We start from the raw sequence: 56,170 nt of genomic DNA, 5'->3' as shown, positions 1-56,170 counted from the left end.
AGCAGAACCGACGAGAACCGTTCGGCGCGTCACGTTTCGATCGGCGTCACCTCCAGCGGAGTGATCAACCATGTATTCGATTAGGACGGGGACGATAAGACCAATCTGGTCCAATCGCCGAAATTGGCGGCTGTCGGGCAGCGTGCGCGGATCCTCCGAGTGGACTCGTTCTTCGATCTCGCCGCGCGACGAATCCAGCTATCGGAGACGATTACCGGTCGGATGAGACGGTACTAACGTACTCCTCGGCGAACCAGTGTGCGATCGCCCCTTCGGCACGGTGCAGGACGTCGCTACAGGTCGACTTCGAGATCTCGAGGGTCGACGCGATGTCCGTGAGCGTCGCCTCGCGCGGAACGTCGTAGTACCCACCGTCGATGGCGGTCAAAAATACCTCGATCTGACGATCAGTCAACAGCTGTGTCGCCTGATTCGCGTCGGTGCTGTGGACGTAATCGATATCGTACCCGATTCCGCTCTCGTCGAGCGACTCGCCGAGAGCCGACAGCCTGTCCGCACTCGTCGTCAGCTCCCAGGTCACCACGCCGTCTTCGACCTCGAACGGCGTCTCCATCGGCACGCCTGCCTGCTGCATCGGGGCGATCAGCGAGGGGTCCGAGGTCTCGACCTGGAGCAGTGCCGTCTCGTCGTGTTTCCACAGCAACTCGAGTTCGCGAACGTCGTCCCGACCCTCGATATCGGCGAGTATCGGGACCGGGTTCGATGCAGTCACCTCGAGCACGCCGATGACGACGTCCGGGCCCGGCAGCACCGAACTGACGCGAAACGTGACGTCGGGGTGTGTCGTCGAAATGTCGTGAATCCAGAGGTCGTCGGGGATCCGTACGGTGAGCTTCGCGTGAGGCATTCGACCGTCGATTAGTAGTCGACCGACGTAGGAGCGACTTCGAACATGTTCGAACCGGACTCACCGGTTCGCGGGAACCGATACACCCTCGGCGTTCGTTCGAACGTGTATGTCCGGATCAGGCGTCGATTCGCGCGATACAGGTCGGGCCCCCACTGACCGAGGGTTCACTCGTCGATCGAACGATAGACCGGCGCTCTCGCTGACGCCGTTTCACGCCGCGGGCGTCGCCTTTCTGCTCGTCGGCCTCGTGCTCGCGCTCTATCAGGGACTCCAGGAGTTCGCACTCGTTCCCGAGGTGTCGTGGATCACCTGGACGCACATCCACTTCGTCACCGTCGGCGCGTTCACCCAGTTACTCTTCGGGATGCTGCCACAGTTGACGGCGCAGAAACTCGAGCGACCGGCGCCGTCGTCGCGGGCCACTCGAGCGAGCTTCCTCGGGCTGAACGGCGCGCTACTGCTCGCGTGGTACGGCCGCGCGTACGGCGAGCCGCTGTGGTTCGACGTCGGGCTCGCGACGATCTGGCTGCTGACGCTCTGGCTGTTCGCCCTCGTGGCCGGGATGGTGCTCCGGAGCAGCGGCGGGCGGGCGCGGGATCCGACCATTGGATTCTACGTCCTCTCGCCGTTCGTCTACCTGATCGGTCTCGGCTTCGCGTTCGGGCTGTTCAGCCACAGCTGGGACGTCCCCGGCGGGTGGTGGGGACTTCGCGAGGCGCACGTTCACGCCAACGCCTGGGGGTTCCTGGGGCTCGCGGCGATCGGCACGCTGTACGATCTCTTCCCTCGCCTCGTCGACGCGGAGCTGTACAGCGAGCGGCTGAAGCGCTACTCGTTCCCGCTGTTCGCGCTCGGTATCTTCCCGCTCGTCGTCGGGCCGGTGCTCGACATGGGGAGGACGGTAACCGCCGTCGGGCTAGTGTTGTACGCGGCCGGCTACGTGCTGTACGTCTACACGCTCGTCCAGACCTACCGCGCCGGCACGCCGAACGGAACGGCCCTCTCGGTGCTCGTCGCGCAGGGCTGGATCCTCGGGCCAGCCGGCTTCGCCCCGTTCATCCTGTTCGGCGTCCCGCTCGGGATCCCCGAACAGTGGATCGAGACGGGCGCGCTGCACTTCTTCTTCATGGGCTGGGCGCTCCCGATCGCGCTCGCGGGCTCGCTGCTCGTCGCCCGCTCCCTCGAGTGGCCCGGCAACGGCGACGATACCGATGCCGGCGGTTCCGTCGCCGGACTCGTTCCCGTAGAGAACGTTCCCTCGGTCGTCGGGCCGTGGATCGTCCTCGTCTGGAACCTCGCAGTGCTCGGCGTCGGAATCGGGTTCTTCTATCAGGATCAGTCCTGGTCGATGCTTCTGCACGGGTCGGGATACACCGTCCTGATCGCTATCTGGGGGTACTACCTGGTCAGAATTTTCGGAGAGCGGTCGTCGGTACGCACTCTCGCATCGGCGGCCTGAGTGCGGTTTCGCTCAGACTGACTACTCGAGTCGAATGACGACGTGACGGCGTCCAACCGTCACGTGTAGCGTCGTCAGCCGAACTATCGAACCGCTCGGCCCACCGCCTTCGCGAGGGCGACAAAAAAGCCAAGCCCCGCTTTGACGTCCGGATCGCGAAGCGACTTGACGAGGTCGATCACCCTGACGGGCTCCGCCGGCTCGGAACCGGCCTCGCCGACGGCCTCGAGCAGCGACTCGAGCGTACGAGCGACGTCGTCGTCGGCCGCGGTATCGGCCAGTTCGCCGAGGCTAGTTCCGGTCGCCGCGAGGTCGGTCACCATCTCGTCGTCCATCGCATTCGAGGCGAGCGCGGCGATGTCCGCGAGCGCCGCCAGGTCGTCGAGGGTGCCCGACCGCTGCAGGCGGGCGAGCGTCTCGAGGGCCTCGGCCAGCTCGTCGGCGTTCTCGCCGGTCGCCTCGCCGAGTTGCGCGACCTCCTCGGTTGCCAGGCCGTCCGCGGCGGCGCCGAGGTTCGTCGCGGTGCCCGATAGCTCCTGGACCATCCGGTCGTCCATCGCGGCCGTCGCGAGGTCGGCCGTATCCAGCAGGTCGTTGACGACGCCGAGTCGCTCGAGGAACCGGGCAACTTCGTCGGGATTCTCGGCGACGAGTTCCTCGAGGTTGGGCGCTTCCGGGTCGACGGCGTCGGCCGTGGGTTTAGCGTCGGCCATCTAGAGCAACCCCCGTGCGGTCAGCCAGTAGGACTCGTTGTAGCCGAGTTTCGCCCAGTGGAGCGGCTTCGACGGCTCGCGGACGAACGGCTCCTCGCCGTAGCTGAACTCGATGAACGTCGCCTCGTCCATCCCGGCCTCGAGGAAGCAGACTGTTTTGCCGTCGTAGGTCGCCGTCGGGACCGTCCCGCGGGCGCGGCTGGCGAGTCGGTCGGCGACGACGCCCGCCTCGTAGTGGGCGACGCTGCCCGCCTTGCTCGTCGGGACGTCCGCGACGTCGCCGATGGCGTAGACGTCCTCGGCGTTCGTCGCCTCGAGCGTGTGCCTGTCGACGTTGACCCAGCCGTCGTCGCCGAGACCGGCCTCGGACACGAAGTCGCTGCCCGCGTGGGGCGGGATGGCCACGAGCAGGTCGTAGCCGAGCGCTCGCCCTTCGACGGTCTCGATGCGCCGCTCGTCCGGGTCGATCTCCTCGACGTTGAAGAACGTCTCGAGGGTGATGTCGCGCTCCTCGAACAGCGCCGTCGCCCAGTCGGCGATCGACTCGAGGCCGTGGGCGCGGTTGATCGGATACGTGTAGGTGAGCTCGACGTCCTCGCGGCGTCCTCGCTCGCGGAGCCAGTCGTCGACCATCAGCACGAACTCGACGGGGGCGGCCGGGCACATGTGCGGCACGCCGACGACGCTCAGTACGAGGTGGCCCTCGGTGAACGCCGCGAGTTCGTCGCGGAGTCGTTCGGCCCCTTCTGGACCGTAGAATTGGTGGCCGCCCTCGGCGAGCCCCGGAACGGCCTCTGGTTCGAGGGTCGCCCCGGTCGCCAGCACGAGCTGGTCGTAGCCGAGTATCGAGCTGTCGGCGAACGACAGCGTCTTTCCGTCCGTGTCGACGCCAACGACCTCGCCGATCGTGAGGGTGACGCGACGGTCGACCAGTTCCTCGATCGGCCGCGTGGCGTCGTCGACCGTCTTCTTCCCGAACGGCACGTACAAGAAGGTCGGCTTGTAGACGTGCTCGGGGTCGGCCGTGATCAGCCGGAGTTCGACGTCGCCGGCCTCGAGTTCGGGTCGTAACTCGCTCGCGAGCCGATTCGCGAGGACCGTCCCGCCCGTTCCGCCGCCGACGATCGCGATTCGATGCATCTCAGTTCACCTCGACGTAGATGTTCCAGTGGTCGTCCTTCTCGTCGATCTCGAGCAGGTCGTGACCGGCCTTCTCGAGCCACTCGGGGACGTCCGTCGTGGAGTTGCGTTCCGTCGTCTGGAGTTCGACCACGGTGCCGGGGTCGAGCGTTTTCACCCTCCCGATGAGGTCCATCAGCGGGCCGGGACACGTTGCGCCGCGCGAATCGATCGTGATGTCTGCCGTGTTCTCTGTCATCGTGTTCATCCTCTGATCTGCAGTTTCCGTCGTCGTCGCTCGAATTCCTCGTTGGAGAGCTCTCCGCGCGCGTATCGCCCGCGGATCTGCTCGAGCGCTCGGTCCGCGTCGTCGCTCCGCGCGGACTGCCCTCCGCTCCCGGCCCAGAAGACCGCGAGCACGAGCAGGCCGATGAGCAGGATCGGCCAGAGAAACATCCAGCCGCCGAACGTTCCCCAGCCGCCCATCGATCCGCCGCCGCCGTGTGCCTGCGCGGCAGCGGTGGCGGTCGCGCCGACGAGGAAGACGGCACCAGTCGCCGCGAGCATCCACGCGTACCGTCGGAGTTGGTCTCGTGATTTCGTCATCGGTCGGTCACAGTCGGATATATGGTCTTGCACAGTATAGCCATTACTACGAATTCTATGGGGTAGGAATGACCGAAGCCTATATACGGACCAGTCCGCGCCCGAGGTCGAAAGTTGATGATTGACGCTCTTCTCTCGAGGGTTCTCGTTGGGTAATCTGGTGTGTCACGAACACGACTAGTACGAACTGGATTTGCCGCCTGAAGCGGCGAAGAGGACGACAGTACTCCTCGCCGAAGAACGAGACGGTTCGTCCCGGCTTCCTCGACCCTGCAGTACCGGGAGGGTCTTGAAATAGTATTGTACGAAAAATACAAAACACTAAAATACTTGCGAGCCATAGAACCGACGATGACCGAAACGGCGACTCCGGAGACGTCCACCGACGAGCCCAGGCCTATCGAGCTGAACAGCGTGGCCGACTACGACGCTCTCCTCGAGCAACACGACCTCGTCCTGCTCGAGTTCGTCACGTCCGGCTGTGGAATCTGCGCGTCGATGGAGCCGGTGCTCGGTGCGGTCGTCCGCAGCGCGCCAGGCGCAGTCGCGACGGTGAACGCCGGTCTCGTCCCCGATCTTTCCGCCGAGTTCGACGTCCGGAGCGTTCCGACGCTCGTCGTCCTGCGAGACGGCGAGGAAGTCGCTCGTCTCGACGACGGGTTTCAGGGCGCAGAGACGCTCGTGGAACTGCTCGAGACGCACGCGGTAGAGTAGAGTCGGTGCTCCACACCTGTGCGAGCGGGTCGGGTGGCATTCGACAATCCATGCGGAGGACAGTACTTGCTGTTTCACCATCGGATCGATCCGTCGTCGTCAGCAGCGGCTCTCGGCGCCGGCTCTCAAGATGCTGCAGCCTCGATCCAGGAGTAGAAGTTCGACTGTTTCAATCGTCCGTGATGTCGGCCTGATTCTTCGACTCGTCGACGGTGGCCTGCCAGCGGAGCGTGATCGATAGCTCCCGTTCGTCGTCTTCGGATTTCGACTGTTCAGTAACCGTTACGCTGTCATCCGGTCCGGGGTACCGGTCAGCATCGTCAGCACCGGTCGTCGACTGCTTCTCACCGCCGGAGCCGGCGAGTGCCGCTCGAAGGTTGTGGAGGTACGCAGCGAATTCGTCGGCGTTCATCTCCGTCTTGAGTCTGGTTTCGAACGCGGCTGCGCTCTCGTCACCGTCGTCCGCCGCCTCGGTGTTGTCCACCTTCTCGGTCGTGTGTCCACCGAGGACCGCGTTGATTACCGCGCCGGCGAGCAGGACGAGCCCGGAGAAGTACAACCACGTGATGACGACGACGACGCCACCGAAGAGGCTGTCCGAGCTTCCGCCGGTGAACGTGAGATACACCTGGAACAGCGCCTGGAAGGCTGCCCATCCGACCGCTGCGAACGCCGCACCTGGAACGACGTATCGCCACCCGACGTCCGTATCCGGAAACCGATAGTACATCGGGAGGAACGCGGCGACGAGCCCGAAAACGAGGACGAGCGGCGTCACCATGCCGATGTACGGGATCACGTTCGCGAGCCTCGCGAAGAGGGCAGTGACACCGATCGTCGCGACGATCGCGACGACGACGGCCGCGAGGACGATCAGCCCGTCGACCAACTTTCCGGTGAAGGAACTCTCCGCCGTGGTCTCGTAGATCTCCGAGAACGCGGTGTCCAGCCCGCGGAAGATCTTCAGCGTCCCCCAGATCAGCACGATAAACCCCACGACTGACGCGGCCGGGTCCCCGGCGCCTCCCTGGAACACCTCCGCGACGATGTCGGCGATGGGTCCGGGCAACGACTCCTGGGAGAGTTCAACGACCCGCTGCTCGAGACCGCCGCCGACCGTCGAGACGACTACCAGTAGAACGACGAGAATCGGGGCGAGCGAGAGGAACGCGTTGTACGCGATCCCCGCCGCCATGAACGTCACGTTCTTTTCGGAGAACTCGGCGGCGATCTCCTTTCCGGTGTCCGGAACAGCAGCACGGTTGACCATACCGACCGTAAATCAGAGACCCGAAAACAAGCTTGGGAACCGGAATAATAGACAGTTATCGGCTACGAAACATTTCTTTCGGACGGACGGGAGGAGTTCGACGCCGACCGTCGATGCTAGTAGCGGCTGTCGGCCGTCGCCGTCGGCTGGCGTAATCCGCGTCCGCCCGGGACAGTTCGATGACGATTCGTACGCGTTCTTTGTCGAGTAGATATTTCGCGAGAGGGTCGGGAATCCACCTAAGGTCGTCTGGCCCGTAGTACGTGTATGTTCAAGAGCTTCCGAATCGGCTCTCTCTTCGGAATTCCGGTCAAGCTAGACGTGACGTTTCTGCTGATCTTGCCGGTGTTCGCGTGGATCATCGCGATACAGATTGGGGACCTCGTGCCGGTGCTCAACGCGGTGCTCGGGACGAGCATTGCGGCCGAACCGCTCACGACCGGCTCGACGCCGTGGTTGCTCGGGACGGCTGCTGCAATCGGGCTCTTCGCGAGCGTCTTGCTCCACGAACTGGGGCACTCGCTCGTCGCGATCCGGTACGGGTTTCCGATCGACTCGATCACGCTCTGGCTGCTCGGCGGCGTCGCACAGCTTTCCGAACAACCGAGGAACTGGCGACAGGAACTGGCGATCGCGATCGCCGGGCCGATCGTCAGCGTCGGCCTCGGCGTAGCGTTCTACGTGCTCGTGGTCGTGGTTCCGGCGGCCCTCGAGACGGCGCAGTTCGTCTTCGCGTACCTCGCGGTCATCAACGTCGCCCTCGCGGCGTTCAACATGCTGCCGGGCTTCCCGATGGACGGCGGTCGCGTTCTTCGCGCGATCCTCGGCCGGAATCGCCCGTTCGCCGTCGCGACGGCACAGGCTGCACAGGTGGGAAAGGCGTTCGCCCTCTTGCTCGGCCTGTTCGGACTCCTCGCGCTCAACATCTTTCTGATCGCCATCGCCTTCTTCATCTACATCGCGGCGACGGGCGAGGCGCGCCAGACCGCGCTCCAGGCGGCCGTCGAGGGGATCACGATCGAGGACATGATGACGCCCGTCGACGAACTCGACACCGTCCCCCCCGACATCACGATCACCGAACTGCTCGACGCAATGATGGAACACCGCCACACCGGCTTTCCGGTCCTCGAGGGAGGCTCGGTCACCGGCGTGGTCACGCTCGAGGACGCCCGTACCGTCCCGCCAGCCGAACGCGACACGACGACGGTCCGTGAGGTGATGACGACGAATCTCGAGACCCTCTCGCGGGACGACGACGCCTGGGAAGCGCTCACGTCGTTGCAGCGCAACGAGATCGGCCGACTGATCGTCCTCGACGAGTTTGGGGAACTCGCGGGGCTCGTCACGCGGACGGACGTCATCACCGCACTCAATATCGGAGCCGTTCGTTCGGTGCAGGGACGGGCTGGCGTTCCGGAACCTGCCGAACAGCCGGGGGAGACGGTGCAACCGGTCGAGGGACCGCGCTGGTAGCCACACAGACAGTCGCGCAGCCGACCCGGCTACTCCTGATCCCCGTGCACACTCCTGACACCCATACTGGCGCCGGCTGGTGCGGGACGACCGACCTCTCTACGGACGTTCGTATCGCCGCGAGCGTTTCTCGAGGCTGCGGTCGAACCACACTCTACCAGTTCGTCTTATATGGCTCGGCGGTGTGGGCGATACCTATGCGTTCGGAAGAGGAGATCCACGACCGACTCGAGGACCTTCGACAGATTGCACAGGTGTGTGACTATTACGATCCGTCCGCGACGTATCTCCGGGGGGAGATCGCCGCGCTCGAGTGGGTCCTCACCGAGAGCGAGCCGCTGGCGTACGAGCACGTGGCGACGACCGACGATGCGCGCTAACCGTCCGCGTATTCAGACGTAGCGTCGAAATCTGCGGTTCATCGATTCTCTGTCTCGATTACCCACGATTCGCCGATATCGATTTATTTCCTCGGTGCCAATAGCTCTCACGGAGGAAATTCTGATGTCGATGGGGACATTCGATGCAGAGGAGTTCGAGCGCCGCGAAAAGATGATTAGTTCCGTCGAGGCCGATTCGGACGACCGACGAACCGATTTCGAGGGACGCGTCGAGTACACCGGCGACGACTCGGTCGAGGAACTGCTCTCCCGGTTGAAGGAACTGCGAGAAGAGCGCGACTGAACGCGCAGATCGAGCAGTGACGAGTCGTTCGGCCGTCTCTCGTACCGGCAAGTACGGCGAGTTCCATAGTAGAAACGCCGTCCGATTCTGTAGCTGTATCCCCACAATGGTTCATGTGACTGTGGCCTGTACAGCAACTCACGCATGACGCTCGACCGGATCGAATACGTGTACACGTTCGGAATGGACGACGAGGACATCGCCGAGGCGATCGAGACGAACGACGTCGGCGTACTCTCGCTGGCGAGTGACGGAGATGCGTACGCGATCCCCGTCTCGTTTCACTACGACGGGTCGTCACTGTACCTCCGGCTCACGTCGGATGGAAACAGCAAGAAGCTGTCGTACGTCGACGACACGGCAGAGGCCTGTTTCGTGCTTCACGCGGTTGATCCGCCCGACGACTCGTGGAGCATCGTCGCCACCGGACCCATACGGGAACTTACCGCCGCTGAACAGGAGGCGTTCGACGAGACGGCGATCAACGAGCGTTTTTCCGAACTGCGAATCTTCGACGAGGAGATCGAGGCAGTCGGATTGACGATCTACGAACTCGAGATCGAGGAACTTACCGGCCGGAAGACGGGCGACCACATCACGTAGTCCGTCTGGAGCTGGCCGATCTTCCCGTCGTCTCTCGAGAGTAGCTTCTAAAACAGCGTCTCGAGCAGTAGTCGTCGATCCCGGTGCTCCGGTCGCCGGACTCGTCGCTGGTTACTGCACAGGTGTCCTTTCTTCGACTGTCACCGTGACTGTCGCAAGCAACTATTACGCTCGGTGTGGGACGGGCAACCGAGGGACGATGCCTATCCAAGACCTCGCACGACGTGACGTCATTACGGCCTCGACGGACGAATCGGTTCACGAACTCGCGACGATGATGGGCGAAGAGGACGTCGGCAGCGTCGTCATCACCGACGGTGACGCGCCCGTCGGAATCGTCACCGATCGCGACCTGACGATGGAAGTAATCGCCGAGCAAGCCGATCCCGAGGGACTCACGGCGGAGGACGTGATGTCGGACGAACTGCGGACGATTCCACACGATGCCGGCTTCTACGAGGCAACCGAACTGATGAGTACGCACGGTATCCGACGGATTCCCGTAACGGACTCGGACGACCAGTTGGCCGGCATCATCACGGCCGACGATCTGAACGAACTACTCGCCGACGAACACCAGGAACTGGCGGACGTCGTTCGGGCACAGCGACCACCGTACTGAACGGTCCCGCGAAGACGGGCCGAAGCAAACGGCGTCCACTCGAGCCCGGGTTCGGAAGCTACTTTTCTCACATACGTAACGCGCGATGTGGCGTCTCTCGTCGGGATCTCAGCCAGTCGTGACGGTCGTCGTCTTCGGAAATGATGCTTATTACCTCTCGTGCCCTCCAACACAGTGATGACCGAAACAGGCATGTTTTCGCGACGGACACTGTTGAAAATCGCGGGCGTATCGAGCGTCGCACTCCTCGCCGGTTGCACAACAGACGAAGCGGAGCCCGACGATGAGGAAGAAGAGGCCGAGGACGAGGCTGCAGACGAAGACTGGGGGGACGTCGAGGAGTTCTCCTTCGAGGGACGGGTCCAGGCCTGGACCGGGCTCGAGCCAGCGATGATCGACGGCGAAGACAATCCGACGATCACCCTCATCGACGGACAGGAGTACGACTTCAGGTGGGTGAACGCCGATGGAGTTCTGCACAATCTGGAGATCCGAGACGAGAACGGCGAGATTATCGACGAGTATCAGAGCGACGACGTCGACGAAGAAGGCGAGGAAGCGACGATCGAAGGCGTCACCGCGACCGAAGAGATGACGACGTACATCTGTGCGTACCACGAGTCGTCGCAGGTCGGCGACATCGAGGTCGAAACCGAGTGACCGAACGTTCGCTGCGCGACCGAGGGACCCGAACGAGCCGATAATCCGGATGGAACGCGACCGCACACACAGTGCACTGGTTGCGTGTTATTCTCACCCGGAGGGAATCGTCGTCGCGTGCTATATCCCGTCGTGTAGACGTTCTACACGGGTGAGAACGCATGGTCGACTACTACGACAAACTCCTCGGAAGCATCGCTGCAGGGCTGCTAGTCGGCGTGATGATCGGTGCGGTCACGTCCATCGCGTTCCACCAGGGAGTGCTGTTCGGTTCGCTGATCGCGATGGTATTCGTGTTCGACGCGCTCTTCGGACATCCACCACTGCCCGAGACCGACCGGGATATGGTTCGATCGGATCCCGACGATCAGTCGATAGCCGTCCGAGACTCCACCGACCGTTTACGATTCAGTGACTCTCACACCGTCGGCGGCCGCACCGAACGACAGTCGGCATCGTGATGCACGCAGGAGGCACCTTCTTGAGAGGGTAGTCCGGCTTTTCTTCGATCGTTTCACCTCGTTCACGGTAAACGGCGGAATTCGACGGAAGCAACGTCGCATGCCAATCCAGAACCGGTTATTTACATATGTACTTACGTAATCGGTACAGCGGTAATAGCCGTATTACCGCCGATATCGCGGCTGTTGGGATCGATTTACCATCTGTGCGTGCTCGATAAGCGAGTGCTACAGCCGGACATTCTGCCGTGCTTCTTGCCGGAGGACAGACTCGAGCAACCGATCTATCTCACTCCCTGGATGTCCCGTCTGCGCTCGAGGGACACGGCACCGAGTACCGGAACGGACCGTTAGCCTTCGCGTTCTCGAATGTCACGTTCCGTCTCCCGTCTGAGCGTCTCGAGGCCGTCGCTGATCCGTACCTCGTAGGGTTCGGGTTCTCGCACTCGCCGACACCGCTCGGGAAGGCGTTCGACCTCCCGCTGTGTCCGGTCCCGGATCGACGAGAGAGATGGCGGGTCGTAGACGAGCGATCCGTCCTCGTAAATCGTCTCGAGTTGTGGCTCACCGGCCAGCGACTCGTCGTGTCGTCCGAGTACGTCGTGAGCGTACGACCCGTCTCGCTCGACGCGGTAGAGCTCCTTCCGTCCGGGATAGGTCACTTTCCCGGGCGAGAGCTTCATGCTCGGTTCGAACGTTTCGTCGCGTTCGACCGCTGTGAGCTTGTAGACGACGCCGCTGTCCGGTGCGTCCTTGCTCGTCGTCAGCGCGGTTCCCGGACCGAACGCCGATGCGACACCATCGTCGTCGAAGAAGTCCCTGAGGAAGTACTCGTCGACGCCCGAGGAGACGACGATGTCGGCGTCGCCGACGATTTCGTGCACCGCTTTCGAGAGTTCGACCAGATCTCCCGAATCCAGCCGGACGCCGCCCAATCGAACGTCACGATCGTCTGTGACGGCGACCGCGCGCTCGGCGCCATCGACGGTGTCGTACGTGTCGATCAGGTAGACGGCGTCGTCGCCGCAGACGTCGGCGAACGCTTCGAACGAGGCGCGCTCGCTTTCGAAGCTTTGTACCCACGAGTGTGCCATCGTCCCGTACGTCGGCAGCCCGAATCGCTCACCGGCGAGAACGTTCGAGGTCCCGTCGAAGCCACCGACGTACGCCGCCCGTGCGGCTTTGAGCCCGGCATCAGCGCCGTGGGCGCGCCGGGAGCCGAAGTCGACGAGGTCCTGTCCGTCACCGTGTCGTCTCACGACGTCGGCCATCCGCGCTGCCTTCGTCGCGACGAGCGTCTGGTACCCAACCTGGTTTAGCACCAGCGTCTCGAGCAACTGCGCCTCTGGAAGCGGTGCCGTCACCTCGAGCAAGGGTTCGTTCGGAAACACGGGCGTCCCTTCGGGGAGGGCGCGGATCTCGCCGGTGAACTCGAACGACTCGAGGAACGACAGAAAGTCGTCGCCGAACCCCTGGTCGGCGAGAAAAGCTATCGCATCGGCATCGAACTCGATCGCTTCCACGGCGGCGATCACCTGCTCGAGTCCGGAAGCGAGCGCGTAGCCGCGATCCGCTGGGAGGCGCCTGAAGTACACCGAGAACGTCGCGCGTTGCGTGTGACCCGACTCGTAGTACCCCTCCATCATGGTGAGTTCGTACCGATCGGTGAACAGCGAGAGATCACTGGGATCGATATGCCCGAAGGTCAGCTGGGACATTGTACGAACGCCGACGCGAACACGACCCAAATAGCTTCACCCTCCATTGGATCCAGCGACCGGGTCCGAGTGTACTCACCCTCCACACGCTCTCGAACAGTTGGCACAGCTAGGTATAGAACAGTAGAGGCACCGCGCTCGTTTCTTAACCCCGGGAGACGTACGGTGCTGTGATCCAGATGTATTCGACGATCCTCGTTCCGATCGACGAGAGCGGTGGCGCCGAGGAGGCGGTCAGCCGAGCGTTCGAATTTGCACAGACGTTCGGGGCCGCCGTACACGTCCTCTACGTCGTCGATACCGGAACCGAACCGACCGGCCTCGGTGACCAGCAACGCGACGAAGTACGACAGCCAGTAGAAAAGCACGGTCGCCAGGTGACCACTCGAGTCCACGAGCGAGCAACTGAGCGTGGCCTGGAGGCGAGGCGAGCCGTTCACGAGGGCGTTCCACACCGAACCATCCTCGAGTATGCGGACGAGCACGGCGTCGATCTGATCACGATGGGAACCCATGGCCGAACGGGTCCGGACCGAGTCCGACTCGGCAGTACCGCCGAACGTGTGATCGGGCGCGCTGACGTTCCCGTACTGATTGCCCGTTTGACCGAGGGCGAACTCGACGCCGATACAGTCGACTACGACCGCGTCGTCATTCCAACGGACGGCAGCGATGCAGCCGAGCGCGCCGCACGACAGGGACTCGAGATCGCGGAATCGTACGGGGCGTCGGTGTACGTTCCCTACGTGATCGATACCGCGAGCTACGACCTCGAGGACACCTCCCGGAGCATTGTGGGTCTACTGAAAGAAGGTGGCCAGAACGCGATCGAAGCGATCGCCGACGACGCTCGCGGGCGCGGACTATCGGTGAAAACGGATGTCCTCCGAGGCGTTCCCGACAAAGAACTCGTCGAGTACGTCGACGGCGTCAAGGGCGATCTCGTCGCGATGGGGACTCGGGGCCGGGGCGGTGCGTCCGGTGACCTCCTGGGTAGCACAACCGCTCGCGTCCTTCGGGAGTCGGATCGTCCGATACTGACCGTGAGGTGAGATCCTTCGAATCGAAGACACGGGGCGAACTGAGAACCCGACACAAAAAGGGTGACGAGTTCAACGTCCCGCTCGAGGACACTGACGACCGCCCAGAACTGACGTTCCACGCAGTGGGAATTACCCCCGAGTATATTTATCTACTCGACGAAGAATGCGTATGAACATCCTCGTCCCGATCGACGATTCCGACCCGGCTCGAGCGGCGATCGAACACGCTGCGACGACGTCGCCAGACGCCACGATCACTGCGTTGCACGTTCTCGATCCGACGATGGCGATGTACCGCGGCGATCGATCGTACAACTACGAACGGGCCATGCAACTCGAGGAGGAGCGATCCGAAACGCTGTTCGAAACTGCCCGAGAGATCTGTGACGAACACGGCGTCTCACTCGAGACGGAGACCGTCGTCGGCAGGCCCGCCGACCGTATCGTCGAGTTCGCAGCCGGGAACGACGTCGACCGGATCGTTCTCGGCAGCCACGGCCGATCCGGCGTCTCACGGATTCTGCTCGGGAGCGTCGCAGAACGGGTCGTCCGCCGTGCGTCGGTACCGGTGACGGTCGTTCGGTGAACGGCTACTGTTCCGTACCGTCCGCCCTCGTGTCGGTGACGAACAGTCAGCGAGGGCGTCCGATCACTCCGAGGAGTCGTCTGTCGGATAGAACTCGTCGTCTGGTTCGAATGCCTCGAGTTTCGGCGGCGTCGGCTGGCGAACGCCTCGTTGTCGCCGACCCATCTCTTTTTTGTGTAGCGCTTTCCGTTCGGGCACGACGTTCACGGCAGTACCGTCTTCGCCGAGCGCGGACCCGTACTCGACGGCTCGAACGAGCGCGGACTCCGCGAGCAGTGATCCATCGAGCGGGAGGACGAACGTCACACTCGTCCCGTCTACCGCACGAGCTTCACTCTCGAGAGGTCGTTTCGGACACTCGTGACGACTATCCCCGTACAAGAACGGTCTCGAGAGATGGAGACGAATCTTCGATGAACGCTCAGCCCGAATAGACTGTTCTGCTCACGATGAAGGACGCTTTTTTGCTCCCAAGCCGTGCCATGTGATATGCAGGGTCTACGCTGGCTTCAGATGAGCGAGCAAGAGATTCACGAGTTTCTCGGACAGGGTGGAACGGGCGTCATCTCGTTCGCGACCGACCGAGATACATCTCCGGTCTCGATACCGGTCTCATACGGCTACAACGAGGACGTCGAGTCGTTCTATTTCCGACTCTCTATCCCCCCGAACAGCAGGAAAGAAGAACTCGTCGAGCGAGGGGTTACGTTCGTCACGTACGACAAAACCGACGAGGGATGGCAAAGCGTGGTCGCGACGGGACAGCTCGAGGCGGTTAGAGATGCGCCATACGCGTCCAGCACCGTCCAGGGAATGTGGGGAATCGACATCCCCAAAGTCGACATCTTCGAGCGCCCTCGAGAGGACATGACGTTCCGAGACTATCAGCTCGTTCCCGAGCAGGTGACGGGGCGAAAGGAAGTCGAGTCAGAATCGTAGCTGCAGCGTGTGAGCGTCGATACGAACGGGTTTCACCGCTGCGTAGCGGCTACCGGTCGGGACGAACGATCGTTACCGATGTGGGTGCTCGTTTCGCGACGGTTTCGGCGACGCTTCCCAGCAGTACGCGATCGATTCCCGACCGGCCTCTACTCCCGATAACGATGTGATCGACGTCGAAGTCGTCGGCGGCGCCGATAATCGCCCGCGCCGGCGAGCCGTGCGTGAGTTCCGTCCGGACCGAAACGCCGTGTTCGGCCGCGAGTTCTTCGTACTCCTCGAGGAGCGCTTCGGCCTCCCGTTCTCGCTGCTCCATGAACTCGCGACCCCAGACCGCGTCCTCGGTCGCCGCCTCGAGATCGAACGGATCGACGACGTGGAGAACGATGCGTTCGTCGGCCGTGAATTCGGTCGCTGCGGTTTGCAGTGCTCGTCGGGAGTGATCCGATCCGTCTACCGGCACGAGGATTCTGTCGGCCATTGCCGGGCGTACACTCGACGAGCCCATAAGCGTGTCCTGTCGGTCTGATTATTTTTCAATCAGTCGACACACCTCGAGTCACCTCGTTTTTCGAGTGTCGCGTCGATCGTGGCACTGCGCTCGGTCGAATCACGCCGCGCCGACGGGATCAGGTGGTGGAACTTCTTCGTCGTCGGGAACAGTCGCGGACTGTTTTATATCGTGAGCGCGTCGATCCGCTCATGGAAACACACGTACTGGTTCCGCTCGACGGATCAGAGCCGGCCTGGAGCGCACTCGATCACGCGATCGAAAACTACGCGGCCGATCGGATCTCCGTGTTACACGTCGTGGATCCGACCGCGGGCACCTACGCGGGTGCCGAGGGCGGGTATTACGATCCCGTGGCGTTCGATCGCGCTCGAGAGCGCGGCGAAACCCTCTGCGAGCAGGCCAGGGAGCGTCTCGAGGAAGCGGGTACGCTCGAGTCGACGGACCTCGAAACGGCCGTGGAAACGGGCGGCGCAGCCCGAACGATCGTCAACTACGCAGAAGAACACGATGTCGATCACATCGTCATGGGAAGCCACGGTCGCTCGGGCGTCTCGCGGATCCTGCTCGGAAGCGTGGCGGAAACGGTAACGCGCCGTGCGCCGGTTCCGGTGACAATCGTCCGATAACCACCCCGAACGGGTGGTTGCAGACCCCAATTACGACGACCGATCGACTCGACGAATCCGCCGCCGAACTCGTCGAGGGTCGCGACGATCCGGCTCGTACTCGCTCGCCGCGTTTCGATACGCCGACGGGTGGCGGTATCCCGAGACGATTCGGCCTCGAGCCCGGTAGAGTTATTCCGGGTTCGACGACGAGCGCTCGATTCGATCCTCACCGGTCCAGTTCGAAAAAACCGATCACGGTGCTGCGATTCGGCGTAAACAGTCCACCGATCAGGAACCGAACTCGCCAGATCTCGGCGACTGCCGTCGGCGAACTCCGGGATCGTCGAACGAAATCACCCGACCTGCATCGCGCGTTCCACGACCTCTTCGCCGTACATCTCTTCTAGTTCCTCGTGCTGGTCCGAACGGTTCTCGTAGACGTCCTGGAACAGAGTGATGGGCGTCTGGGCCGCCTGATAGGTCGCCTCGTCCCACATCCGATCTCGGGTGACCTCGACTTCGGTCCCACTGATGACCACCGTCGCCGACTGTTCCATGGCGATGGCACCTCGCCCGGCTTCTTTGGCCGCCTCGAACTCCTCCATCGAGTCGACGATATCGTTCATGCTCGGGACGTAGGCGGTCCGTTCCAGCAGTTCCTCGTGCAGTTCGTCGGCGTCGAGTTCGCGTTCGGTGCCGTCGGCGTGGAGCCGGTACTCCTCGTCTCCCGTCTCCTCGAGTTCCAGTTCGTCGCCGTCGTAGATGTAGCGGCCATCCGCTTCGCGGAGTTCGACGTCGCGGCCGTCGACCTCGAGGAGCCAGCTTCCGGTCTTTGGCGGGAGCGGTGACGTGTTCGCCTCGACCACTTGGTTGGGCGTCAGCGCCCAGATACCGAGCATCCCCTTCGCCTGGTTGTCGGTCATCCGCTCGTGGTAGCCCTCGATATCCCGGATGTCGTCGTACGGGCCGTCGACCGCGATGAGACCGGCCGCACTCGCGCCCCGGGAGGTGTTGTGACGCAGTTCCGGCCACGGCGGCAGCTCGCCCGTCGGCGTCATCGCGCGCATGTCCTTGGTGTAGTCGACCTCGCCGTCGACGAGGAGGAACAGGCGTTCGAGATTGTTCGTGGGCTTGCCCATCTCCTCGCGGAGGTCGCCAAGCGCCAGCTCGGCCTGGCCGCTCTCGATGATGACGGACATCGTCAGACTGCCCTCCTCGAGACCGTGCTCGGTTTCGACGATCGTGAAGAACTCGTCAGCCTTCTTCCAGTCGTCGATGTCACCGACTTCCGGAACCACGAAGCCGTCGACGTGCTCGACGGCGCCCTTCTCGGGGTCGGCGATCTGCAACATGTGCTGGAACCCCTGATACCGGGTGCTGGGATCGTCCCGGTGCCAGACGATGCGGGGGTGAATCTCGCCTGGGAACTCGGCTCCCTCCTCCGAAACCACGTCGACGATGTTCTCGGCGCCCTCGTCGCGCATCGAGGGCGCTGTCGCATCCTCGTTGTCCGGCACCCAGACGTCCGGGGATTCCATCCCGCGGAGCTGAGACGCACGCCGCAGCATTTTTGCGGAATCGTCCTCCCCTTCGACCGCCGTCGGTGAGGTGAAGAACGTTCGCACGAACTCTCGGTCGTGTTTGCGTTGGGCACACATACCACGGGAATGCACTACGTGCTGGGATTAAAGTAGTTCGGGGCCACGCAGCGACGGTGTTGAGAGTACACCGACTCGCTGATCGAACACTACGGAAGGGGCTGGCCTCTCGTGGCGGTCTCACCGACTCGCTGATTACTCACAGTAGTATCTGAACACAGCTATCGGGGACACCCACAGAGCTTATTCTGATCGCCCTCTCCATGTTACCCAATGGCAACCGAGATACCTGGTGACGCAGACCACTCGGAGGAGATGAGGGAAGTGGACTCGATCGAGGAAATCGCACAGCCGTCGACCCTCGAGAAGCCCCGTGGCGACCTCAGTGAGTTCGAGCGGTTCCGGGAGGAACGCGGGCACGAGCATCCCGACGCCGAACCGTACGTCTCACTCGCCGAGGACCTGCGCGCGGCCGTGAGCGGCGAGGTTCGATTCGACGAGTACACGCAGGTGCTGTACGCGACTGACGGGAGCATCTATCAGGCGCGTCCCGCGGGTGCCGTGTTCCCGCGCGACGTCGAGGACGTCCGGGCCGCGGTTCGCGTCGCCGACGAGCACGACGTTCCTATCATCGCTCGCGGGGCCGGTTCGTCGCTGGCGGGGCAGGCGGTCGGCCCCGGCTGCGTGGTACTGGATATGAGCACCTACATGGACGATATCCTCGAGATCCGGCCGGAGGACCGACGGGCGCGGGTCCAGCCCGGCGTCGTCCAGGACCACTTCGATCAGTTCGCCAGCCAGTGGGGGCTGAAGTTCGCGCCGGACCCGGCCTCCTCGAACCGGGCGACGATCGGCGGCGGGATCGGCAACAACTCCACGGGTGCCCATTCGGTCCGCTACGGCATCACCGACGCCTACACCGAGGAGTTGAAGGTCGTCCTCGCGGACGGCTCGCTGATCCACACCCGCGAGGTCGTCCTCGACGGCGAGGAGTACGAGGAGATCGTCTCCAAGGACGATCGCGAGGCCGCCATCTACGAGACGGTTCGAGCGCTCGTCGAGGAACACGAGGACGAGATCGAGGAGCGATACCCCGATCTCAAGCGCAACGTCTCGGGGTACAACCTCGATCGCGTGATCTACGAAAACGACGACGGGGACCGGGTGATCAACCTCTCGAAGCTGCTCGTCGGCTCTGAATCGTCGCTCGGAATCGTCGTCGAGGCCGAGATCAGCCTCGTGACCCTGCCCGAAGAGACCTCGCTCGCACTCTACTGTTTCGACGATCTGATCGACGCGCTGCGGGCGGTCCCCGAGGCGCTCGAGTTCGACCCCAGCGCGGTCGAACTCATGGACGACGAGGTGTTCCGGCTCGCCCGCGACAACGAGGAGTACGCCCAGTACGAGGAGCCGATCCCCGACGGCACCGAGGCGGCACTCATGCTCGAGTTCGACTCGGAGCTCCACGAGGACCTCCGCGAGCCGATCGGGCGGACGAACGCCCACTTCGTCGACGAGGGGGACGCGTTCGACGTCCTCGAGGCGTACGACGAGGACGAACAGGCCCGGCTCTGGAAGCTCCGGAAGGCCGCGATCCCATTATTGATGAGTCTCGAGGGCGATCCGAAGCCCTACCCGTTCATCGAGGACGCGACGGTGCCTCCCGAAGAGCTCGCCGAGTACGTCCAGGAGTTCATGGACGTGCTCGAGGACCACGACACGTCCGCGGCGTACTTCGCCCACGCGGGCAGCGGCACGCTGCACATCCGGCCGATCCTCAATCTCAAAGAGGACGAGGGGATCCAGAAACTGCGATCGATCGCCGACGACGTCACTGATCTCGTGTTCGAGCGACACGGCTCGTTTTCCGGCGAGCACGGCGACGGACTCGCCCGAACCCAGTTCAACCGCAAAATGTACGGCGAGACCCTGTGGGAGGCGTTCAAGGAGGTCAAACGGGCGTTCGATCCCGACTGGCGGATGAACCCGGGGAAGGTCGTCTACGAGGAGGACGATCCGACCGACATCCGCGAGAACCTCCGGTACGGCGCCGACTACCAGTCGATCGAGCCCCAGACGAAACTCGACTTCAGCGACGAGGGCGGCTTCTCGCACCTGGTCGAACTCTGCAACGGCTGCGGGACGTGCCGCCAGACCGACGACGTGATGTGTCCGACATACCGGGGGTCGAAAGAAGAGATCGAGTCGACCCGCGGTCGAGCGAACATGCTTCGCGCCGCTATCTCCGGCGAGATTCCCACGGAGGAGATGTACTCGAAACGGTTCCAGGAGGAGGTGCTCGACCTCTGTGTCGGCTGCAAGGGGTGTAAGAGCGACTGTCCGACCGGCGTGGATCTGGCGAAGCTCAAGGTCGAGGTGAAACACGGCTACCACGAGCGGGAGGGGACCGACCTCCGGACGCGGCTGTTTGCGAATATCGACCGGCTCTCCTGGCTCGGGAGCAAGCTGGCACCGCTTTCGAATCTGGGGCCGAAACTGCCCGGTGCTCGAACGGTGATGGAGAAAACCGTCGGCATCGCGAGCGATCGGAAGCTCCCGCGATTCCAGCGCGAGTCGCTCCAGGAGTGGTACGCGGCGCGCGGACCGCGCGTCTCCGAGGCGGAAGCCGACCGGAAAGTCCTGCTGTTCCCCGACACGTTCACGAACTACAGCTATCCCAGGGCCGGGAAGGCCGCCGTGCAACTCCTCGAGACTGCGGGCGTTCACGTGAAGATTCCCGACGAGTGCGCACCGAGCGGGCGAGCGGCGTACTCGGTCGGACTGCTCGACCTCGCCGAAGAACGTGCACGGACGAACGTCGAGGTGTTCTCGCGACACATCGACGACGGGTGGGAGGTCGTCGCGGTCGAACCCTCGGACGCCGTCGTCTTCCAGGACGAGTACCGCGACCTGTTGCCCGGCGAGACGACAGACCGGGTCGCAGCGCACATCTACGGCGTTATGGAGTACCTCGACACCCACCGACTGATCGACGAATTGACCGACGGCGGTCGACCGAGCGGGGTGGAAGGCTCACTCGCCTACCACGGACACTGCCACCAGAAGGCGACCGCGAAGGACCATCACGCGGTGGGCGTGCTCCGGCGAGTCGGCTACGGCGTGGATCCGCTCGAGTCGGGTTGCTGTGGGATGGCCGGCAGTTTCGGCTACGAAGCCGAACACTACGATCTCTCACGGTCGATCGGTTCGATACTCTTCGAGAAGATCGACCGGAGCGACGGAGAGGAAGTCGTCGCGCCCGGCGCTTCCTGCCGGAGTCAGATCGGTGACCGCGAGGAACGGTCCGACAACCCGCCCCACCCGATCGAAAAGGTGGCCGAAGCGCTGTCGTCTTCCTGATTTCCTCGCCTTCCCGAAGGATGGAACTCTCCCGTGGTGGATCGACGACCGCACGCTCCGAATCGCGAATGGTGCCCGATCGCCGGAAACGGAGCCGAATCGGGCGGGGCAGCCGCGCCGTCGCGGCGGCGATGCGGTCAGTAGATATCGAACACCCCGGGCAAGACGTCGGGCATGACGTAGACGAATAGCAGCGTCAAGAGCCCGACGACGATCGCGTAGTAGAACAGCGGAATCAGGTTCAGCCGGATCACGCGCCCCTCTTGACCGACGAGACCGACGGTCGCCAGCGCCGCGACGACGTTGTGGATGGCGACCAGGTTCCCGATCGCTCCGCCGGTGGCCTGCGCGCCGACGACGATCTGGCTCGGGAGATCGAGTTCGTGGGCGGCGGTGAACTGGAAGCCGCCGAAGGTGATGTTCGAGACAGTGTTCGAGCCGACCATGATGGCGGCGAGCGCGCCGATAGACGCCGCAAGGGCTGGGTAGGCCGGTCCGGTCACGTCCGCGGTCGCGATCGCGAGCAGTTCGATCATACTGGCGGGATCGTCGTTGATCACCGCGTACTCGGGCGCTCCCGGCGCCGCGCCGGACTGGATCATCACCTGGACCATCGCGATGACGAAGATCAGCGCGATGAACGGCGAGACGAGTTTCTCGCCCGCTTCGTACCAGGCGGCTCTGACTTCCCCGCCGTCCAGTCCGAAGATGCCGATGGCGATGATTGCACTCACGATCAGCCAGAAGCCGGGGACGTTCACCCACGCGATGTCCGCGCCCAGCGCTTCGTACCCGAGGATCGGATCCCATAGGATGACAATTCCAAGCGTAACGTTCCCGATCTGCACGCCGATCTCGGGATCGGTGAGGAACTCGGAAATCGGTTCGATCACCCGCGTGACCACGAGGAGGACGATCAGGATGATGTACGGCGACCACGCCTTCAGCAGCGACATCTGGGGGGCGCCGTTCCCGGTACCCGGAACGTCCACTTCCTCCTCCGCACCGGGCTCGATGGTTCCGACCCAGTGGTCGGGCCACTCCTCGCGCGGCGGGAAGTCCCACTCGTCGTCGGGAAGGAGATAGCCGGCCTGGAGCACCCCGATGGTGATCGCGCCGCCGACCATCGCCCCGATCAGCGACGGGAACTCGGCCGTGATGAACCACGCCGAGATCCAGTAAGGGATCGCGAACGCGATCCCGGCGAACAGACACAGCGGCGCGACCTCGAGCGCCGGTCGGATCGACCGCTCGTCGCGCGGGCCGAAGAAGTAGACGACCATTCCGACTGCGAACAGCGGCATGATGAATCCGACGAGCGCGTGGTAGGTGGCCGCCCACGCGGCGACGTTCCGGGAGTACTCGACGACGGACATCCCTCCGTCAGCCTCGATCGCTGCTTCGTATATCTCCAGTGGCGTCTCGATACCGACGATGATCGGCGTCCCGACCGCGCCGTAGGTGACGGCGATGATGTGGCCGATCAGCGCCGCGATCACGGCGGCCAGCGCCGGAAAGCCGAGCGCGAGCAACAGCGGCGCGACGACCGCTGCGGGCGTCCCGAACCCCGCAGCGCCCTCGATGAACGTCGCGAGGAAAAACGCCAGCAACACGATCTGGACGCGCCGGTCGTCCGACACCGCCGCGAACCCCTCGTTGATGCGGTCGAACGCGCCGGCCTGCATCAGCGTGTACAACAGGACCAGCGCGCCGAAGACGATCCAGAGAATCTCGAGGGCGGTCATCACGCCGACGATCGACGAACCCGCGAGGAACGACGGCGGGTTGTTCCATACCGCGAAACCGACGACGAGCGCTACGACCCACGCGATCGGCATCGCCCGCGTCGCCGGCCACAGCAGTCCGACCAACAGGATCGCGACGACTGCCAACGGCAACGCCGCCATGAACAGTTCGAATATCACGGCCGATCACCCTTTCCCCGTGATTGTCTCGTTCGACGAGTGCTATTCCGCGTTTCACGCCAGTGTGCCCCCCACATACTGTGTGATCTGTGTGCACGTATACCACAATTATTAATAAATAGTACTGGCTATGCGCTTACCCATTAGATACTCGACAGGTGTGGGTCGTCGATTGTGCGAGACGGTCCACGCCGGCTCAGTTCGAGCGATCGTGGCCGAACGCAGCGATCGCCGGAGTTCGCCCGTTCGCGCGATCGCTCGAGCACTTCGTCGACACGTGATTGACCCCGGAGTGGCCGATTCTCGAGGGTGCGAGAAATCCCGGTGGCGAGATGCGCGACTCGAGAGCGATACGGTCGGCGGCCGAGCGAACGGCGGTCGGCGTTCGCGACCTCCGCGAGCATAACTGTTTTGCTGAAGACACGCACCCGGGAACGAGCGGCGAAACGTATAGCGTCGTGGGGTATATCTTCGACTATGGACGTAACCGATACCGTCGACCGGGCGTTCGACACGTACGACGAGACGACGCCGGTTTCGAAGCTCCGCGGTGCGTTCGAGACCTCGAACCGGAAGGCGCTCGTGATCACCCGGGACCACGAGTTCGAGGGGATCGTCACTCGGCGGGACGTCCTCTCGTCGCACGAAAAGACCTCGCGAAAGGCGCGGTCGCTCGTTCGTCCCGTGCCGACGATCGGGCCCCACGAAAACGTTCGCGAAGCCGCACGCCTCATGATCGCGGGCGACGCCCGACTCCTTCCGGTTCTCGACGGGGAGGACCTCGCCGGCGTCGTCCGCGCGGACGACCTCCTTCGGGACGTCCAGCCGCACCTCTCGGTGCTCGACGCCGGCGACGTCGCCACGACGGACGTCGTCGCGATCGAGCCGCCGACCTCGCTGGGGAAGGCGCTCGCGACGTTCAGAACCGAGCGCATCGAGCACCTTCCGGTCGTTTCCGACGAAGACGGCGACGAGGCCGTGGGGATCGTGAGCCTCTACGACGTCCTCGAGTTCGTCACGCGGGAACTGCAGCGCTCGCAGGGCGGCGATCCCGAAGCGCACATGGACGCGAGTACCGGCGGCCACCACGGCGGCTTCGGCGCACGAGAGGGCGAGAGCGACGATCTGCTCGAGTTGCCGGTGCGTAACGTGATGGTCGAGACGCTCGGAACGACGACACCCGACGAGTCGCTCGACGCGGTCCTCGAAACGATGATCGAGTTCGGCGCCTCGTCCTCGATCGTCTTCGGCGAGGACGACTCGCTCGCGGGGATCGTCACGAAGACAGACCTGCTGGAGTCGCTGACCTGGACCGAGGACCGGCGACTCCCCGTGCAGGTGTTCGGCGTCGACCTGATGGCGGACACGACCCGTGAGGAACTCGCCGAACGCATCGAAGACGTCGCCCGCAAGTACCGGGATATGCGGGTTCTCGAGGCGAAAGTCCATTTCAAGCGACACACGGAGCGACTGCGCGGCGTGCCGCTCGTACTCGCCCGCGTTCGGCTATACACCGACAAGGGGCTGTTCGTCGCCTCAGACGAGGGCTACGGCGACGGGCACGCGTTCTCGCTCGCGATAAACGCCGTCGAACGGCAAATTCTCGAGGGAAAGACATACGGCCGGAGCAAGAAATCCGATGACGAGGCGCGCGACTCGAGAGTGTACGGCTGGTGGCTGAGCGAATGATACTCGTCTGCAGTCGGCGTTCGCACGCTGTCGCCCCCAGGTCCCAGCGGAGCGCGAACCCGGTCGAACTGTTAGCTTGCCAGGGAGTGGTGAAACGTAATAACGATGGACCGCATCGGATGGAATAGTCGACATGGCTGACGATACCTCGAGCGCCGACGGGACGCTGCTCGTGCCGATCGCGAACGAAGAGACCGCAAAGCGCCAGCTGGATACCGCACTCGACGTCGCGACCGACCGATCGTATCGAATCTTCCTGGTTTACGTCCTCGAGGTCCCCTCGCAGCTGTCTCTTCAGGACGGTCGCCGATACCTCCTCGAGGACGACGTCGAAGAGATGCTCGACGAGGCCGCACGGTACGTCGACTCTCACGACGTCCCCGTCGATAAGCGGATCCGGATGGCTCGCGGCGTGACGACGGGGATCGTCGGCGCCGTCGAGAAGTACGACGTCGACACGATCCTGATGGGGTGGCGCGGACGACCGCCGAGAGAAGATCGCATCCTGGGAAGCCACCTCGACAAAGTCTTACGAAACGCCGAGTGTGACGTCCTGGTCAAGCGAATCAAGACGCCGACGCCCGACGTCGAGTCGGTTCTCGTGCCGGTCGCCGGCGGCCCCCACGACGGCTTCGCCGCCGAAACGGCCGCCTCGATCGCTCGACGCAACGACGCTGCGGTGACCCTGCTGCACGTACTCGAGTCTGACGAGCCGGAACTGTCGCGGGAGGAGGCACAGGCCGTGCTCGCCGAGTCGGCGGACGCGTTCGAGGACGTCCCGTCCGTTACTCGCGAACTCGTCGAGGCCGACGACATCGCTGGAACGATCACCGACTGGACGACCGAGCACGACGTGACAGTCCTCGGCGTCTCCCGCGGCGGGCTCATCCAGCGCAAGCTCCTGGGAACGATCTCCGAAGCGGTCGGTAGACACGCCGCCGGCTCCGTCCTTCTGGCGAAACGGTACGACCCCGTTCCGTCGCGCATCCGGCGACTCGTTTCGTGAGCCCGACAACGAACGCCGCTGCTGGTTCAGGACGGCGATCCTGTCAGGGATGAATAGGGTAGATAGCATTATGAGGAAACTGCGAATACAGTTCTCCGTATGAGCGACCGAATTCTCGTCGGATATGACGGTTCGCCCCCCGCAAATAGCGCACTCGAGTTCACGTTCGAAAAGTTTCCCGACGCCGAGGTCACCGCCCTCCACGTAATCAACATCCCGGAAGGGTACTGGTCCGCGTTCGAGGGCCCGGAGATTCGACCACCGGTCACCGAGAAGGCCCGCGAGCACGGGGAAGAGATACTCGAGACTGCCCGAGAGATCGCGGCCGAACACGACCGCGAACTCGACACCGATATCGTCACCGGACAGCCGGATACCCAGATCGCGGAGCGAGCGGAAGACGAGGGGTTCGATCTGACCGTCGTCGGAAGCCACGGCCGAGAGGGAATCTCGCGAATCTTACTCGGGAGCGTCGCCGAGAACGTCGTCCAGCGGTCGCCGACGCCGGTCATCGTCGTCCGCTAATCCTCCGCTTCGCGCTAGTGCAACGAGGATCGGCCGCCGGACGGCGACGTCGTCGACGCTGACACGCTTGCAGTTGCTCGTCGCGGTCAGAGCGCCTCGAGCAGCGTTTCGATCTCGTCCTGCGTGTTGAACGCGTGGACGGAGACCCTGATCGCCTCCGGATAGGGGAGCGAGCGGACCACGATATCGTGGTCGGCGAGTCGGTCGACCGTGGCCTCCGGCTCCTCGACGGCGACCGTGACCAGTCCGGACTCGAACGAGCGCGGGCTCAGCAATCGGTCGTCCGACAGGCCGTCCTTGAGATGGTCCGTGAGCGTCTCGATTCGGGACTCGACGGCGTCGGTACCGAGTTCTCGATGGACCGCGATCGCTTCCTCGAGGCCAGCGTAGGTCGCCGGACTGGTCGTCCCGACTTCGAACCGTCCCGCGCCCGGCTCGTACTCGTAGTCGGGTGCGTTCGCGTCGACGACGCTTCGGTAGCCGATCGCGCTCGGAACGCGGTCGCGTTCGGCTCCCTCGCGAACGTACAGGAACCCGGCTCCGAACGGACCGAGAAGCCACTTGTGGCCCGCGCCGACGACGAACTCGGCCCCCCATTCATCGACGTCGACGGCGGTCTGTCCGGGTGACTGGACGGCGTCGACGAGGACTGCTGCGCCGGCGTCGTGCGCGATGTCGACGATTTCGCCGATCGGTAGTCGGGTGCCGTGCGTCCAGGTGATCGAACTCACGACGAACAGGTTCGCGTCCGCCGCTGCTGCCTCGACGTCGTCCAGATCCACGCGGCCGCGCTCGGTTTCGAGGACGCGTACCTCAACGCCCCGGGTTCGCTCGAGACGGCGCCACGGCAGGATCCCGGCGGAGTGCTCGAGATCGGTTCGAACGACGACGTCGTTTTCGCTCCACTCGAACGCGCCGGCGACGCGGTTGATCCCGTCGGTCGTACTCTGGGTGAGGGCGATCTCCGACCGCTGTGCCCCGAGTAAGTCGGCGACAGATTCTGTCGCCGAATCGTAGCTAGCCGCCGCAGCGGCGTACATCCCCTCGTCCATGGGCGCCTCGTACTCGTGGAACTCGAGCGCCGACTCGGCCGCCTCCACGACGCGTCGCGGGCTCGGGCCGCCGGCTCCCGTATTGAAGTAGACGCCGCGCTCGAGTGCCGGAATGTCCGCTCGAAGTGTTTCGTGATTCATGGCTGTGTCGTCTCCGAGGCCTCGCTACTCCTCGTCGACCGGCGACTTCACGATCGTCACCGGGCGCTCGGACATGTTCGCCACCCGTTCGGCCACACTACCCAGTAATCGTCGGTACTCTCCGGAACGGTTCTTCGAACCGACGACCGTGAGTCCGATATCGGCGTCGTCGATGTACCTGAGGATCTCTTCGTGGGGAATGCCGTGGTGGACGACCTCCGTGGTCTCGACGCCGGCCTGCTCGGCTTCGGCGGCGATCTCCTCGATGGCGTCTCTGCCCGCTTGCTCGAGCGCGCTCTCCAGTCCCTCGAACTCGTGGACGTACTCGTCGCCCGGGTAGGAGCTGTAGGCGTCCGCGTCCACGACGTACAGGACGTGGAGCTCGGCGTCGTATCGCTCGGCCGCATCGATCGCGTGTGTCACCGCATCGTCGACGCCGGGGCTCATGTCCGTCGGCAGCAACAGTCGGTCGTACATTGTATCGTAACGGACGCGAACGAGCGGGATATTTGTAGGGGTAGTTCCCAGGATCTGGGAGGTAGGCGGAGTGTCAAGGTGCTTCCGCTCGAACCAGGTATCGGCTCTCGCGTCGACCGCGACACCGGATTGCCAGAGCACTGATATACTTGTGTTCGGCATCCGAAGATGACACATGGACAGGGACGCAATCGCCGCCGCCGTCGCCCTCGACCGATGAACGGATACTACCTCCGGTATCTGCAGGTTCTCGTCCGGTTTCTCCCCGTCGCGATCGGCTTTCTCCGGGACCGACGGCGGTTCCTCCTGTTCGGGCCGCCTCGTCGAGTCTCGACGGACGTCCACCGCAGGCGAGCCGAACGACTCACCGAGACGATGCTCGACCTCGGCCCGGCGTTCATCAAGGTCGGCCAGGTGCTCTCGACGCGACCGGATGTCGTCCCCCCGACGTACGTCGAGGTCTTCGCGACGCTACAGGACGAGGTCCCCGAGGGCGCGGGGGGCGATCCGGTGACGGTCCTCGAGTCCGAACTCGGCGACGAGATCGACCTCGAGACGCTCGAGCCGGTCGCCGGCGGTTCGCTCGCGTTCGTCTACACCGCGGCGTCCGAAGGTGAACGAATCGCTCTGAAAGTCCGACGACCGGGGATCGTCTCGATAATCGAGCGCGACCTGCGGGTCATCAGGGGTCTCGTCCCGCTGCTTGCCACGTTCGCCGACGAGCGCCAGCGCTACTCGCTCGAGAACGTCGCCGACGACTTCGAGGAGATCATTCTCGAGGAGCTCGATTTCGACCGCGAGGCGTCGATCATGGCGGAGATCGGAGACAACTTCGCGGACGACGACCGGATCGTCGTTCCGGAGACGTACGACGAGCTGTGTTCCGAACGGGTGGTCGCCATGGAGTACGTCGACGGAACGAAGATCACAGACGACGACGCGCTCGCAACGGCGGGCGTCGGAAACACCGAGATGGCGACGCTGATCGCCCGGACGTACCTGAAGATGGGGCTCGTCGACGGCGTGTTCCACGCGGACCCACACCCCGGGAACCTCGCGGTGACCGACGACGGACGGCTCGTCATCTACGATTACGGGATGAGTCAGCGACTCACACCACAGGAACAGGACGACATCACGAGCCTGTATCGCACGCTCGTCCGTCGCGACGTCGACGGGCTGTTGAACACGCTCATTACGCTCGAGGTGCTCGATCCCGCCGTCGACCGGGTCGCAGTCCGGCGGGTGCTCGAGATGGTGATCGACAACCTCGAGGGCCGGACCGATATCACCTGGCGGGTGATCATCACCGAGTTGCTGTCGATGCTGCACGACTTCCCGTTTCGCATCCCGCCGAACGTGATGTTGCTCATCAGGGTCGGAACGGTCGGCGAAGGCGTTTGCCGAAGCCTCGACCCCGAGTTCGACTTTCTGTCGACCACGCGCTCGTTTCTCGTCGACCACGGGTTCATCGAGAGCGAAATCGAAGCGCTGCTCGAGGACGTCCGAAACGACCTCCGCGAATCGGCACCCGTGCTCGCGCGGGCGCCGGCCCGGTTCGACGCGGTTTTCGGCCAACTCGAGCGCGGAGAACTCGTCGTCAGGACGGAGCCGATCGACACCCCCAGTGGCGGCGACCCGTCGACCGGCTACGCCGTACTCGCGGGCGCGCTGTTCGTCGCGGCGGCCGTGCTGACGTTCCACGAACGACCGTACGAAATCGCGTCGCTGGTCGCTGCGCTCGTGGTCTTCGCCCAGTACGTCCGAACGCGACGCACGTGATTCGGTGGCAGGTGAGCGCGTCAGTCGAGGACGTCGACGATCCGGAGATCATAGCTCGGACCGCAGAACGCACTCGATTTTATACGATCTCCGGCCGAAGTAGCGGTATGTACGAACGGATACTCGTTCCGACGGACGGCAGCGAGTACGCGGAGGACGCCGCGGAGACCGCGTTCGACCTCGCGGAGACGGTCGGTGCGACGATGTACGTCGTCTGTATCGTCGAACAGGGACCGCTTGGATCCGTCCGCCTTCCCGGTGACTCCGGGAGCGCCGAGGACGTCTTCCGCGATCGGGCCGACGAGTACGTCACGCGCATCGCGGAACGGGGCCGAGACCGCGGTCTCGAGATCACGACCGAGGTCCGTCAGGGAGTTCCGGTCCGGGAGATTCTCGAGTACACCGACGAGATCGAAGCCGACGTCATCGTCATGGGAACGAGGGGGCGGGGCGGACTCAGCCGCATGATGCTGGGCAGCGTCACCGATGGCGTCACCCGGTACGGCGGGACCGACGTGCTCGTCGTCGGTGACGATACGCACATACTGCCGGACGACTCGTAGTCGAACCGGGTTTTGCGCGACCGATCAGCGTCGGGTCTCTCGAGCGTGCTGCGTGATCGCCTTCGACCGCCGTCCGACCGCCCATCCGAAGAACGCGAGACCGACGAAGATTCCGATGGCCTGCAGGACGTACGCCTCCGGGAGTTGCTCCGGTGGGACGCCCCAGGCCTCGAGGCCGAGACTGAGGAGGAGCGACACCAGAAACAGCGCGAGTCCGGCGTCGGCAGCCTGCATACTCGGCAGCGCACTCGGCGACGAGAAGAGGCGACCGATCGCGTAGAAGGTGAGCGTGAACGGGACCCATCCAACCACGATGTAGAGAAGCGCTCGCGACTCGTCTCCGCCGCCGGCGTGTCGCGGCACCAGCACGGCGTAGACGACTGCGACCGCTACCACGCTCCCCACCAGCAGAAGGTATCCGCTCGAGCCGCGACTCGAATCCATCGATAACCGTCCCGTCCACCCCCGAAGTGTTCAATCTACCGATCGGTTAGCCAGGTAACTGCTCCTCGACCGACATCCGTCAGCCTCGACGGGGTTTCTCGAGCCGCGAGACCGGCCGTCCGGACCTCGCTCGAGAGAGATTCCACGACGCGCCTCCCAGCACCGTCCTTGCGAACGGATAATCTTCAGATACACCGAGTATAGGCGGTGATTACGCCAACTCCAGAGTGAGAAGTATCGGACACTCAGTATGTATTTCACTCTTACAGTTTCTAATCGGACGACGACGAATAAGTCGGACACTGATGCCGACGATCGGTGAAGACAGCGTTATCGATCCGTATTTGGCACATTAGGTGCAGTACTCGTTCAGGGCTAGTCGTTTCCGATCGGAGGAGCCACGACTGGAATAGCAATAGAAAAATGATATAAATCATGTCTCCTCACTGCTGTAGACTGTTCTGTCCAGTAGAGTGACCGAGTGAGCAGTCGTTCCTTCTTTCGAACTTTTTCTGCGCGACTCGTTCGGGGAACTTGGGACTCTCGAAACGAGCGATAACAGTCCTGTCACACGGATAGACCGTACAAACTCCGATACGCGAGCGGGCCGACAGCGACCCACTCAGTAGCGCATCCCGAACGGGTTCGAGAAGGGCAGCTTTACACTCGTATTAGTGTAATTTTTATCGATGCCGTTCCGCCGGTGGCCGTACTATCGACATCAGTCGGCGACAGACCGTTTTATATCGTTAAACAGTTTTCTCGACCGTCGATCTGGCCGAAAGTATTTTAATAGCGCGATGGTTCGCCTTTCTCATGTCCATCGTAGCGATAGTTGCACATCCGGACGACGCCGACATCTTCTGCGGCGGAACGCTCGCCAAACACGCCGATCGCGGCGACGACGTCACGATCGTTCACATGACTCGCGGGGAACTCGGGACATCGGACGCCGACGAAGCCGAAATCGCCGCCGTCCGGGAAGAAGAGGCGCGTCGCTCGGGCGAGGAACTCGGGGCGTCGGTCGAGTTTCTCGACTTTCTCGACGGGCGAGTGACGTACTCGATGGAGAACCGACTGGAAATGGTGGAGACGATCCGCAGACACGATCCGGAGCTCGTGTTGACGCACTACCAGGACGACATGCATCCGGACCACCGCGTCACGTCGAAACTGGTTACGGACGCCTACTATATGGCGTCGCTGCCGCTCGTCGAAACCGCGTCGTCACCCTGTGACCCGTCGAACGTCTACTACTTCGGCAAGCCGACCTCGTCGTTCGAGCCGGAGACGTTCGTGGACGTCTCCGACCACGTCGAGCGGAAAATGCGAGCGGTCGAGCAACACGAGTCCCAGGTCGCGTGGCTGGACGATCACGGCGGTATCGACGGCGAGTTCGACGACCTCGTGGCGAACGTGCGAGCCAGAGCGCGAACGCTCGGTCAGGAGGCTGGCGTCCCGTTCGCGGAGGGTTTCACGTCGCTTCACACGACGTCAGTCGAGTATCTCGAGTAACTGGCCGGGCTACAGCGAGGTAATGTTCACCTCGATGATGTTGACCGCGCGGCGGATCAGCTGCGGCAACTCCTCCGTGAGCCGTTCGTCCTCCATTCGACTCACCGGTCCGATGAGCGAGACGGCGCCGTAGAGCGTTCCGTCCTGATCGCGAATCGGTGCCCCGACCCCAACGAGTCCCTGAATCGTCTCCTCGTGATTGTACGCGATCCCACGCTCGCGGATCTCGGCCAGTTGCTCGCGGAGTTCGTCCGGGTCCGTGATCGTGTTCGGCGTGATCTGCTCGAACTCGGTCTCTTCGATGATCTCTTCGCGGCGCTCCTCCGGCATGAACGCCAGCAGCGCCTTCCCGACGGCGGTGTGATACAGCCCGTTTCGGTAGCCGACGTACAGCTCCGTCTGGACGGCGTCTTCACCCTCTGCTTTGTAGAGACAGACGCCTTCCCCGTGTTCTTCGACGGTAAACAGCGCCATCTCGCCCGATTCGGCTGCGAGCGCGTCGACCTCGGCCTGCGTGATGTCGTAGATGTCGACGCGATTTTTCGCGTGGTGGGCGAGGTCGAGAAACTGGAGCCCGAGTGCGTACCGTTGCCCGTTCTTGACGACGTATCCGTTCTGCTCGAGCGTCGCCAGGTGACAGTGGATCGTCCCCTTCGAGAGGTCCAGTTCGTCGGCGATATCGGTCACGCGCGCTTCCCGCTGCTCTCTGAGCACGTCGACGATATCGAGCGTTCGTTGGACCGCTTGTATCGGGTGTTTTGCCGAGTTCATTCGTTATCTCGGTATGTTAGGACACACCAGATTAAATGTTTGGGTGTGTTAAACGAACGCTCGGCAGTACTGTTCGAATTTTTACATTCTGTCCCACAGACTGAACGCACGACCCCCGAACTCCGCCGGTAGGGATACGAGTAGAGATAGCAGGGCCACACTGGCTACCGTTGCGTTTTGGAGGAGAAAACGGAACCGGGTGTTCGCGTTACTCGGCCGACGGCGCGAACTCCCACTCGGCTCGGGGCGTGAACTGCTCGAGGTCGAGGTCGACGGCGTACCCGAACGGCGAGTCGACGACCGACTCGAGCGAGATTCGACCGTCTTCGACGTCGAGCGTGGGGAACCCACGCTCGTGTTCCCGGTACAGATCGCCGTGGGCGTCGAGGAGGTCGGCCTGGAGGCCGTCGGGGAGCATCCCCATGCCGCGGAAGTAGTGGTGGCCGTTGCGCTCGACGTGTTCGTTCCCCATCGTCGCCATCACGGCGAGATCCTGTGGCAGCGACACCGGCCCGACCGTCGAGAGATCCTCCCCGCTGATGACGTACTCCTCGTCCCGCGCTTCGTTCTGGCGGTGGTCGATCAGACACGCGTTCGCGAGGCCCTTGAACACGCCCTTGCAGTTCTTGTGGCTGGTGCCGACATAGCCACAGTCGAGCGCCCGCGAGAGGCTCCGGAGTTCGCCGTCCGACTCGTCGATGATCATCGGCGGCCGATCGTCCCAGTCGGTGAACGTCTCCCGGGTGGCGTCGGTGAGGGCGTCGCCGCGGGCGAGCGGCTGTTCGACGTAGTGCAACCGCTCGAGCAGCGCGTCGGTTGCCGACGACTCGGTCAACCGCTCCCAGTCCGCCCTGAACGAGTCGGCGTCGCCGTACTGTTCGTTCGCGTCGAGAGTGATGGCGTAGTCGCCGATTCCCTCGAGTTCGTCGGCCAGTCGCGCCAGTCGATCCGCGTCGGCCTTGACGTCGCCGTTGAGCTTGATCTTGAAGTAGGAGACGCCCTGCTGCTCGACGTAGTCGGTCAGCGTCTGGGGCAGTCCGTCGTCGAGCCGGCTCTCGGCGTCGAGATCGTCATCGGTGAGCGGATCGGTGAACCCGACCGTGTGCCGGATCGCCGTCGTTTCTCGGGGTTCGTCCGGTAGATAGTCCGCGGGTTCGGTCCCCGATAGCTCCGGGTAGATCTCGCCGAGTTCGATCCCGAGCGCGTTCTCGCGGACCGCCCGATCGAACGTCGTCTCTCGAGCCCGGCAGTAGGCGTCGATCACCGCGCGTTCGACGAGGCTCACGCCGAACGACCACAGCAGCGGCGGGTGCTCGGTGTCCTCGGCCCACTCGCGCTGGCGCTCGTGGAGCGTCAGCCAGAAGTCGAAGACCGTGTCGGCCTCGATCTCCGTGGCTCGAGCGGTCGCCTCGTCGATGACCTCGAGCATTCGATCGAGCCCGTCCCCGAAGGTGACGTCCGGCTCTTTGAGGAACCACAGCGGCGAGAGCCCCTCCGCTGCGATCCCTTCCTGTCCCGCCAGTTCGTCCCCGCCCTCGACTCGAACGAACAGGTGCGGAAGCTCTGTGAGGGTCGTATTTCCGAAGTGGAACGGCATTCGCAACTCCATGTCTAGTACGCACTGGTCGACGGAACGGACACTGATGGTCATACAGGCGGCCACTCTTCGGCCGCTCTTAATCTCTGCGGAAATTATAACAACGCTGATGAGTGACACGAACGATCCGAGCGACACACCATACATTCATACTCTCTGACGGACGTGTACTGCGAACGAATGACGCGGCTCACAGCGAGCGATATCGACGACGCCGCTCGTCGGTTCGACGATCCGGATATCGTACAGCCAACCCCGGTCGAGTACAGTCGGACGCTCAGCGAGCGGACCGGCGGCGAGGTCCACCTCAAGATGGAGCACCTGCAACGGACCGGCTCGTTCAAAACGCGGGGTGCGTATCGGAAACTGCTCACGCTCTCCGAACGCGACGACGTCGGCGAGGTCATCGCGGCGAGCGCGGGGAATCACGCGCAGGGGGTCGCCCTCGCCGCGACGAAAACGGGTATCCCGGCGACGATCGTTATGCCGACGACCGCGCCGCAGTCGAAGATCGAGGCGACGGAGGGGTACGGCGCGAACGTCGTGCTCGAGGGACTGGACTTCGGCGCGGCGGTCGACCACGCCCGGACGCTCGCGGATCGCGACGGAACGGCGTTCGTCCACGCGTTCGACGATCCCGACATCGTCGCCGGCCAGGGGACCGTCGCGCTCGAGATCGTCGAAGACGTCCCCGACGTCGACACGGTCGTCGTCCCGATCGGCGGCGGCGGGCTGATCGCCGGCATCGGCGCCGCCCTCGCGGAGTACGCGCCGGACGTCCGGATCGTCGGCGTGCAGGCGGAGTCCGCCGCGACGGTGCCGGAGAGCCTGGACAAGGGCGAACCGCTCGACATCGACGACCCGAACACGATCGCGGACGGGATCGCGACCGGCGGGACGTCCTCGCTCACGCTCGACCTCATCGACGAGCACGTCGATCAGGTCGTCACCGTTTCCGACGCGGAGATCGCCAGCGGCGTGGTGCTCCTGCTCGAGCGCGCGAAGCAACTCGTCGAGGGGGCCGGCGCGGCGCCGGTCGCCGCGCTGCTGAGCGATCGGCTCGACGTGGCGGACGAGACGGTGGTGCCGGTCCTCTCGGGCGGAAACCTGGACATGTCGATGCTACAGACGCTGCTGACTCACGAACTCACCTCGCGGAGCCAGCTCATTCGCCTGCGCGTTCGGATCGACGACGAGCCCGGGAAGATGGCGCAGCTCTCGACCTGTATCGCCGAACGCGGCGCGAACATCAGGACCGTCCACCACTACCGGGCGAACGACTCGCTCTCCGTCGGCGAGGCGTACCTCGTCTTCCTCGTCGAGACGAGCGGCGCCAGCCACGCGAGCGGTATCATCGAGACGATCGAAGACGAGGGGTACGACGTCGAACGCGTGAACTGAAGCGTCTCATTCGAGCTGCCGCAACCAGCCCGTGAACCGAGCCATCCGACTCGCTCGAGCGCTGTCCGCACCAAACGATTATCTGTACCGTGGTAGATCTTCACAGGTATGCGAGTGGGAATCGCCGGTGCGGGCTTCATGGCGCGGACGCACATCGAGGCGTATCGAGCACTGAACGTCGAGATCGCGGCGATCTCGTCGCCGAGCGGGCCCGGCGAGACGATCGCGGAGTTCGACCTCGACGCCGAGGCGTACACCGATGTCGACGCGATGTGCGAGGGCGCGGATCTCGACTTCGTCGACGTCTGTGCGCCGACGCACACGCACCTCCCGATCGTCCGAACCGCGGTCGAGTCGGGGCTCGACGTCTTTCTCGAAAAACCGATCGCGGAATCGCTCGCCGACGCTCGCGAACTGGCCGCCCTCGTCGACGACGCGGACGCGACGTGCATGGTCGGCCACGTCCTCCGGTTCATGCCGGCGTACCGACGGGCGAGGGAACTGGACATCGGGTCGCCCGGCGTCGCGCGAGCGCGTCGGCTCTCGCCGTTTCCGGACTGGGGATCGAACGACTGGTTCTCGGATCCGGAGAAGAGCGGCGGCATCTTCGTCGACCTGGCCATTCACGACCTCGACTACCTCCGGTGGTGCTGGGGGCCGGTCGACCGCGTCTTCGCCAGAACGACCGGCGAGGCGGAGTCGGCGCACGGGTTCGCCACGCTCCGCTTCGAGAACGGCGCGGCGGGGTACGTCGAGGCCTCGTGGGCGCAACCCTCGAGCAGACCGCTGACGTCCGAACTCGAACTCGCGGGCGACGACGGCCTCGTCGAGTTCTCGAGCGCGGCCGACGAACCGTACGTTCGCTGGACCGAGGACGGATCGACGGTGGAGCGACCGCTCGCACGGGACGGCTACCAGCGCGAACTCGAGCAGTTCGTCTCCTGTCTCGAGTCGGATTCGGAGCCGGCGGTCGGGCCCGACGACGCGGTCGAATCGTTGCGTCTCGCGCTCGCCGCGCGGCGTTCGGCCGAGCGTGGTGAACCCGTCTCGCCAGCGGAGGTGGGTCGATGACTGCCTCCGTCGAACCGGTCTCCGTCGGTATCCTCTCGACGGCGCACGTTCACACCGACGAGTACGCGCGGCTGCTCGTCGACCGAGGGGACGCCGACCTCGTCGGCATCGCGGACGAAGATCCGGATCGGGGCCGCGAAACCGCCGCCCGTCACGGCGTCGACTACGTCCCCGACGCCGACGCGCTGCTCGAGCGGATCGACGCCGCGGTGGTCTGCTCGACGAACGCCCGCCACGCCGCGTGGATCGACCGAGCGGCCGACGCGGGCGTCGACGTCCTCTGTGAAAAACCGCTCGCGCCGTCGCTCGAAGCGACTCGAGAGATCGTCGAGCGCCGACGCGAGAGGGGGATCGCGCTGGGGGTGGCGATGCCGCTCCGATTCAGCGAACCTGCGAAGCGGGCGAAAAGGGCGCTCGAGTCGGACGAGATCGGGGACCTCCTCTCGATCTCGGGCACGAACCGGGGACGGATGCCCGGCGGCTGGTTCGTCGACCCCGAGGAGTCCGGCGGCGGCGCGGTGATGGACCACACCGTTCACATCGTCGATCTCGTGTCCCATCTCACCGGCGAACGAGTCGAGGAGGTGTACGCGGAGACGGGAACCCGGTTTCACGACATCGACGTCGAAGACGTCAACGTCCTCTCGATGCGGCTAACGGACGGGACGACGTTCCTGCTCGACGGCTCCTGGAGCAAGCCGGATGCCTGGCACACCTGGGGCGACGCCACGGTCGAGTTCGTCGGCCGCGAGGGAACGATCGCCGTCGACTGCTTCGACCAGTCAGTTCGTCACACGAAGGCCTCGGGTGAGGACGAGGGGATCCGCTCGGTCTTCTGCGGAACCGACCCGAACGCAGGGCTGATCGGGGACTTCGTCACCAGCGTCGCCGACGGACGCGACCCCGCCGTCATGCCTGAAGACGCGCTCGAGGCGGTCGCTGTCGTCGAAGCGGCGTACGAATCCGCGGCGACCGGGGAACCGGTCGAGGTGCGTTACTGAGACAACTCTCTCGGCTATCTAAAACAGCAAGAGAATCCCGCCGTTTACGGCGTTGACGAGACGCGTTGCGTCTCGTTCGCACACCAGAAGCCGTAGGCTTCTGGGGTGGTCCTCAGAACATTCCGCGTTCTGATGGGCATCGCAAACCTTCGGTTTGCTCAACGGGCGTGAATCGCGTCATTCGACTACGCGAACCACCGCTTACTCCTCGTCCGGAGTCTCTACGGCGTCGAGCCCTGCATTCAAGAGTTGTTCATACGCTTCGGTGAGCGTAATGTCCTGTTCTTCGGCGAAGTCTTTCGCACGGCCATGCGTTGCATGGGACAGGTCTATATTCGGACGCATAAGACTTAATAGACGTTAGGACGTTATAGACGTTACGGCGAATGAAGCGCACCAACGAGTTCGAAGTGGTTCCGCAGACCGACGCGGACGAGGAGTTACTTTGCCGGATGTTGGACGCTTCAGCCGCTCTCTGGAACGAGATCAACTACGAACGACGTACCAACTTCGAGGATCCAGACGGAGACGTTTGGGAGATCGACGAGTACCGCGGTCGATACGGCGGCGTACTTGGCGCGTCCACGGTTCAACAAATCGAACGGAAGAACCGCGAATCATGGAAGTCGTTCTTCGCGCTCCGAGAGAAGGGCGAAGCCACCGGTAAGCCCGGCTTTTGGGGTAGCGGCGACGACCGCGAGCTTCGGACGTACATCCGCAACACGTCGTACTCGGTCGAATGGGGCGAATACTCTCGCCTCGAGATCCTCGTCGGCCAAGACCTGAAAGAGAAGTACGGTCTTGGATACCGGGAACGCCTCCGACTCGAGGTTCGGGGCGACCCCAACTGGAAGGAGTACGAGAAACAGGGTCGGTTGGAACTGTACTACGACGAGTATTCGGACCAATTCAGGGCCTTTCAGCCAGTCACAATTAGCGACGATCATTCTCGACTGGCACAACCACTGGCGGCCGAATCCGCCGCTCTGGATATCGGTGCGAACAACATCGTCGCCTGTACAACGACGACCGGCGAGCAGTACCTGTACGAGGGCCGTGACCTGTTCGAACGGTTTCGTGAGACCACGCAACGGATTGCCGAGCTTCAGTCGAAACTCGAGGATGGTCAGCGCAGTTCGAAGCGAATCGATCGGCTATACCGACGCCGGACGTGGCGGCGCGACCACGCGATGGACGCGCTCGCTCGCGACTTGATCGAACGGCTGTACGACGAGGGCGTTTTGACGGTGTATGTTGGCGACCTCACGGATGTCCTCGAGACGAACTGGTCGGTGCGGACGAACGCCAAGCTGCACAACTTCTGGGCGTTCCGGCGGTTCGTCAAACGACTCGCTGATACCGCCGAGGAGTACGGCATCACCGTCGAAGTTCGAACGGAGGCGTGGACGTCCCAGGAGTGTCCGAACTGCGGTTCGACAGAGGACACGACGCGGCACCAGGATACGCTCACGTGTACCTGCGGCTTCGAGGGGCACGCGGACCTCGTCGCGAGCAAGACGTTCCTGAGGCAGCACGAAACGGTAGCACGGCCGATGGCACGGCCCGTGTGCCTCAAGTGGGACAGCCACAACTGGCTGGAGACACCATACTCTCACCGTCCCAACGAGGAGCACACAAACCCGCAAGTTGCCTCCGTGGTCGTTCGAGACGGCGAGCCGTCTCGTGATGACGAGAGAGTGATGCTCTCTCGAACCAACTCGGCATAGCCGAGACTCCCAGCGCGAGGAAACCCCGGCGTGAACGCCGGGGAGGATGTCATTCCATCGTGACGACGACGCGTCCATCGAAGTTGAGCAGTACGTCCTGTGCGGTCTCGCCGAAGATGGCCTTCCCCGTCGGACTGCGGCGCTTGCCGATCAGGAAGACGTAGTCGCACTCTGTCGCCGTCGCCGCCTCGACGATCGCCGTCGCCCGCTCACCCGAATCGACGATCGTTCCGCGAGTCTCGTACTCGACGTCGAGGTCGTCGAGCTGTTCGCTCGCCGCCTGGTCGGCGGCGGATCGGGCCAGATGTTCGGGGTTCTTGTCGAACGAGGTCCGTTCGACCGCTTCGATCTCCGACAGCACCGACGCGTCCTCCTCGTAGGCGTCCTCCGACAGCGGCGAGAAGATCACGAGGCTCGCTCCCGCGCCGGCCGCGAGTTCGCCCGCTTCCCGGAGAAGTTCGTCGCTGGATTCCATCTCGTCAATCACGACAAGTGCTCGATCCATACCATCTCCTGTTCAGCAAACGAAAATAAACGTACCGCTGCGTTCGCGAACGAAGCGGGAGGCGGACCTTTTTGTCCCGGTCGCTCGTCATTCGTTCCCAATGACTGCTGGGCCACCACCGCGCGTCGCGATCGTTGGACTCGGAACGATCGGCCGCATTCACGCAGATCGGATCCGCCAACTGGACGCGACACTCGTCGCCGGCGCGGACGTGAGTGCAGACGCGCGTGAGTCGTTCGCGGCCGAGTACGGCGTTTCGACGTACGCGGACCACGAGTCGCTGCTCGAGGACGCCGCCGTCGACGCGGTGTTCGTCTGCGTTCCGAACAGCGTTCACGAACGGGTCGCGACCGCCGCCCTCGAGCGCGGGTGTGCCGTCTTGCTCGAGAAACCGCTGGCTCACTCCATAGAGAGCGCCGAACGGATCGCGGCCGCGGCAGACGAGGCCGACGCGTTCTGCGCGGTGGGGTTCACGATGCGGTTCTCGAACCTCACGCGGCGGGTCGTAGCGCTGCGCGAGGCGGGGAGACTCGGTTCGATCACGCACGTCGACGTGGACTACCTTCGACGGGACGCGCTGCCCGGCGAGGGACGGAGCTGGTTTACTGATCCGGAGCTGGCCGGCGGCGGCGTTGCGATGGATCTCGGCGTCCACGTCATCGACCTGGCGCTGTACCTGCTCGAGTATCCGACCGTCCTCGAGGTTACCGGGGTCACTCGCAGCGAGTTCGGAACCGACGGCGTGGAGGACTCGGCGCTCGCGCTGTTGCGGTGTGCTAACGGCCGGACGATCGCCGTTCAAACGTCCTGGCGCGCGACGCGCTCGCCGTCCCAGCAGTGTGTCGTCCGGGGGACCGACGCGGGCGTCGAGTTCGACGTCACCGAACCGGACCTCGAGGTGTTCGACGCCCGGCCGAACGGCACTGACGAAACGATATCCGTCGACGTCGGCGACATGCACCTCGCCGAGGACCGTGCGTTTCTCGAGGCGCTCGACGGAGAGCCGACCGCGCTCACGGGGACCGTCGACGACGCGCTGACCGTCCAGCGAGTCCTCCGCGCGATTTACGACTCGAGCGAGCGCGACGAAGCTGTTCGGCTAGACGAGTATCGCTGATCGACCGGGTAAACGCTTATATTACCTATCGAATACATACGTACTGTGAGAACGAATCGTCTCACCCGACGACAGGTTAGTGTAACGCTTGCAACCGGTCTGGGAATCGCGCTCGCAGGTTGTGCGGGCGACGACGGCGACGACGCGGACGAGAACGGCGAGAACGGAGAGAACGATGACGACGAGGAGGAAGAACTCGACGAGGAGGACCTGGAAGGCGAAGACGACGGGCCCGGATCGCTGACGGTCCACCTGGAAAACGAGGACGGAGATCCGATCTCGGAGGGTGTCGAGGTCACCGTCGACCTCGACGACGATCCCATGTCGTACACGTACAGCCAGGAGATCGAGGACGGCGAAGTGACCGTCTCCCTCGAGGACGAGGGCGACTACACGGTGGTCGCCGAAAGCACGGAGGACGAGTTCGAGTCGGTCGAAGAGGACGTCTCCGTCGGCGAGGACGACGAAGAAGTCACGCTGACGCTCGAGGGCGCGACGGACGAGGAGGAAGATGAGGACGGCGAAGACGACGAAGACGACGAGTAGTTCTGTTCGCCTCCCATACTGTCGGACAGAACTATTCGAAGACCGGTCGCTCGAACTCGGTCATCATTACCGGTGACGACCGGAATTTCGCAACCGACTTCTCACTGACTTCTGTCCGACAGCACACCCGTCTCAGCGGCCCGGTCCGGCCGACTCGTTGCGACGACCGAAAGAACGTTAATCTGGTAGATCCATGATCGCACACAGATGCGTACAGTCCGATTTAGCGATCCGTCCGGCCTTACCCGGACCGGGGCGTGGACCGACAGCGGTATCGAAGCCGGCAACCGACGATACGACCCCGACGAGGTGACGCTCCTGCCCCCCAGCGATCCGACGAAGATCGTCTGCCAGGCCGGGGGCTACATGGACCACCGCGAGGAGTCCGGTTTCGACGACCTGCCGGACCGACCCGAACTGTTCCTGAAGACCCCGAACTGCCTCGTCGGCCACGGCGACGCGATCGAACTGCCGCCCGGACGAGACGACGTCGAATTCGAGGCGGAGTTCGGCATCGTCATCGACGAGCAGTGTCGCGAGGTCAGCGAGGACGAGGCGATGGACGTCGTTCGCGGATTCACCTGCGTCAACGACATCTCGAACCGCGACGACCAGGCCGAGGAGCGCAACTGGGTCCGCGGCAAGGCGTTCGACGCCTCGCTCCCGATGGGGCCCGTGCTCGCGACACCCGACGAAGTCCCCGACGACGCGCGACTCGAGCTCCGGCTCAACGGCGAGGTGAAACAGGAGACGACGCGCGAGATGATGATCTTCTCCGTCCCGGAGCTCGTCGCCGAAGTGACGGAACTCATCACGCTCGAGCCCGGCGACGTCATCGCGAGCGGCACGCCGTTCGGCCCCGGCCCGCTCGAGCCGGGCGACGTCGTCGAGGTCGAGTTCGAGGGCGTCGGAACGCTCGAGAACCACGTCGTCGAACGCTGAGAACGAATCTTACCAGTAGTGGTAATACGATTTCTTTCTTCAGCCTTGGTTTGAACCTGGGACGGTCGAATCGTTACGTAGAGAAGCCCACGTACCTTTTTCCGCGTCGGGATTCCGCGCGAAGCGCGGAACCACTCGCGCAAAAATCTACGCTAAAAAGCCGCTCGCTCCCGATGGTCGCTCGCGGGTGCTGCGCTTGTGGCGCTACCGCAGCGTTGCCTCCTTCACCTGTACTGAACGCGAGTTTCACGGTGGACCCTGAATAAAGAAACCGTGCTACTATCTACTGTTACGTTTCGACCTCGACCCACCGATCCGTCTCGGCCGACTCGTACGCCGCGTCGAGGATCCGGAGTACGGTCAGAGCGTCCTCGAGCGTGACGGGCGGCTCCGTCCCCGCATCGCGTGCCTCGAAGAACTGCTGGACGAACTCCTGTCCCCATGCGCCGCCGTAGCCGGGCTCCGGTTCGTACTCGTGTGTGATCGTCCTGGCGGGTGTGGCGCTCCAGTCGCCGTCCGTCGACTCGAGTTCGAGCGACGTCTCGCCGTCGAAGCCGAAGGTCCGTCCCATCGGATCCCAGCTACTCCGACCGCCACTGCCGTAGAGGTTCAGCTGGGTGTCGTACATACCCTCGCGCAGGTAGTAGCCACAGTGGAAGGTTCCGAGTGCGCCAGCCGCCGTCTCCAGCTGGAGCGTCGCACCGTCTTCGACGCCGACGCCGTCGAACTCGGCGGCCATGCTGGCGTTCACCCGTTCGATCGGGGAGTCGAGGAGCCACGAGAGGAGCTGAATCCAGTGGATGCCGAGCCACTGGAGGATGCCGCCGCGGCTCGCGTCCGCGTCGAAGATGTAGTGGTCGGTGTCGCGATAGTCGAGTTGTGAGGCGACGAACCGCGCCTCGAACCCGCGAAGGTCGCCGAAGAAGCCGCGGTCGAGGTGCGACTTCAGTTGCGTGGCGATCGGGTGGTCCTGCCACGGATAGGAGACGCAGACGGTCGCGTCGGTGCGCGACTCGAGGTCGAGTAGCGGCTCGAGTTCCGCGGCGGTGCGCGCCGCCGGCTTCTCCGTGTAAACGTCGACGCCGTGCTCGAGCGCCCGTTCGATGGCCGTCGGCGTGTCTCGGTTCGAGAGCGTTACGAACACCGCGTCGAGGGCGGCGTCCGCGAGCATCGTCTCCAGATCGCCGTACACAGGGACGTCGCCGAGACTCGTCACGGATTCGGCGTCGAACGCGTCGTTCGGCTCGCACGCACAGGTCACCGTGGCCGGGAGCGTCTCGAGCGTCTGCAGGTACGGCTCGGCGTGGTGGTGGTCGAGACCGACGTAGCCGACCCGCGGGGCGGTCGTTCCGTCGCCGGTCTCGACGTCCGTGGTTGGGGTATCGGATTTGGCCATGATCACTCGAGTGCGGGGATGACGTCTTCGCCGAAGCGCTCGAGCGTCTCGAGCGTCGTCTCCTGGGGCTGTCCGGGGAACTGGCAGCGGACGTACACCTGATCGACGCCGAGTTCTTCGTACTCGCGGAGTTGCTCGACGCAGTCGGCGGGCGAGCCGATGACGAACTTCTCCTCGAGTTCGTCGTAGTCGACTTCGACCTCGTGTTCGTCCATGTACGTCTGCCCCCAGCGGGCGTACATCTGGTAGAGCTTCAGCAGGTAGGGCTCGATGGTCTCCCGCGCCTCTTCGACCGAATCAGCGACGAAGCAGTCCCGCATGAGGATGACCTCGTTGTCCTCGCGATCCATGTCGAACTCCTCGAGCGAGGACTCGTAGACGCCGATCTGCTCCTCGAGGTCGTCAGTCGTCGAGGACGCGCTCGCGATCCAGGCGTCGCCGCGGTAGGCCGCTCGTTTGATCGCGATGTCCGCGTGGCCGCCGATCCAGACCGGCATCTCTTCTTCCGGGCGGGGGCTGACGAACACGTCGTCGAACGACCACTGCGTTCCGTCGTGACTGACGCTCTCTTCGGTCCACAGCCGCTTGAGCACGTGCAGGGACTCGATCATCGCCTTCGATCGCTCCTCCATCTCGATACCGAACGGTTCGATCTCGCGTTCCCGGTAGCCGACCGCGGCGCCGAAGTGCATGCGGCCGCCCGAGAGCCGGTCGATCGTCGAAACGTACTCGGCGAGATGCAGCGGATTGTACAGCATCGGCAACATCGCCATCGTCGAGAGATCGAGCGTCTCGGTTCGCGCCGCGAGCGCGGAGAGTCCCGTGATCGGCTCGACGACGCCCTCTTCGTGGACGTGTCGTTCGCCGAGCGAGACGCCGTCGAAGCCGACGTCCTCGATCAGTTCGGCCTGTTCGTACAGATCGGTGACCTCGAAGTCGTCGTCCGGCGTGTAGTACTGGTTCAGAAAGACGCCAAACTTCATGATCGGCTCACCTCCTCTTCGATCCCATCGCTCTCGGTGGGACACCCTCCGTCGTCGGTACTGAGGGTGGACGTTGGCATCTCTACGTGTACAAAGCTGGCAGACATTCGTTCGTCTGCGTTGACGGACTAGTTCCTAATGTAACTTGTGATGGGTGTGACCACCTCCCACTCCGTAGCGAGGGCTGCTGAATCGCTGCCCTGTGCCGTATACCCTGCAAAACTCGTGGTGGCGATTCACGGGTTCTGTACCGGATTCTGACTGTCTCACCGACGGTTATTTACGGTACGAAATAACGTAGTAGGGTAGATGTTCACACGAATCGCGGGGGCCCTGCCGGGTGGGACGGTGTGGAACCAAATTCGGATGATCGGTCCGGCGCTCGTTCTCGCGGCGGTCGTCGTCGGTCCGGGGAGCATCGCGCTCAGCACGATTGCGGGCAGTCTGTACGGCTACCAGTTGCTCTGGGTCCCGATCGTCGCGACGGTCTTTATGATCACGTACACCTGGATGGCCGCGCGAATCGGGCTGGTCACCGGTGACACGATCCTGCAGGTTACCAGGGAGCGATACGGATCGGCGGTCGCGACCGCCGGCGGCTTTTTCGGGTTCCTCGCGATCCTCGCCTTTCAGGCCGGAAACAACGCCGGAATCGGGTTCGCGACCAACGCGCTCGTCGGGTACGACGTTCGCCTGTGGGCGGCCGTCTTCTCGCTCGCGGCGATCGGCTTCCTCTGGTTGCCCGACCTGTACGACAAGGTCGAACTGCTGGTGAAAACGGTCGTCGGCGTGATGCTGCTCGCGTTCGTCGGGACGCTTGCGACCGTCGGTTTCGACGTTCGAACCGGTGCGACCGGCCTCGTTCCGACCATCCCGGACGTCGACGCCGCACTCCTCGCGCTCGGAATGGCCGCGACGACGTTCTCGATCGCCGCGGCGACCTACCAGAGCTACCTGGTACGCGAGAAAGACTGGGATGTTGACCAGCTCTCGGAGAAGGGAACGGACAGCATCCTCGGTATCGCCGTCCTGGGCCTCCTCGTCACGGTGATCCTCCTGACCAGTGCGAGCGTCATCTCCGGCACGGGAGAGCCGGCCTTCTCGGCGACGGGGATGGCCGCACAGCTCGAGCCCGTCGCCGGCTCGGGGGCGTTCTACCTGTTCACGCTCGGCTTCTTCTTCGCGAGCCTCTCTTCGCTCGTCGTCAACGCGCTCATCGGCGCGACGCTGCTGGTCGACGGCCTCGGCCGCGACCCCTCGATGGACGGCCGCCCGGTCAAACTCTGGTCGACGGTCGCCGTGCTGTTCGGGCTCGTCGTCGTCCTGATCTTCGAGGGCGATCCGGTCGAACTGCTTCGCGTCGCACAGGCGGCCGCCGTCGTCGCATTCCCGATCCTCGGCTTTCTCATCCTCGCGCTCGCCAGCAGCGACGACGTCATGGGAACACACTCGAACGGCCGCCTCGCCACCGCTCTCGGCGTCGTCGGCTACCTCGCGATCGTCGGGATCGTCGGCAACTACCTCTACGAGGTCGTCACCGAACTCGTACAGTATCTCTGATCTCGCCCGCGGCTCGTCGGTTCGTCGGCTCGCCGTCTCACACCTCGTTCGTCGAAAAAACGACCGCTCGCGAGACGACGCGCCGTCTCCTTACACCGCCGCGACGACCTCGATCTCGACGCCGATGTCGATCGGGAGGTCGGACACCTCGACGGCACAGCGCGCCGGATACGGCTCCGAGACGTACTCGGCGTAGGCCTCGTTCACGGCGTCGTAATCGTCCATGTCGGTGACGTAGACGTTCGCCTTGACGATGTTCTCGAGCGACGTACCCGCTTCCTCGAGGATCGCGCCGATGTTCTCGAGCGTCTGTGCGGTCTGCTCCTCGATGCTCTCGACGTCGACCTCGCCCGTGTCGGGATCCACCGGTCCCTGTCCGGAGACGTAGACGGTGTCGTCGTGAACGACCGCTTGCGAAAACGGGCCGATACTGTCGGGTGCGTCCGCTGAATTGATCGCGTCCATACACGCTGCCAATTTCGCGACGAGGAAATAAAGCCTCCCCTCGTTCGGGATCATTCACGCGAAGCTAGGTTTAACTTTTGCAGGCTAAGTCCCCGTCCTCAAGGAGCACCGCAGCGAGTACTGCGAGCGAGGAGCGCAGTAGGGCGGGGATACAGCTGTAAGCCATGCACCCACCAAAACGCTCAAGTCTAGACACGACTAATCAGCCAATGGTGGTCGAAGAAGCGTTCCAGTATGCTGCCGAGCCCGAGGATACGATCACTGCCGAGAGTGCGTGGAAAGCAATTCAAACCTGCCGAAAAGTATACAACCACGCACTATCTCAAGAGTACCAATCCGCGCCCGAGTACGATAAACCGTCGTACACCGCGATGCAGAACAAGCTTCCCGAGTGGAAGCGCAAGTGGCCTGAATGGGGCGACGTGTACTCGAAGTGCCTGCAAATGGCAGTGCGTCGCATCAAGCACTCTGAGACCATCCTCGATAAGCTGAAGCAGCGCGGCTTCGACGTTGGCGAACTCAAGTGGAAAAGCCCGCGAGAGTACCGTAGCATTACGTACAATCAGTCTGGCTTCGACGTGGATAGTAACACGGGTCGGACGAACCACGCTACGGTTGACTTCTCGAAAATCGGCACGTTCCACTTGAACTTCCACCGACCACTCCCAGACGATGCCACAGTCAAAGAAATCATCCTAAAAAAGCAGAAAACAGGCGACTGGACGGTCAGCATCATGGTCGAATACGATGCTGACCATCCTGACAAGCCTGCTGTCGAGGACATCGAGGTCGAAGATACCGTGGGGATTGACCTCGGTATCACCAAGTTCATCCACGATTCTGGCGGACGAGCGTTCAAACCGTTAGACGAAGAGGCAGACCGCGAGCGTATTGACAAGCGACATCAAGCCGTGTCCCGCAAGGAACACGAGTCGAATAACTGGAACAAGGCTCGCCAACGCTTGGCGAGAGCCTACGAGCGGTTGTCGAACAAGCGCAAAGCATACCGTGAAGCTCTCGCTAACGCGTACACGAAGCGATACGACGCGGTGTTCCTCGAAGACTTGAACGTTGGCAGTATGATGCGACAGAACGGAAATAGTCGGAATATCGCGGCGATGTCGTGGTACGTGGCACTACAGACGTTCCAGCGGTTTGGAGAGAAAAACGGTTGCCACGTGGTCCTTGTTCCGCCAGAGGGTACGACGAAGCAGTGTGTACAGTGCGGTGTGGAGTCGGAGAAGCCGTTGTGGGTGCGCGAACACTCGTGTCCATCGTGTGGGTTCGAGACTGACCGTGATATGAACGCTGCCCTTGAGGTACAGCGTCGTGGATTACTTGAACTAGGAGTGGTTGAGGATTCGGATGATATAGGCAGGGAACTGGCCGAATCAACGCCTGTTGAGACTGGCACCGCTGCGGGTGATACCTCTTTCGAGGTAGTGTCTGCAAGTACCGTCGTTGACACAGGAAGCCCCACCTTCAAGGAACGAGCGGCGGTAGCCGCGAGTGAGTAGGGTGGGGTAGTTCACGTGGTCGCCGTCCCGGACCCTCTACAGAGGACTGGCGACGATCACAGCCAGTCGAGATAGCATGAAGGCACTAGTCACGAACGGTGAGGGCGAGATCTGGGACGAAGAGCAGCCGCGACCGAAACCCGGCCCAGACGAGGCGCTGGTTCGGATCCGCGCCGTCGGCATCTGCGGAAGCGACATCGGGTTGATCCACGGGGAAGGTCCGCCCTGGACGGAGTATCCGCTGACTCCCGGCCACGAGGTGTGCGCCGAAGTCGTCGAACTCGGCGCCGACGTCGAGTCGCTCTCGGTCGGCGATCGAGTCGCCCTCCACGGCTTCATCTACTGTGGCACCTGCACCGCCTGTCGCGAGGGTCGGTACTACCAGTGTGAGGAGCTCCGGGAGATCGGCTTCACCGTCGCCGGCGGCTACCGGAAGTACGCCGCGTTTCCGGCGTACACCCTGACGCCGCTCCCGGACGACGTCTCCGACGTCGAGGCCTGCCAGATCGACTCGGCGGCCTGTACGTTACACGGCCTCCAGCGCGTCGAAACCTCGTTCTCCGACACCGCAGCCGTGCTCGGTCCCGGCTCGCTCGGGCTGTTCGGCGTACAGCTGCTCGAGGCCCAGGGCGTCGACGACGTCGTGCTGACGGGAACGAGGGACGAACGGCTCGCCGCCGGCGAGTCGCTGGGCGCGGACCTCACCGTCAACGTCCGGGAGGAGGATCCCGTCGAGGCGCTCCGCTCGTATACCGACGGTGACGGCGTTGACCTCTGCGTCGAAACTGCGGGCGCCGGCGACGTCGTCGAGACCTGCCTCCAGGCGACCCGGAAGCGGGGGTCGATCGTCCTCACCGGCGTCTTCGGGGGCCGCACGGAGATCGATCCGAACCAGATCGTCGCGAAGGAACTCGAGATCGTCGGCGGCGTCACGGCCGCCCACGCCACGGACGAGATCGTCTCGCTGTTCCGGCGCGGCGACCTCACGACCGAGGGGATCGTCACCCACGAGTTTCCACTCGAGGAGTACGAGACCGCGATCGAGACGGTCACCGAGCGACGGGACGGCGTTATCAAAGCCGTACTCCGCCCGTGATCGGTGGCCGGTGATCGGGAGCGAGTGGACACCAGTCTTTAAGGTTCAGCAGTGGCACCGTAGTTGCAATGGCGATACGGACAGCCCTGTTTAGCAAAGTGCTACGCGACCGCTCGCTCGAGGAGGCGGCCGAACTCGCAGCGGAGATCGGCTACGACGGTTTCGAGCCGATGTGCCGGGAGCCCCACCTCGGCGTGGAGCGCTCGCTCGAGGAGGTAACCGCGTTTCGCGACCACCTCGACGACCTCGGCCTGGAGGTGCCGTGTCTGGCGACGTACTCCGGTCACTACGTCGGCAAGTCCCAGTCGGAATGTGAGGCGGAACTCGAGAAACTCGACACGTTCCTCGAGTTCGCCGAGGCGCTCGACTGTGATATCGTCCGGCACGGTCCCGGCGGCCCGCCGGTTCGGGAGGCGACCGACGACGACTACGAACACGCGGCGGCGTGGCTCGCTCGCGCGGCGGATCGCGCCGCGGCGTACGACGTCACCATCGGCATCGAAATCCACGCGCACACGATCACCGAGACGGTAGACTCGACGAAGCGGCTCATCGCGGAGATCGACCGCGAGAACGTCGGCGCCATCCACGACGCCGGAAACATGTACATCACGCTCGACGACTATGGCCAGAAGTCGATCCAGAAGCTGGGCGACGACCTCGCGCACGTCCACGTCAAGGACGAACAGCGAATCGACGATCCGGATCGGCCGGGCGCGTTCGAACTCGAGACCGACGACGGACTCGAGACGTTCCAGCCGCGGCTGCTCGGCGAGGGGAGCGTCGACCACGGACCGCTGTTCGACGCGCTCGCCGAGGCGGGGTACGACGGCTACGTCACCGACGAGTGTCACGTCCCGCGGGACGACCGCGAGGACGAACGCGAGGTCGCCGAACACGAACTCGCGGAACTGCGACGGCTACTCGGCTAACGAATTCGTTAGCCGTCGGTCCGGAGGAACTACATTTCGACGAGTCGGTTCTGAAACCCATCGGCTCTCGACCGAGCGGAGTCTCGCGTTTCCCCCACTGCAGATCACATGGCTGACAAAGCTTTTGTGAGATGCCCCCCACTGAGTTGGTATCGCATGACGGAGACCGACAGTCCGCGGCTCGCGACCGAGGACGATTTCCCGCAGATGATGGCACTACTCGATCGTTACTTCGCCTACGAGCGCGGCGGGATGGCCGCCAGACTCCCCTTCTGTTACGATCCGGAACGCAGCGACCGCCACGCGATCGTCGAGAAAGACGGACGGATCGTGAGCCACGTCGCGGCGATCCCGCAGACGCTCGTCGTTGGCGACGGGACCGTCGAGTGCTGGGGGATCGGCGGCGTCGCCACCGACAGGCGGTACCGCGGCAACGGCTACATGAGCCAGTTGCTCGAGTTCTGGTTCGACCGGATGGACGACGCCGACGTCCCGCTGTCGGAACTCAGCGGCAATCGGCAGCGGTACAACCACTTCGGGTACGAGAACGCCGGCGCCGAACTCCGGTATACGATCACCGACCGATCGTTCGCGGGGACGCCCGAACCCGCGGCCGAGGCCGTCACGTGTTACGACGGCGCGGACGAACACCTCGAGGTGCTCCGCGAGATCCACGGCCAGGAACCCTACCGCGTCCACCGCGACCGGGAACTGAGTCGGATCGTGTTCGGCCAGCGGGGCCTCGAGACGCTCCTCTACGAGGGCGACGACGGCCCGGCGTACCTCAGCCTCACGCGGGAGAGCCGCAGCCGCACGATCGAGGAGTTCGGCGGCTCCGAACGCGGCGTCGAGACGCTGCTCGAGCACGTGCTCGCGATGTACGACCTGAACGAGCTCACGGCCTGCGTCCACCCGCGCCACCTGCTCGACGACGTCTTCCACCGCCACAGCCGGTTCTGGCAGCAACGGCCCCACCGCAAGCTGAACGTCCGGGATCTCCCGGTGCTCCTCGAGGCGTTCGAGGATCAACTCGAGACGCGCTGGCTCGAAACCGGGCGGTCAGAGCGCGGCGACCTCACGCTGGGTCTCGAGGAAGCGGACGCGTCCGTTCGGCTCTCGTACGATACGGGGGGCGTCACGGTCGAGCGCTCCACCGCCGAACCCGATCTCTCGCTCGACCGCCTCTCGATGACGGCCCTGCTGTTCGGCTTCCAGGACCGGCAGCGCGAACTTCGGAAGCGCGATCCGCTGCTCGAGGCGACGCTCCCGCTCCAGTTCTATATCTGGCCGACGGAACACGTCTGACCCACCGATAGTTTTAGCTCGGCTCCGTTCTTACTGTGGATCACGTCGCGATATGAGCTTCGAGTACGATCTGCGAAATTCCGCCGGAGAGCGCGGTGCACTCCTCTCGACGAGTAGTAATCAGAATTATATGTCGCGGAAAGAGATGTGTTGCCAATGATCGAGCTAGGGATACTCGGGCTAGACACCAGTCACCCGGAAACGTTCGCGAGCATTCTCGACGATCGCACCGACGTATCGATTGCGGCCGTCTGGGACGGCGGCGACGTCCGCGAGCGGGAGTACACGCGCGAGTTCTGCGATCGCTACGATGCGAACCGGTACGACGATCCGCACGCGATGGTCGACGACGTCGACGCGGCGATGGTGCTCGCGGTCGACTGGAACGATCATCGTCGCCTCGCTACGCCGTTTCTCGAGGCGGGCGTGCCGACGATGATCGACAAACCGCTGGCGGGATCGGTCGCCGACGTGACCGCAATCGAGCAGGCGGCGATCCGCGGCGGCGCGCCGCTGTTCGGCGGTTCGTCGCTTCCCTTTCATCCCTCCGTCTCGTCGCTCGCGGACACGACGCCGGAGACCGCGTTCTCCGTCGGCTACGGCGACTCGTTCTACTACGGCGTCCACCTCGTCGACAGCGTTCGACTGCTGACGGGGGCCGACTGGACGCGGGTCACGCCGAAAGACGGGCCGAGACGAGTCGCGACGATCGACTTCTCGGACGGCTCCACGGCGACGCTCCGGTTCGACGGTCCGGACAGCGACGGCACGTTCGGCTTCTTGACGGTCGGCGAACGCACCCAGACGGTCCAGGTCGGCAGTTCGACCGACGAACTCGAGCGGATGTACGAGCCGTTTCTCGACGAGTTCCTCGCGACGGCCCGCGGCGAGCGCGACGATCGAAACCGGGTCGTCGATTCGGGAATCCTGCTGGTCGGCGTGCAGGCTGCCTTCGACACCGAAGAGCCCGTCACGCCCGACGCGAGCACGCTCGAGCGCACGGAAATCGACAGCGAATCGTTCGTCGCCAGTTACGAGCCGTACTACTGAACGCGGACGTCACGAAGACCTGCCGCGTCCGGATACGTCAGACAGTCTTCACAGCGATTCGAGCGCCCGCTTTCGAACGCTGTCGCCGAACTCACCGCGCTCGCGACGCTCAACTGGTCTCGTCGGTTCCGATAGCGGCCCCGCCCCGTCGCGGATCGGCCACGCCGACGAGTTGCTCTCGTCGCTGGTCGATGCGAATCGCCTGCACGTCCCCGATGTGTGGAGTCGGATCGTCGTCGACGTCGTGTTCGCGAGATCGCATTCCTTCGACAACCGCGGAATCCACCTCCGCTTCCCACGTCCACATGTACATTCGCGGGTGGGAGATCGCTTCTGCGAGCGACATCCCATGTACGAGGACGTTCGTGAGGACGCCGGCGACGACCCGCGGAATCGAGCCGCCTCCGGGGGATCCGAGTGCGAGTAGCGGCTTCCCGTCTCGGAGCGCCATCGTGGGGCACATACTCGTCGAGTAGCGCCGAAGCGGCGCGATCTGGTCCGGTCCCGGCTCCGAACTCATATTCGAGACGGAGTTGTTCAGGAAGAAGCCGTAGTCCGGAACGACGGCGCCAGTACCGAAGTTGGCGGACAGCGTTCCGCTACAGGAGACCACGTTCCCTTCGCTGTCGGCCGTCACGAAGTGAGTCGTGCTCTCGCCCTCGTCGGTACCGTCGCCGGGCGTGTCAGCGAAATCGGACGGGGAGACGCCAGCCGGTGGATCGGTAACGTACGGCCGTCCGGGCTGATGGCTCCACGGCTCGCCGGGTTCGAAGACGAGGTCGAAATCGGCCTCCGTCGGATCGATCATGTCGCGGCGCTCGTCGATGTACTCGTCCGCGAGCATCCCTCGCGCAGGAACGTCGACGAACTCCGGGTCGCCGCCCGTCGCGTAGACCGGTGCGCTGGCGAGCCGGCGCGCCTCGGCGAGGTAGTGATAGCGCTCGATCGAATTCGCACCGTCCCGATCGATATCCAGGTCCTCGATCAGTTTCAACAGTCCGAGGACGACGACGCCGTAACTCGAGGGGGGCGTCGCGGTTACCCGGATTTCACCGCCCCTCGCGACGGCCGGATGAGGCTCGTCGAAGGTGATCGACGGGACGGGTTCGATCGTCGGTCGATACGATCGAAGGTCGGACGCGCTCATGACGCCGCCGGCCGACCGAACGAACTCGACGATCGCGTCGGCGATCTCGCCCCGGTAGAACGGATCGATTCCGTCGGATTCGATCAGCCGGAGGGTTTCTGCGAGCGCGTCCTGTACGAGCGTATCGCCGACCGATACCGGTTCGTCGTCCGGTGCAAACACGGACGAAGCGGCGTCGTTGAAACGCCATGCCGACCACCCGACCGTTTCTGCGAGACGCTGATCGACCTCGAATCCCTCTGCGGCGAGATCGGCGGCCGGTCCGACGACCTCTCGAATCGAACGGGTACCCCAGCGCTTGAGCAACACGTCGAGGGTTCGCACCGTTCCCGGTGTTCCGACCGCGATACCACCGTACGACCGTTCCATGGGGGGTTTCTGTTCTCCGTCCTCGTCGTAGCGGATCTCGGGTGACGCTTCGATCGGACTCCTGGCTAATCCGTCGACCGCGTAACACTGCTCGTCGTCGGCGTCGTACGCGAGCAGCAGGTCGCTCCCGCCGAGCCCCGATCCGTTCGGCTCGACGACCGCCAGCGCGAACTGCGTCGCCGCCGCGGCGTCGAACGCGTTCCCGCCGTCCGCGAGAACGTTCGCGCCGATCTCCGACGCGAGCGGGTGAGAACTCGAGACCATGCCCCCGCCGGCGGTAACTGCAGTCGCCTCCCAGCCGTCGTCCGCGGTTTCGCCGTCGGTATCGGCACTCGCGACGGTACTCGCCGCGACTCCGATGCCGACGGCGGCAGTCCCCTTCAAGAAACTACGCCGACCGGTCGATCGTCCGAGTATCCGAGATGTAGCCGAACTATCGGTACTACCAGCGCTTTCGCGGTTATTCTCTCTTCTCATGCGCACTCATCTAAACTGTACAGTACCTAATAATAGTATTGTTAACGAGTGTCATTAGGAACCGACCGTCGAGAGGATCGAACGAACGCTTCGTTACCGGAAGACGATCCTTAGCGGGTTCGCCCGATCGCTCGAGCGCATTTCGAGCAGTGGGTGCCGAGTCGAACCGCTATCCGAGCACGAGGACGGTCTTCGACGGTTAGCAGCGTTAGTCTTCGGCATCCGGCGCCGCTTCGTCGCGCGCCGGCTCGGGCGAAAGTTCACCCGATTCGACCATCGAGACGAGCGGATTGTCCTCGATCGAGAGGGGGAAGTCGACGCGCTCGCGCCGGCGTACCGACTCGTAGCAGCCGAGGATGATCTCCATCGTCTGGAGCGCCCGCTGACCTCCCAGTTGCGGCTCCTCGTCGGTCTCGAGTCCGCGGATGATGTCGTCGACCGCCTCTAGGATG

General features: G+C 63.7%; 56 protein-coding genes (2 of these 56 cut by a window edge). 33 read left to right on the top strand and 23 right to left on the bottom strand.

Going from position 1 to position 56,170, the window contains the following annotated elements; all coding sequences use genetic code 11:
• On the bottom strand, positions 1 to 72 hold the 5' end (the start) of the coding sequence (locus CV102_RS14790) for a nitrous oxide reductase accessory protein NosL (protein ID WP_148858773.1). It extends 525 nt beyond the left edge of the window; the window shows 72 of its 597 coding nt (coding positions 1-72); the start codon lies at positions 70 to 72; its stop codon lies off the left edge, out of view.
• A 139-nt stretch (positions 73 to 211) separates the two neighbouring features.
• A complete protein-coding gene (locus CV102_RS14785; protein ID WP_148858772.1) occupies positions 212 to 868 on the bottom strand; it encodes a helix-turn-helix domain-containing protein in 657 nt (218 codons plus the stop codon).
• 109 nt (positions 869 to 977) lie between these two features.
• On the opposite strand from CV102_RS14785, the gene CV102_RS14780 reads away from it, so the two are divergent.
• Entirely contained in the window at positions 978 to 2,330 is a 1,353-nt protein-coding gene (locus CV102_RS14780) for a hypothetical protein (protein WP_233710700.1), read from the top strand.
• An 83-nt stretch (positions 2,331 to 2,413) separates the two neighbouring features.
• Here the strand turns inward: CV102_RS14780 and CV102_RS14775 are convergent, their stop codons facing one another.
• From CV102_RS14775 to CV102_RS14760, 4 genes are read right to left on the bottom strand one after another with little or no spacing between them, the layout of a single operon-like run.
• Positions 2,414 to 3,043 carry a DUF1641 domain-containing protein gene (locus CV102_RS14775; RefSeq protein ID WP_148858771.1) on the bottom strand — a complete coding sequence of 210 codons (630 nt, stop codon included), beginning with the start codon at positions 3,041 to 3,043 and terminating at the stop codon, positions 2,414 to 2,416.
• The gene (locus CV102_RS14770; protein ID WP_148858770.1) at positions 3,044 to 4,183 is read right to left on the bottom strand and encodes an NAD(P)/FAD-dependent oxidoreductase; all 1,140 of its coding nucleotides are present in this window, start codon (positions 4,181 to 4,183) and stop codon (positions 3,044 to 3,046) included.
• 1 nt (position 4,184) lies between these two features.
• The gene (locus CV102_RS14765; RefSeq protein WP_148858769.1) at positions 4,185 to 4,421 is read right to left on the bottom strand and encodes a sulfurtransferase TusA family protein; all 237 of its coding nucleotides are present in this window, start codon (positions 4,419 to 4,421) and stop codon (positions 4,185 to 4,187) included.
• A 5-nt stretch (positions 4,422 to 4,426) separates the two neighbouring features.
• Positions 4,427 to 4,768 (bottom strand): SHOCT domain-containing protein, encoded by a 342-nt coding sequence (locus CV102_RS14760; RefSeq protein WP_148858768.1) that lies wholly within the window; start codon positions 4,766 to 4,768, stop codon positions 4,427 to 4,429.
• 351 nt (positions 4,769 to 5,119) lie between these two features.
• Between CV102_RS14760 and CV102_RS14755 the strand changes: the two genes are divergently transcribed.
• Positions 5,120 to 5,482, top strand: coding sequence for a thioredoxin family protein (locus tag CV102_RS14755; RefSeq protein WP_148858767.1), 363 nt, complete (start codon positions 5,120 to 5,122; stop codon positions 5,480 to 5,482).
• Positions 5,483 to 5,651: 169 nt separating this feature from the next.
• Here the strand turns inward: CV102_RS14755 and CV102_RS14750 are convergent, their stop codons facing one another.
• On the bottom strand, positions 5,652 to 6,752 hold the full coding sequence (locus tag CV102_RS14750; protein ID WP_148858766.1) for a YihY/virulence factor BrkB family protein: 1,101 nt from the start codon (positions 6,750 to 6,752) through the stop codon (positions 5,652 to 5,654).
• Between the two features lie 267 nt (positions 6,753 to 7,019).
• Here CV102_RS14750 and CV102_RS14745 point away from each other — a divergent pair, with 267 nt between their 5' ends.
• The 7 genes from CV102_RS14745 to CV102_RS14715 all read left to right on the top strand — a co-directional run bounded on the left by CV102_RS14745 (position 7,020) and on the right by CV102_RS14715 (position 11,258).
• Entirely contained in the window at positions 7,020 to 8,228 is a 1,209-nt protein-coding gene (locus CV102_RS14745; protein ID WP_148858765.1) for a site-2 protease family protein, read from the top strand.
• A 197-nt stretch (positions 8,229 to 8,425) separates the two neighbouring features.
• Positions 8,426 to 8,608, top strand: a complete 183-nt coding sequence (locus tag CV102_RS14740) for a hypothetical protein (RefSeq protein WP_148858764.1) — start codon at positions 8,426 to 8,428, stop codon at positions 8,606 to 8,608.
• 124 nt (positions 8,609 to 8,732) lie between these two features.
• Entirely contained in the window at positions 8,733 to 8,912 is a 180-nt protein-coding gene (locus CV102_RS14735; protein WP_148858763.1) for a DUF5786 family protein, read from the top strand.
• Positions 8,913 to 9,056: 144 nt separating this feature from the next.
• The gene (locus CV102_RS14730) at positions 9,057 to 9,515 is read left to right on the top strand and encodes a pyridoxamine 5'-phosphate oxidase family protein (RefSeq protein WP_148858762.1); all 459 of its coding nucleotides are present in this window, start codon (positions 9,057 to 9,059) and stop codon (positions 9,513 to 9,515) included.
• A gap of 199 nt (positions 9,516 to 9,714) precedes the next feature.
• Positions 9,715 to 10,137: a CBS domain-containing protein gene (locus CV102_RS14725; protein ID WP_148858761.1), complete on the top strand. Its 423-nt coding sequence runs from the start codon at positions 9,715 to 9,717 to the stop codon at positions 10,135 to 10,137.
• Between the two features lie 177 nt (positions 10,138 to 10,314).
• Positions 10,315 to 10,797, top strand: coding sequence for a cupredoxin domain-containing protein (locus tag CV102_RS14720; protein ID WP_148858760.1), 483 nt, complete (start codon positions 10,315 to 10,317; stop codon positions 10,795 to 10,797).
• A 161-nt stretch (positions 10,798 to 10,958) separates the two neighbouring features.
• Complete coding sequence (locus tag CV102_RS14715) at positions 10,959 to 11,258, top strand: hypothetical protein (RefSeq protein WP_148858759.1); 300 nt, start codon at positions 10,959 to 10,961, stop codon at positions 11,256 to 11,258.
• A 350-nt stretch (positions 11,259 to 11,608) separates the two neighbouring features.
• Here CV102_RS14715 and CV102_RS14710 read toward each other — a convergent pair whose 3' ends face one another.
• Positions 11,609 to 12,976 carry a nicotinate phosphoribosyltransferase gene (locus CV102_RS14710; RefSeq protein WP_148858758.1) on the bottom strand — a complete coding sequence of 456 codons (1,368 nt, stop codon included), beginning with the start codon at positions 12,974 to 12,976 and terminating at the stop codon, positions 11,609 to 11,611.
• A gap of 179 nt (positions 12,977 to 13,155) precedes the next feature.
• Here CV102_RS14710 and CV102_RS14705 point away from each other — a divergent pair, with 179 nt between their 5' ends.
• On the top strand, positions 13,156 to 14,028 hold the full coding sequence (locus CV102_RS14705) for a universal stress protein (protein WP_148858757.1): 873 nt from the start codon (positions 13,156 to 13,158) through the stop codon (positions 14,026 to 14,028).
• A 160-nt stretch (positions 14,029 to 14,188) separates the two neighbouring features.
• Entirely contained in the window at positions 14,189 to 14,605 is a 417-nt protein-coding gene (locus CV102_RS14700; protein WP_148858756.1) for a universal stress protein, read from the top strand.
• A gap of 63 nt (positions 14,606 to 14,668) precedes the next feature.
• Here CV102_RS14700 and CV102_RS14695 read toward each other — a convergent pair whose 3' ends face one another.
• On the bottom strand, positions 14,669 to 14,911 hold the full coding sequence (locus CV102_RS14695) for a hypothetical protein (protein ID WP_148858755.1): 243 nt from the start codon (positions 14,909 to 14,911) through the stop codon (positions 14,669 to 14,671).
• A gap of 183 nt (positions 14,912 to 15,094) precedes the next feature.
• Between CV102_RS14695 and CV102_RS14690 the strand changes: the two genes are divergently transcribed.
• Positions 15,095 to 15,544 (top strand): pyridoxamine 5'-phosphate oxidase family protein, encoded by a 450-nt coding sequence (locus tag CV102_RS14690; RefSeq protein WP_148858754.1) that lies wholly within the window; start codon positions 15,095 to 15,097, stop codon positions 15,542 to 15,544.
• Between the two features lie 49 nt (positions 15,545 to 15,593).
• Here the strand turns inward: CV102_RS14690 and CV102_RS14685 are convergent, their stop codons facing one another.
• A complete protein-coding gene (locus tag CV102_RS14685) occupies positions 15,594 to 16,025 on the bottom strand; it encodes a universal stress protein (protein ID WP_148858753.1) in 432 nt (143 codons plus the stop codon).
• A gap of 221 nt (positions 16,026 to 16,246) precedes the next feature.
• Between CV102_RS14685 and CV102_RS14680 the strand changes: the two genes are divergently transcribed.
• Complete coding sequence (locus CV102_RS14680; protein WP_148858752.1) at positions 16,247 to 16,684, top strand: universal stress protein; 438 nt, start codon at positions 16,247 to 16,249, stop codon at positions 16,682 to 16,684.
• Positions 16,685 to 17,019: 335 nt separating this feature from the next.
• Here CV102_RS14680 and aceB read toward each other — a convergent pair whose 3' ends face one another.
• Positions 17,020 to 18,324: a malate synthase AceB gene (aceB, locus tag CV102_RS14675; RefSeq protein WP_148858751.1), complete on the bottom strand. Its 1,305-nt coding sequence runs from the start codon at positions 18,322 to 18,324 to the stop codon at positions 17,020 to 17,022.
• Positions 18,325 to 18,579: 255 nt separating this feature from the next.
• On the opposite strand from aceB, the gene CV102_RS14670 reads away from it, so the two are divergent.
• Entirely contained in the window at positions 18,580 to 21,624 is a 3,045-nt protein-coding gene (locus CV102_RS14670) for an FAD-binding and (Fe-S)-binding domain-containing protein (protein WP_148858804.1), read from the top strand.
• Between the two features lie 137 nt (positions 21,625 to 21,761).
• Here the strand turns inward: CV102_RS14670 and CV102_RS14665 are convergent, their stop codons facing one another.
• A complete protein-coding gene (locus CV102_RS14665; protein ID WP_148858803.1) occupies positions 21,762 to 23,531 on the bottom strand; it encodes an L-lactate permease in 1,770 nt (589 codons plus the stop codon).
• A 495-nt stretch (positions 23,532 to 24,026) separates the two neighbouring features.
• Here CV102_RS14665 and CV102_RS14660 point away from each other — a divergent pair, with 495 nt between their 5' ends.
• The 3 genes from CV102_RS14660 to CV102_RS14650 all read left to right on the top strand — a co-directional run bounded on the left by CV102_RS14660 (position 24,027) and on the right by CV102_RS14650 (position 26,769).
• Positions 24,027 to 25,238: a CBS domain-containing protein gene (locus CV102_RS14660; protein WP_148858750.1), complete on the top strand. Its 1,212-nt coding sequence runs from the start codon at positions 24,027 to 24,029 to the stop codon at positions 25,236 to 25,238.
• 133 nt (positions 25,239 to 25,371) lie between these two features.
• Complete coding sequence (locus tag CV102_RS14655) at positions 25,372 to 26,244, top strand: universal stress protein (protein ID WP_148858749.1); 873 nt, start codon at positions 25,372 to 25,374, stop codon at positions 26,242 to 26,244.
• A 99-nt stretch (positions 26,245 to 26,343) separates the two neighbouring features.
• Positions 26,344 to 26,769, top strand: coding sequence for a universal stress protein (locus tag CV102_RS14650; RefSeq protein WP_148858748.1), 426 nt, complete (start codon positions 26,344 to 26,346; stop codon positions 26,767 to 26,769).
• Positions 26,770 to 26,855: 86 nt separating this feature from the next.
• Here CV102_RS14650 and CV102_RS14645 read toward each other — a convergent pair whose 3' ends face one another.
• Together CV102_RS14645 and CV102_RS14640 are read right to left on the bottom strand one after the other, a co-directional pair.
• Positions 26,856 to 27,962: an aminotransferase class V-fold PLP-dependent enzyme gene (locus CV102_RS14645; protein WP_148858747.1), complete on the bottom strand. Its 1,107-nt coding sequence runs from the start codon at positions 27,960 to 27,962 to the stop codon at positions 26,856 to 26,858.
• Between the two features lie 24 nt (positions 27,963 to 27,986).
• Positions 27,987 to 28,439 (bottom strand): universal stress protein, encoded by a 453-nt coding sequence (locus tag CV102_RS14640; protein ID WP_148858746.1) that lies wholly within the window; start codon positions 28,437 to 28,439, stop codon positions 27,987 to 27,989.
• 216 nt (positions 28,440 to 28,655) lie between these two features.
• Between CV102_RS14640 and CV102_RS14635 the strand changes: the two genes are divergently transcribed.
• Entirely contained in the window at positions 28,656 to 30,221 is a 1,566-nt protein-coding gene (locus CV102_RS14635; protein ID WP_148858745.1) for an ABC1 kinase family protein, read from the top strand.
• 107 nt (positions 30,222 to 30,328) lie between these two features.
• Entirely contained in the window at positions 30,329 to 30,784 is a 456-nt protein-coding gene (locus tag CV102_RS14630; protein WP_148858744.1) for a universal stress protein, read from the top strand.
• Between the two features lie 24 nt (positions 30,785 to 30,808).
• On the opposite strand, the gene CV102_RS14625 is transcribed toward CV102_RS14630, so the two are convergent.
• On the bottom strand, positions 30,809 to 31,228 hold the full coding sequence (locus CV102_RS14625) for a hypothetical protein (RefSeq protein WP_148858743.1): 420 nt from the start codon (positions 31,226 to 31,228) through the stop codon (positions 30,809 to 30,811).
• Between the two features lie 816 nt (positions 31,229 to 32,044).
• On the opposite strand from CV102_RS14625, the gene CV102_RS14620 reads away from it, so the two are divergent.
• On the top strand, positions 32,045 to 32,743 hold the full coding sequence (locus CV102_RS14620; RefSeq protein ID WP_148858742.1) for a PIG-L deacetylase family protein: 699 nt from the start codon (positions 32,045 to 32,047) through the stop codon (positions 32,741 to 32,743).
• 9 nt (positions 32,744 to 32,752) lie between these two features.
• Here the strand turns inward: CV102_RS14620 and CV102_RS14615 are convergent, their stop codons facing one another.
• Entirely contained in the window at positions 32,753 to 33,514 is a 762-nt protein-coding gene (locus CV102_RS14615) for an IclR family transcriptional regulator (protein WP_148858741.1), read from the bottom strand.
• A 208-nt stretch (positions 33,515 to 33,722) separates the two neighbouring features.
• Positions 33,723 to 35,165, bottom strand: a complete 1,443-nt coding sequence (locus CV102_RS14610) for a hypothetical protein (RefSeq protein ID WP_148858740.1) — start codon at positions 35,163 to 35,165, stop codon at positions 33,723 to 33,725.
• 126 nt (positions 35,166 to 35,291) lie between these two features.
• Between CV102_RS14610 and ilvA the strand changes: the two genes are divergently transcribed.
• The 4 genes from ilvA to CV102_RS14590 all read left to right on the top strand — a co-directional run bounded on the left by ilvA (position 35,292) and on the right by CV102_RS14590 (position 40,311).
• Positions 35,292 to 36,512 (top strand): threonine ammonia-lyase, encoded by a 1,221-nt coding sequence (gene ilvA / locus CV102_RS14605; RefSeq protein ID WP_148858739.1) that lies wholly within the window; start codon positions 35,292 to 35,294, stop codon positions 36,510 to 36,512.
• Positions 36,513 to 36,620: 108 nt separating this feature from the next.
• Entirely contained in the window at positions 36,621 to 37,583 is a 963-nt protein-coding gene (locus tag CV102_RS14600) for a Gfo/Idh/MocA family protein (RefSeq protein ID WP_148858738.1), read from the top strand.
• Positions 37,580 to 38,584, top strand: a complete 1,005-nt coding sequence (locus CV102_RS14595) for a Gfo/Idh/MocA family protein (protein ID WP_148858737.1) — start codon at positions 37,580 to 37,582, stop codon at positions 38,582 to 38,584. Before CV102_RS14600 ends, CV102_RS14595 begins: the two co-directional genes overlap by 4 nt.
• A 386-nt stretch (positions 38,585 to 38,970) precedes the next feature.
• The gene (locus CV102_RS14590; RefSeq protein ID WP_148858736.1) at positions 38,971 to 40,311 is read left to right on the top strand and encodes an RNA-guided endonuclease InsQ/TnpB family protein; all 1,341 of its coding nucleotides are present in this window, start codon (positions 38,971 to 38,973) and stop codon (positions 40,309 to 40,311) included.
• Positions 40,312 to 40,360: 49 nt separating this feature from the next.
• Here the strand turns inward: CV102_RS14590 and CV102_RS14585 are convergent, their stop codons facing one another.
• A complete protein-coding gene (locus CV102_RS14585; RefSeq protein ID WP_148858735.1) occupies positions 40,361 to 40,816 on the bottom strand; it encodes a universal stress protein in 456 nt (151 codons plus the stop codon).
• A 100-nt stretch (positions 40,817 to 40,916) separates the two neighbouring features.
• On the opposite strand from CV102_RS14585, the gene CV102_RS14580 reads away from it, so the two are divergent.
• From CV102_RS14580 to CV102_RS14570, 3 genes are all read left to right on the top strand, one after another.
• Positions 40,917 to 41,933: a Gfo/Idh/MocA family protein gene (locus tag CV102_RS14580; RefSeq protein ID WP_148858734.1), complete on the top strand. Its 1,017-nt coding sequence runs from the start codon at positions 40,917 to 40,919 to the stop codon at positions 41,931 to 41,933.
• Positions 41,934 to 41,978: 45 nt separating this feature from the next.
• On the top strand, positions 41,979 to 42,479 hold the full coding sequence (locus CV102_RS26035) for an S-layer protein (protein ID WP_187432985.1): 501 nt from the start codon (positions 41,979 to 41,981) through the stop codon (positions 42,477 to 42,479).
• Positions 42,480 to 42,686: 207 nt separating this feature from the next.
• Positions 42,687 to 43,421 carry a fumarylacetoacetate hydrolase family protein gene (locus CV102_RS14570; RefSeq protein ID WP_148858733.1) on the top strand — a complete coding sequence of 245 codons (735 nt, stop codon included), beginning with the start codon at positions 42,687 to 42,689 and terminating at the stop codon, positions 43,419 to 43,421.
• A gap of 289 nt (positions 43,422 to 43,710) precedes the next feature.
• On the opposite strand, the gene CV102_RS14565 is transcribed toward CV102_RS14570, so the two are convergent.
• Positions 43,711 to 44,817 (bottom strand): Gfo/Idh/MocA family protein, encoded by a 1,107-nt coding sequence (locus CV102_RS14565; protein ID WP_148858732.1) that lies wholly within the window; start codon positions 44,815 to 44,817, stop codon positions 43,711 to 43,713.
• Positions 44,818 to 44,819: 2 nt separating this feature from the next.
• Entirely contained in the window at positions 44,820 to 45,800 is a 981-nt protein-coding gene (locus tag CV102_RS14560; protein WP_148858731.1) for an LLM class flavin-dependent oxidoreductase, read from the bottom strand.
• A 309-nt stretch (positions 45,801 to 46,109) separates the two neighbouring features.
• Between CV102_RS14560 and CV102_RS14555 the strand changes: the two genes are divergently transcribed.
• Positions 46,110 to 47,360: an Nramp family divalent metal transporter gene (locus CV102_RS14555; RefSeq protein WP_148858730.1), complete on the top strand. Its 1,251-nt coding sequence runs from the start codon at positions 46,110 to 46,112 to the stop codon at positions 47,358 to 47,360.
• Positions 47,361 to 47,450: 90 nt separating this feature from the next.
• Here the strand turns inward: CV102_RS14555 and CV102_RS14550 are convergent, their stop codons facing one another.
• Complete coding sequence (locus CV102_RS14550; RefSeq protein WP_148858729.1) at positions 47,451 to 47,825, bottom strand: RidA family protein; 375 nt, start codon at positions 47,823 to 47,825, stop codon at positions 47,451 to 47,453.
• A 212-nt stretch (positions 47,826 to 48,037) separates the two neighbouring features.
• Here CV102_RS14550 and CV102_RS14545 point away from each other — a divergent pair, with 212 nt between their 5' ends.
• From CV102_RS14545 to CV102_RS14525, 5 genes are all read left to right on the top strand, one after another.
• Complete coding sequence (locus tag CV102_RS14545) at positions 48,038 to 49,342, top strand: RNA-guided endonuclease InsQ/TnpB family protein (protein ID WP_148858728.1); 1,305 nt, start codon at positions 48,038 to 48,040, stop codon at positions 49,340 to 49,342.
• Positions 49,343 to 49,418: 76 nt separating this feature from the next.
• Positions 49,419 to 50,438 carry a zinc-dependent alcohol dehydrogenase gene (locus CV102_RS14540; RefSeq protein ID WP_148858727.1) on the top strand — a complete coding sequence of 340 codons (1,020 nt, stop codon included), beginning with the start codon at positions 49,419 to 49,421 and terminating at the stop codon, positions 50,436 to 50,438.
• Positions 50,439 to 50,506: 68 nt separating this feature from the next.
• A complete protein-coding gene (locus tag CV102_RS14535) occupies positions 50,507 to 51,370 on the top strand; it encodes a sugar phosphate isomerase/epimerase family protein (RefSeq protein WP_148858726.1) in 864 nt (287 codons plus the stop codon).
• 156 nt (positions 51,371 to 51,526) lie between these two features.
• Positions 51,527 to 52,675, top strand: coding sequence for a GNAT family N-acetyltransferase (locus CV102_RS14530; protein WP_148858725.1), 1,149 nt, complete (start codon positions 51,527 to 51,529; stop codon positions 52,673 to 52,675).
• Positions 52,676 to 52,831: 156 nt separating this feature from the next.
• On the top strand, positions 52,832 to 53,725 hold the full coding sequence (locus CV102_RS14525; RefSeq protein ID WP_148858724.1) for a Gfo/Idh/MocA family protein: 894 nt from the start codon (positions 52,832 to 52,834) through the stop codon (positions 53,723 to 53,725).
• 109 nt (positions 53,726 to 53,834) lie between these two features.
• On the opposite strand, the gene ggt is transcribed toward CV102_RS14525, so the two are convergent.
• Together ggt and CV102_RS14515 are read right to left on the bottom strand one after the other, a co-directional pair.
• Positions 53,835 to 55,625: a gamma-glutamyltransferase gene (gene ggt, locus CV102_RS14520; protein ID WP_187432984.1), complete on the bottom strand. Its 1,791-nt coding sequence runs from the start codon at positions 55,623 to 55,625 to the stop codon at positions 53,835 to 53,837.
• 301 nt (positions 55,626 to 55,926) lie between these two features.
• Positions 55,927 to 56,170, bottom strand: partial view of a Gfo/Idh/MocA family protein gene (locus CV102_RS14515; RefSeq protein WP_233710699.1) — the 3' end only. 854 nt of this gene lie beyond the right edge of the window; 244 of the gene's 1,098 nt are visible here — the last part of the coding sequence; the start codon falls outside the window, past its right edge; its stop codon occupies positions 55,927 to 55,929.

Source organism: Natronococcus pandeyae (assembly GCF_008122205.1).
In the GTDB taxonomy this organism is placed as follows: Archaea; Halobacteriota; Halobacteria; order Halobacteriales; family Natrialbaceae; genus Natronococcus; species Natronococcus pandeyae.
The sequence above is the reverse complement of the archived record's forward strand: the minus strand, read 5'-3'. Positions and strand labels throughout refer to the sequence as shown.

Bases quoted from the DNA above. Each gene is read 5' to 3' on its own strand.
- CV102_RS14730 (WP_148858762.1), top strand. From the start codon at position 9,057: ATGACGCTCGACCGGATCGAATACGTGTACACGTTCGGAATGGACGAC.
- CV102_RS14560 (WP_148858731.1), bottom strand. From the start codon at position 45,800: ATGAAGTTTGGCGTCTTTCTGAACCAGTACTACACGCCGGACGACGAC.
- CV102_RS14735 (WP_148858763.1), top strand. From the start codon at position 8,733: ATGTCGATGGGGACATTCGATGCAGAGGAGTTCGAGCGCCGCGAAAAG.
- CV102_RS14630 (WP_148858744.1), top strand. From the start codon at position 30,329: ATGTACGAACGGATACTCGTTCCGACGGACGGCAGCGAGTACGCGGAG.
- CV102_RS14785 (WP_148858772.1), bottom strand. From the start codon at position 868: ATGCCTCACGCGAAGCTCACCGTACGGATCCCCGACGACCTCTGGATT.
- CV102_RS14740 (WP_148858764.1), top strand. From the start codon at position 8,426: ATGCGTTCGGAAGAGGAGATCCACGACCGACTCGAGGACCTTCGACAG.
- CV102_RS14750 (WP_148858766.1), bottom strand. From the start codon at position 6,752: ATGGTCAACCGTGCTGCTGTTCCGGACACCGGAAAGGAGATCGCCGCC.
- CV102_RS14535 (WP_148858726.1), top strand. From the start codon at position 50,507: ATGGCGATACGGACAGCCCTGTTTAGCAAAGTGCTACGCGACCGCTCG.
- CV102_RS14580 (WP_148858734.1), top strand. From the start codon at position 40,917: ATGACTGCTGGGCCACCACCGCGCGTCGCGATCGTTGGACTCGGAACG.
- CV102_RS14625 (WP_148858743.1), bottom strand. From the start codon at position 31,228: ATGGATTCGAGTCGCGGCTCGAGCGGATACCTTCTGCTGGTGGGGAGC.
- CV102_RS14645 (WP_148858747.1), bottom strand. From the start codon at position 27,962: ATGAATCACGAAACACTTCGAGCGGACATTCCGGCACTCGAGCGCGGC.
- CV102_RS14550 (WP_148858729.1), bottom strand. From the start codon at position 47,825: ATGGACGCGATCAATTCAGCGGACGCACCCGACAGTATCGGCCCGTTT.
- CV102_RS14595 (WP_148858737.1), top strand. From the start codon at position 37,580: ATGACTGCCTCCGTCGAACCGGTCTCCGTCGGTATCCTCTCGACGGCG.
- CV102_RS14590 (WP_148858736.1), top strand. From the start codon at position 38,971: ATGAAGCGCACCAACGAGTTCGAAGTGGTTCCGCAGACCGACGCGGAC.
- CV102_RS14685 (WP_148858753.1), bottom strand. From the start codon at position 16,025: ATGGCCGACAGAATCCTCGTGCCGGTAGACGGATCGGATCACTCCCGA.
- CV102_RS14765 (WP_148858769.1), bottom strand. From the start codon at position 4,421: ATGACAGAGAACACGGCAGACATCACGATCGATTCGCGCGGCGCAACG.
- CV102_RS14705 (WP_148858757.1), top strand. From the start codon at position 13,156: ATGTATTCGACGATCCTCGTTCCGATCGACGAGAGCGGTGGCGCCGAG.
- CV102_RS14725 (WP_148858761.1), top strand. From the start codon at position 9,715: ATGCCTATCCAAGACCTCGCACGACGTGACGTCATTACGGCCTCGACG.
- CV102_RS14690 (WP_148858754.1), top strand. From the start codon at position 15,095: ATGCAGGGTCTACGCTGGCTTCAGATGAGCGAGCAAGAGATTCACGAG.
- CV102_RS14610 (WP_148858740.1), bottom strand. From the start codon at position 35,165: ATGACCATCAGTGTCCGTTCCGTCGACCAGTGCGTACTAGACATGGAG.
- CV102_RS14655 (WP_148858749.1), top strand. From the start codon at position 25,372: ATGGCTGACGATACCTCGAGCGCCGACGGGACGCTGCTCGTGCCGATC.
- CV102_RS14670 (WP_148858804.1), top strand. From the start codon at position 18,580: ATGAGGGAAGTGGACTCGATCGAGGAAATCGCACAGCCGTCGACCCTC.
- aceB (WP_148858751.1), bottom strand. From the start codon at position 18,324: ATGTGTGCCCAACGCAAACACGACCGAGAGTTCGTGCGAACGTTCTTC.
- CV102_RS14660 (WP_148858750.1), top strand. From the start codon at position 24,027: ATGGACGTAACCGATACCGTCGACCGGGCGTTCGACACGTACGACGAG.
- ilvA (WP_148858739.1), top strand. From the start codon at position 35,292: ATGACGCGGCTCACAGCGAGCGATATCGACGACGCCGCTCGTCGGTTC.
- CV102_RS14540 (WP_148858727.1), top strand. From the start codon at position 49,419: ATGAAGGCACTAGTCACGAACGGTGAGGGCGAGATCTGGGACGAAGAG.
- CV102_RS14745 (WP_148858765.1), top strand. From the start codon at position 7,020: ATGTTCAAGAGCTTCCGAATCGGCTCTCTCTTCGGAATTCCGGTCAAG.
- CV102_RS14680 (WP_148858752.1), top strand. From the start codon at position 16,247: ATGGAAACACACGTACTGGTTCCGCTCGACGGATCAGAGCCGGCCTGG.
- CV102_RS14760 (WP_148858768.1), bottom strand. From the start codon at position 4,768: ATGACGAAATCACGAGACCAACTCCGACGGTACGCGTGGATGCTCGCG.
- CV102_RS14620 (WP_148858742.1), top strand. From the start codon at position 32,045: ATGTCCATCGTAGCGATAGTTGCACATCCGGACGACGCCGACATCTTC.
- CV102_RS14710 (WP_148858758.1), bottom strand. From the start codon at position 12,976: ATGTCCCAGCTGACCTTCGGGCATATCGATCCCAGTGATCTCTCGCTG.
- CV102_RS14770 (WP_148858770.1), bottom strand. From the start codon at position 4,183: ATGCATCGAATCGCGATCGTCGGCGGCGGAACGGGCGGGACGGTCCTC.
- CV102_RS14700 (WP_148858756.1), top strand. From the start codon at position 14,189: ATGAACATCCTCGTCCCGATCGACGATTCCGACCCGGCTCGAGCGGCG.
- CV102_RS14615 (WP_148858741.1), bottom strand. From the start codon at position 33,514: ATGAACTCGGCAAAACACCCGATACAAGCGGTCCAACGAACGCTCGAT.
- CV102_RS14720 (WP_148858760.1), top strand. From the start codon at position 10,315: ATGACCGAAACAGGCATGTTTTCGCGACGGACACTGTTGAAAATCGCG.
- CV102_RS14640 (WP_148858746.1), bottom strand. From the start codon at position 28,439: ATGTACGACCGACTGTTGCTGCCGACGGACATGAGCCCCGGCGTCGAC.
- CV102_RS14650 (WP_148858748.1), top strand. From the start codon at position 26,344: ATGAGCGACCGAATTCTCGTCGGATATGACGGTTCGCCCCCCGCAAAT.
- CV102_RS14565 (WP_148858732.1), bottom strand. From the start codon at position 44,817: ATGGCCAAATCCGATACCCCAACCACGGACGTCGAGACCGGCGACGGA.
- CV102_RS14715 (WP_148858759.1), top strand. From the start codon at position 10,959: ATGGTCGACTACTACGACAAACTCCTCGGAAGCATCGCTGCAGGGCTG.
- CV102_RS14530 (WP_148858725.1), top strand. From the start codon at position 51,527: ATGACGGAGACCGACAGTCCGCGGCTCGCGACCGAGGACGATTTCCCG.
- CV102_RS14755 (WP_148858767.1), top strand. From the start codon at position 5,120: ATGACCGAAACGGCGACTCCGGAGACGTCCACCGACGAGCCCAGGCCT.
- CV102_RS14780 (WP_233710700.1), top strand. From the start codon at position 978: ATGTCCGGATCAGGCGTCGATTCGCGCGATACAGGTCGGGCCCCCACT.
- CV102_RS14600 (WP_148858738.1), top strand. From the start codon at position 36,621: ATGCGAGTGGGAATCGCCGGTGCGGGCTTCATGGCGCGGACGCACATC.
- CV102_RS14555 (WP_148858730.1), top strand. From the start codon at position 46,110: ATGTTCACACGAATCGCGGGGGCCCTGCCGGGTGGGACGGTGTGGAAC.
- CV102_RS14570 (WP_148858733.1), top strand. From the start codon at position 42,687: ATGCGTACAGTCCGATTTAGCGATCCGTCCGGCCTTACCCGGACCGGG.
- CV102_RS14525 (WP_148858724.1), top strand. From the start codon at position 52,832: ATGATCGAGCTAGGGATACTCGGGCTAGACACCAGTCACCCGGAAACG.
- CV102_RS14635 (WP_148858745.1), top strand. From the start codon at position 28,656: ATGAACGGATACTACCTCCGGTATCTGCAGGTTCTCGTCCGGTTTCTC.
- CV102_RS14585 (WP_148858735.1), bottom strand. From the start codon at position 40,816: ATGGATCGAGCACTTGTCGTGATTGACGAGATGGAATCCAGCGACGAA.
- CV102_RS14775 (WP_148858771.1), bottom strand. From the start codon at position 3,043: ATGGCCGACGCTAAACCCACGGCCGACGCCGTCGACCCGGAAGCGCCC.
- CV102_RS14665 (WP_148858803.1), bottom strand. From the start codon at position 23,531: ATGGCGGCGTTGCCGTTGGCAGTCGTCGCGATCCTGTTGGTCGGACTG.